Here is a 57,671-nt window from a genome sequence, read left to right as displayed (position 1 = left end):
TATTCAGGGACGTATCTGCAAAGATAAGCCTGCATTGATGGAAGCTGCCGAGTTATTCGAGATGCTTTGCCGTGAACAAGATTGCTGGGGAAAGGCACGAAGCTTTGCAACGGATCATGCCCGCTTTCAGTACTTTCATGCTGAGAATGGGTATATAGATTACATTCCGCATGATAATTTCCAGTGTGAAGTTATCTTATTGTCCGGTCTGCCGGGGATGGGGAAAGATCATTATATCCGTACATTGCCGCAGGATATTCCTGTGATAAGCCTCGATACTATCCGGCGAAAGCATAAAGTTAGCCCTACGGATAAAGCTGCCAATGGCAGGGTGGTACAGGAAGCCAAGGAAACAGCTCGCAACTATCTGCGTAAAGAGCAAGGGTTTGTATGGAATGCAACCAATACCTCAAAACAAATGCGCTCGCAACTGATTGATTTATTCATTACTTATGGAGCCAGAGTGAAGATTGTCTATATCGAAAAGCCGTATGAGGTATGGAGGAAGCAAAATCGTGAACGGGAATTTATGGTTCCGGAGGCGGTACTGGATGCAATGCTCGGGAAGCTGGAAGTTCCACAACTGGGGGAGGCACATGAGGTGGTGTATTCTGTCTGATAGTAGGTATTAGCTACTGATAGTTTAGATACATCACTCTTTGTTTATCAATTGTTCCATTGCATTAATAAAGGCCTCAGCCCGTGGACGAAGTGTATTTACCAAAGCAAGATCACAATATGCAAAGTCACTATAATCACTTGCCTGACGTTTTTCAAATAGAAGACTAAAGGTTGCGCCATGATCTAAGCTCAAATGCCCGGTGCGAACAAAATGCATAGAAAGTTGTGTCTTCACGCCATTATGTGTATTGGCTTCTATCTTACTGCCTAACAGCAATGCAGAAGCAGCATAATAGCAGGCATAATAAAGACGGTTAACGGCTGCATTATAGTGTTATAATCAGCTTCTTTCAGGGTTTCGTAAGCACGTTCCAAACGATAATTCACAATGGCGGCACGACTTTCGGAATCAAGTTTTTCTTTCATAACACGATCCCTTCCTTCATTACATTGATGCTGAATGGGGTCGTGATTCTTTCCCATACACGACGCAATACTACCATCGGACTGATAATCACCCCGGTCTCCACTTCCACTTCATACAAATGACGGGTAATCTCCAATTCACGTTCAGGTGCCAAATGATCACCATCCAGCAATATAAGTAAGTCTATATCCGAATCTACCTGTGCATCTCCCCGAGCTTCGGACCCATAGAGAATGGTCTTTGCATCAGGAGCAATGCGATGCACTACTTCTGCAATCCGGCGAACAATATCAGGTCGTTTCATAACTTAACCTCCTATTCTCTAATTACACGACAAAGATAACAATGTTTTCGGAGTTTCCTTGTTTTATAACAAACCTATTTTAAGACCTAAAGACAATAAAATTGTGTGGTAAGAATAACCCAAAAGGTGATAAAAAGAAGATAGCCTTGCTTTTTTATAAGACTGACATATAAATAGATGACTTTTATGTACATTTGTTCAAATAAAAAACAGTACGCTTATGGGAGAATTCAATATATACAATGAAATACTCGATTTTAGCGATTTCATTCATCTATTTCTTAATAAGGGTAAGAAAATTACCTTAGAAAAGAACGAGTATTTTTGCAGGGCAGAAGAGAATTTCCCTTTTGTAGCTTATCTTGAGAAAGGTGCATTCAGATACACCTGTGATGATTCCGATGGAAAAGAGCATATTTTGTCTTATGCATTTGAGAACGAAATTCTCGGCAATTATTCGCCTTTACAGAATAATTGTTACGCAATTTCTAATATACAAGCTGTTCAAAGTTCCGTCATATATACACTTTCTATATCTGAGATAAATTCATATTTCAATAGTAGCATGGATGCTCAGTTTCTTGGCAGAAGGATAGCAGAAGTTGTTCTTTTTTCAATGGCACAGAGACTTAAATCTCTATATTGCGATACTCCGGAAGAACGGTATCTATCATTAGTCGCCAAATGTCCTGATATACTAAACAGGATAACACTCAGAGAAATGGCTTCATATTTAATGATAACGCCGGAAACCTTGAGCCGGATTAGAAAAAGAATTATATTGAAAAGCAAATCTTGATTCAAATCAAGGTTTTTATCCTTTATTTTGCCTTACTTTGCGATTAAATAATTTTGTACCTTAATTCGTTCGGTATTATGAGAGCAAAAGAAAGATTTGGGATAATGTTATTATTCCTTTATGCATTCTGTTTTATTAGTTGTGACAAGGATGATGACAATGTAGAAAATATTGTGATCATGTCTGTATCACCTGAGTTTGTGTGGATAAAAGCTACACCTTCAACTCCACTCCATCCTCGTGTTCAAGTTATGGAATGTAGTATTGCGGGAAATAATGAAAAATTGTATATAGCTCCAGATCAAATAGAAGGTTTTGAATATAATAAGGGATATGATTACAAGTTAAAGGTTAAGGTAACCCCTCTCGAAAATCCCTCCATTGACGGGTCTACAGTCAGGTATGAATTGAGAGAAATTATATTCCAGCATAAAGCACCATTTAAGATTCAACTTACGTATGCGGTTGATGCGGAACTCAAAAGTATCATAGAAGATGATTTACGAAATACTTCATCGTACCTTGTCGGCAGCGGTTATGTATTTAATGAAGAACTCTCAACGTGGACACTTGTTGATGCAGATTATACTCCACTATTAAGTGGGATGTATCGGAGGGAGAACGGTCCTCAAGCAGAACTTCCAGCTTCCTATAAATTATTGCCGCCAAATGAGCAAATCGTTACTCATGGAAAATGGACTTTTATCTTTCTATCGGGTTCTGAACAAATGATACGCCGGTACGATGCCATTATCACTCAAATTGCCGGCTCTTCTTTCAATCGCCTTTGGTTTTACGAGGATTTGACCGAGTATTATAAGACAAAATATCCAGATGCCGGAGTTAAGGGTGTTGTGCGCGTACAGCGTCTTAGTTATAACAATCGCTGATTAATATATTATTTCAATTCCTCATCTCTCAAACCGGCATCAATATCAGACAATACCCGGCGTAGATCAGATAAAAGCGGATTAAGACGAGTTTTCACTGTGGCAAAAATCACTTGCGGATCAATTGAAAGATATTCGTGCGAAATGATATTGCGCATACCTATTACCTTCTTCCAAGGTGTTTCGGGATAACAGGCAAAAAGTCTTCCACTTGTGCGTTCATCAACTCTACGAATAGTTTCACCAATGGTTTGTAAACACATACAGGTAGAATTAAATAATACCATGGCCTCCTGAGAAGCAAGAAAGTCATGATAGATTTCTACCTTTGCAGTAGTCTCAATGGTAAACACCGTTTGGCGTTCAACAAAACGAAGCATATCTGCCAGTTCTTCTTTAGACGTAAATTGCATCTCGCTCAATATTTTGCCGGAATAGCTGTCGCATATTCTCATGCAGAGTTAATAAATCAACCTTACGTTGAAACAGTTTCTCAAGTTCTTCCCTGACATCTTGCAGAGTGAAGTAATCGATAGCCTTGCGTGGCTTCACGCAAACATCAATATCACTGTCTTCCCGTAGCTCACCACGTGCAGCAGAGCCGAACAAAGCTATCTGCTCTATTCCGTACTTATCACCCGCAGTATGCTTGAACTCGCGTAGGATATTAAGAATTTCTTCTGTAGTTTTCATCAGGTAGCCTCCTATGCTTTTCGTTTACAAGTACAAAGATAACAATGTTTTCGGAAATACAACTTACTGCAATACAATACTTACCGAGAAATACGGTGCTATCTGGAAACAAGGATCATATTCCCTCCCCATCGCCTTAAAGAATGCCGACAAGCTTCTGCCATCATAATAAGCATTGCGTACCGCATTTATCCCCACCGTAACAGGCAAAGAAATATGCTTGGAAACCTTGAATTCAGGACGGAAACCTACCACAATGTACTGATGCGTAAAAATCTTATCATCACCATTCAACTCTGTCAAAGCCATCTGCCCACCCATTTCCGTAATGAAACTGATGCTGAACGTTTTGTCCACATTATACCCAACCGCAAGGTTAGCTCCATCCAAAGCCGAAAAGCTGCAAGTCAGTTTATGCCCATAATTCCAGTTTACGTATAATGCAGGAAACGCCATAGGATAACCGAAAGCATTGTTCAATGCCAAACCCGCACCCAGTTCCAGATTAGGGAGTATACGCCTGACAAAGACCAACCCCGCACTTCCCAATACGTTTCGGAAACGTAAATGCGAAAACCGTGTATCATCCGTATACACGCCGACACCGACGCTTGCCATCATCGACCATTTCTCACTCAAAGGCCGCACATGGAAAAGCGACATTTGCAAATTCAGAATCTCGGACAACACAAGAGACTTTGCAATATTCTTATTATTCAAAGACGCATAATCGCCCGAAAGCCCGATACCCCATATCGTAGGCTGATTGCTTTCGTTCTTTTTCATCGACAAAGGCAGACTGGCACTTCCGTGATAGACCATGGCGGAACCTTTACTGTTACCCACTTTCTGATTGTGTTCATCCCGATAAGCCGATGTACCGAAATACTCTGTTTTAATAGTGATCTGTGCAGTGCATTCCACAGAAAGCATTAGAACTAAGACTGTTGCAATAGATATCCACTTCATTTTTGCTCTTTCTTTTAATGATTTGTATGCCACAAAGATTGCCAATATCAATGCGAACGAGGAAATCTTTTTGACCAAACCCCGGCCTGCTTATGACGAAACGGATAAGCAGCAACCACTTTATCCCTTATCTTTGCAACATGAAGAAACATCAGACTTTCAAACCGCAGCAGCTCTCTACTATCTTCTGGCTACTCATTGCCGGCACTTTCTGGATACAATTCCTCAATATGTCGACCAGTATATGCGAAGCAACGCTTCTCACCATCTGCATAAGTGGCAGTTATATGTTGGTAAACCAGTATCTATGCAACCATCTGCTGAAAAAAGCGATACGCACCAAGCAGATGAAACCTTTCTGGATATTGTTTATAGTGCTTTGCATCCCCACAAGTACACTGGTAGCTTCCTACTTCGTTCTCTTCCAGTATCTTGAACAAACAGGTATGTTCCCTGTATCCAACATCTTCGTAGAGGGAGAAGAGAGCCTTCTTTTCAACTCGATCCTCTTGCTACCGGGTACATTGGTTATTAATCTCGCCTTCTGTGGCCTGTGCTTCTATTCGGAAAACCTGCAATTAGAAAAAGAGAAATCTCAATTCCTCTTCCAGACATTACGGCAGCAAATCACCCCTCACTTCATGTTCAATGTGTTGAATCACATCAACATCCTGATGCAGGATAATGTGCCTTTGGCTTCCTCCTTGTTAGAGAAATATTCCGATATCCTGCGCTACCAATTGTATAACGGTCAGAAAGAACTTATCAGCCTGGAACAGGAGATAGAATTTCTGCAAAACTACATAGCGATAGAAAACATTCGCTGGGAAGACAAACTGGCCGTAAGCACCGAATGGGAAGTAGAAGACGGCAGCATCGAATTTCCGCCTTTGTTATTACTGACATTCATAGAAAATGCCTTTAAACATGCATCGCACACACCCACGGAGAAAGGACAAGTACAGATACGGCTCAAACAAAATGTCCATCATATCCTTCTTGAAGTCGGCAACACCAGTTCCCCGTATCTGCAACGACCAGGCACCGGACTGGGACTGGCCAATGCAATCAAACGACTGGACATCCTGTTTCACAAGAAGTACCAGTTGTCCGTCAACCAAACAGATGTCTATTATCAAACCTCACTTAGCATTGAAATATAAAAGATGAAAGACTCCCCTGAACAACAACCCCTGAAATGCCTCATCGTAGACGACGAACAAATCGCCATCAAAGGCATTGCCAACCACATCAGCACACTGGACTTTCTCACAGTCAACGCCACCTGTTCTTCTGCACTCGAAGCAAGAGGAATATTAGAAAACCAGTCTATCGACCTCATGTTTCTGGATATCAATATGCCCTATCTTTCCGGCATCGATTTCCTGAAATCATTGGATGAAGCACCGTTGACCATACTAACTACCGCCTACTCCGAATATGCCCTGGAAGGCTATCAACTCAATGTTGTTGACTACTTACTGAAACCAATTTCTTTTCAGCGTTTCTTCCAGGCAGTGACCAAGGCTGCCCATACTTTCAGAACCCAACTCCTACTGCAAAATAATGGAATAGAAGAAACCGCCCGGGAAATGTATATCAGGCAGGGGGATGCATTTACCCAGATATCCTGGAAAGATATACTGTATGTAGAAGGTATGCAGAACTATCTGAAACTGCACTTCAAGTCCAAAACTCTCGTCATCCATCAGACCATGGCTTCACTGGAAGAAATTCTGCCTCAAAGTGCCTTCTTCAGAATACACAAGTCTTTCCTTGTAAACCTCTCGCACATCGATTCTATTGCCAAAGGAAGAGTCTTCATCAATGGGAAAGAACTTCCAGTTTCAGCCCTGCGACGGGAAAAATTACTGCAAACAGTAGTCTACAAGAATTTAATCAGCAAATAAATTTTAAGTCCACCCCTCACGAACAATAACCTTTTGAACAAGTATTCAAAAAATTAGATTTATCTTTGCGCCGATTTACGGCCAAAACACATTTATCATGAGAAAGCTTGTTAAATTAGTTATAACCCATACTTGCGTATAAAGTCAGATGAAGAAGATTGTAAATGTCCCGTCAAAGCAAAGCCTTCTCCGGGAAACGAGAGATTATGTAATGATCGCCCTTGGATTAATTCTTTATGGTATAGGCTGGACAGTATTTCTGTTGCCCAATGACATCACCACCGGAGGAGTACCGGGTATTGCTTCTATTGTTTATTTTGCCACAGGCTTCCCTGTGCAATATACGTATTTCAGCATCAACTTAGTCCTACTGTTGCTCTCTATCCGTATTTTGGGATGGAAGTTCAGTATCAAAACTGTATTTGCCGTGTTCACACTAACATTTTTCCTGTCCGTGATACAGAAACTGGCAGAAGGTGTGGTGTTGCTGCACGACCAGCCTTTCATGGCGTGTGTCATCGGTGCATCCCTCTGCGGAGGCGGCATAGGCATCGCTTTTTCTTCCAATGGTAGTACAGGCGGAACAGATATCATCGCTGCCATCATCAACAAATACCGTGACATCACGCTGGGGCGTGTCATGCTGATTTGTGACCTGATTATCATTTCTTCCAGTTACTTTGTATTGAAGGATTGGGAAAAAGTAGTTTACGGTTATGTAACCTTGTACATTTGCAGTTTTGTTCTGGATCAAGTAGTGAACAGTGCCCGGCAATCCGTACAGTTCTTTATCATCAGTGAGAAATACGATGAAATAGCCCGGCACATCAATATATATCCACACCGGGGCGCCACCGTCATCAATGCTTCCGGATTTTATAGCGGCAAGGAACAGAAGATGTTGTTCGTACTTGCCAAGAAGCGCGAATCAACGATTATATTCCGATTGATAAAGGATATAGATCCAAACGCATTTGTATCACAAAGTGCGGTAATCGGAGTATACGGAGAAGGGTTCGACAGAATAAAGGTGAAGTAGCTACGAGTTACGAGCTACGAGCAACAAGTCCCTTTCGGAATAGAGCAGTGCGCAGCTACTCGTTACTTGTAGCTTGTATCTCGTAACTTGTAACCACCTTCTTTCCAAACATACACTACAGGGCGGCGGAGATACGGCTTCAGTTTCTCTGCCGCTTCTTTATCCATATAGTCGGTAGTTGTAAAAGTAAAGGTCAGTGTATTGTCCTTTGCAGAAAGATCGGCTTTCATCAGCAACATATCTGCCTTTTCGCCGGCATCTCTCACTTCATAATCCATCACCGTATCGGGTAATAACAGGAAATCTTTCATTACAGGAGGAGTGAGGAAAGAAGAAGCAGGCAATTCTTCCCAACCGGTGGTATAGAAATGGACATCACTATCACAGGCAGGAGCACAAGCTGTAGATACGGTACAAATCACTTTCGTACTGTCGCTCGTAGCCAGCAGTTTCATCTGCCAGGAGCTTTGCGGTGTCATCTGGATACGGATGTAGTCGGGAGCAAGCTCCGTCATTTCCGATTTACCGCCAAAACGGTTCGTTACTTCCGCTTTCATCTTACTTTCAAGGAAGTCGATAAAGTCGGCACGGTTCACGGCAGTAAGCAACGGGCTAAGGCTATCGGGCATATTTTTGAAAAAGGTTTTAGCTTCCTGAGCCTGCAGAGAACACATCCAGGCACAAGCCAAACACAAGAACATAGTCAATTTCTTCATCATATTATTTTTCTGTTATTCCTATTTTGCATTTTATTACTTCAACACAATCTTCAGAACCAGGAGCATATATCTCCAAGAAAACGTGCATCTGTTTCGTCAAAGGTATTCAGGCTTTCACTATCTATATCGAGCACGCCCCACACCTCGCCATTCTCACGAATCAACGGAACAACGATCTCCGAGCGCGACAACGAGCTGCAAGCTATATGTCCGGGAAATGAATCGACATCGGGCACTACCAACGTCTCCGCCTTAGCCCATGCCGTGCCGCAAACACCCCGTCCTTTCCGGATACGTGTGCAGGCTATCGGTCCCTGAAAAGGACCTAATACCAGTTCTTCCCCTTTTACCAGATAGAATCCCACCCAAAAGAAGCCGAAAGTTTCTTTCAGTGCAGCCGAAACATTAGCCAGATTGGCTATAAGGTCATTTTCACCTTCAATCAGGCTCTTTATCTGGAGAAGCAAGGTCTGATACTTTTCGGCCTTGCTACCATTGCTGATACATAAATCTTCTGCCATAATTATACCCCTAAATACGCTCATCAATTCTTAGCTTCCGGCTCATCTTCCGTGCCACCTTCAAATCACATATTTATTTAGGACAAAGATAGAAAATAAAAATGAGACTGAGAACAGAATAGAAAAAGCACACAGTTTTATTTCGAATCTCGCACGCATCGGATCGGTCCTGCCACCGACTTTACATAATAAAAATAGAATTGGTATTCAAAGATATGGAACAAACCGGCATCCTTGTGGATATGCAAAATGTTCACTCGGTTGTCCGTGTCCGTGGTTGCATTATGATAGTTTCCACAACTGTTTGTACGAAAGCCTCCTCCATCGCCCACACGTGTTCCCTGTGTCGGGAAATAAGAAGTCGGCCCCTCTTTCCACTTCTGCATATACATATTCATTCCATATCCGTCCGAAAATTTATCGTCATAATTGATACCACTCATAGATCCGGGATTGAGCCCTGTATTTGTAAACTCGAACCACAATTCACCCGAGGCAACCCTCCAGCCTGTAGGACAAGGGTCGAAAATAGATTTTTCCGTTCCGTAGTTATCGTATATATGTACATTATTAGTTTGGTTAATCGTGTAAGCTTTCATTCCATCGGAAGCCGGCTCCAGTCCCCCCCAAAGTTTATTGTCGCTTTCTCCTATTGGACACCAGTCTCCATTATTGAAATAGTTGCTCTTTTGTTGTACGTAACTTTCATTTCGGTTAACATCGTTCGTTCCAGTGATAAAAACCGTGGGATTGGCAATGGCGTGTCTGACAGCTCCGGTCAGGGTATTTCCAATCACCGAATGGAACAGATTGTTTTCATCAGTGCCGGATGTCTTATGCACTTCAACCTGGTTGGAGTTGTCATAATGCAGATCTGTATGTTCGTCGTTATAGTCCTGATGTTCATTTATAACATTGCGTAAAGGAGGGAACGGATCTTTTCGTCCCCATTGATACAACATACCGAAAGCCTGCGTCATTTCATCCGGATACCGACGGAGACCATTTCCTATACCTTTCTGATTCTCCGCCAATGCACCGAGATTGCATGACATGACGGCATAGCCCTGAATACGCGGCTTCTCAGGATATATGCCGTTATTGTCCCAGTCGTATGTGTAATAAGTAACGGCTCTGCCAAGATTGTCCGGCTCATGGTCTGTAACCCAGATGTGCCAAGACCACAGAACGTCTCCCTTGTTATTGTAAGCACCGATCAAGGCATTACCTTTCTTTTGCGCTCTAACATAGATTTTCTGATGAATGTCTCCTGTGTTCTCACCGAGTTGCACCAACGTTCCATCCGTATTATCACCGATGCAGTCTTTGGTTTGCCAGATAATGCCGACACGGGCTATTTTCAGATTCTCATCATGAGGACTTAAATAGTCTGCAAAATTATACCCGCCTCCTGTCTCCACACGGTAGTAGGGCTCGAAAGACAGGAAACCATTTGGTTTTACAACAAAGCAGTTGGACGATGGATTATTCTGACCTTTCTCTCCTGTAATAGTCAACGTCATGCGATAAACCTGATTACGTTGTATATTAAAATTATTAAGTGAGTTTCCTCCGGGATAAGCTGCATAGAGATATTTTTCACCACCTATTTCAGCGGTTACATCTACCACAAGTGCATTAGAGGGAGCTGCATCAGACTTGTTTCCGCCCTGATTTTCTATTTCCCCTTGCAGATTTTCAGGAACATAAAAAACAGCCCATTCTTTATCTTCACTCTTTTCCAAATCCGAAGCGGCAAAGGCTATGGAACTGAATGTCGTTCCATCAGGAAATGGAACCGCAGTCATCGGCTCTCCATTTCCATCGCCGGCAAAGGTTTCTATCCGGCAAATATTCGGAATTTGCCTTACGTTGACATTGTTCAGCTTCATCTCTGCCTTCAGCATCTCTACCTTTACTTTAAGTTTGGCATACATACGCGTAACCGGTACTGTAACCGTAATGCCTGTTGTTACTTCCACCTCCTCACTTGTTCCGACCATTGGTATCGACACCTTATCTATTGAACGTAATGGGAAAGCGGTAGGTAAGGTTTGCTTCTTCAGTTGTTCCAAATTCTTAAACTTCTGCCATGAAGTATCCGTGTCATCGTTAGCCCAGTTGTCATACCCCGTATTGGTTACAACATATACGAAGGACGGAATTCCGGCTTTCAGATATACAGGCAAATCTTGCAATATTATCTGGTCAGTGATAGTATAGTAACGCGGCTTTATCAACAGTTCTTTCGTAACTGCATCATACTGAAACACCCAAATATTGTGTACCTCTTTTTCTTCCGAAGTCTCATTTTCAGGTGTATTGCTCGGTATAGATGCCCTTGTACTTGCCTGTGCTTCAACAGCAAATGTATTGACCGACAAATTCAATATGGCTTTCGTCAGTTCTCCCTCATTAAAGACTACCCCGTTTGTTCCATTTGTCTCCGGATGCAGTTCTTCCGTGCAACCCTCTATTGTGATAGTTGCCAATAGAAGTATGAATAATAAGAAGTAATGTTTCATATCAGTCAAAAGTATATTCGTTATCATAAGCATATTTCCATTCTTGCACGTTCACCATGAGTCTGCTATCTCGGACAGTAATGGTGAAACGGTAAAGATTGTTGCGGACAATGTTGAAACGCCTGGCATTGTCGTTACTATCCGTCTTTCCGCTTTCGTCATAATTCGCGAAATAGACTCTATGCGGTTCGTCCTCATCAGTCTGGGCATCGAACCTTACTTCAATGCACGAGTATTTGTCGCCCGCATCGATGTTCCGGTATTCGGACAGGTAGGCAATCCATTTCTCATATTTATTTCCGCCAGTATCCATCCATTGGCTTGCAAAGCGGAAATCTTGTATTTTTTCTTCCACATCGTTACCATCTTCCACAAGGTGTAAACCACTAACGTAATCGCTGTTCCACTCACCACTATGATCGTAATCGTCCTGCGAAAAAACATCTTTCGGGGCACAATATCCCTTTTTATTATAGCGATGAATCTTCACCTCACTAAACGATAAATCAAAATGTTCGTCCATTTTAAGTATCACCTCTACCTTTGCCACTGCACGGAGCAAAGTGACAGGCTCAGGCAGCAATGTAACCTCTCCAACCTTAAATTCTATATTATTGTATTCGTGAACACCATAAAAAGGAACTAGCCGTTCCGGTCCCAACTCGAAAGAAGAAAAACTACCAAACTGCCCCCATTCGGCATCGCAGACATCCGCAAGTAACGTTTCTCCGGCCTTCATCGTATCGTCACCATATTGCGGCCAATTGGCAAGCACAACCATCTTGAAATTTTTATGATTAACCAAAGATGTAGGCGCCTTGCCAAGCACACTATAATCCCTGTAATCGCTTCCTTCAGTCACCACGAAGCCATCCGGTTCAAAACGGGCGATGAACTTATTATCGGAGGTAAAGAAATAAATCCTGTAGTTGTTGTTCTCTACATCTATGTAGTTCTCATAGGTTTCTCCAACCTCATAACCTTCATCTGTCTCCAGACTTCTTATAGGTAATCTGAGACCGATGCTAAGAGCTGTCTCCCTATCGGAGACGCTGAAGATCTCTGTGTCATGGCTACAGGAGGTACCCCACAACACAAAAAATATCAGAGTTCCCGTGACGATATGTCGTACTACATTCTTCATTCACATTCCTCCTATTACAGTTCACTGTTTTGCAGTACAACTTTCCAAGAATTGATATAAATATAGGTATCGAGCCAGTGATCATCTTCATCGAGGAAGAACACCATGTCATGCATGTCCTGCCTGTCGAGATACTCCTGATCGTCCATATTTCGGTGATAGAAGCCCTTCACTAGTAAAGCATAGTCGATAAGAGGGATGGAGAAAACCGTTTTTCCCGTTTCTTTATTGGACACGGTGAGCCGTGTCTCCTGCCCTTTCACAAGACGCGGCACAGTCAGTTCGGCTATAGCCGCACTGAAGGCGGCGCGAGATGTGGATCGGACAGCTTCGGAGCGGGTGTCCATACCAACTTCCCCGGCGTCGGTGTGCCATGCGTAGAAAGTCACCAGTTCATCGGGCAACAACGTGTTGTCCCAGTCCATACTTCCGTTAGTGTCGGTGATGGTGAAGACAAACTTGTCTTTGTCCACAGCCTCTCCCGAAAGGTGTTGCAACACCACTCGCACGTTGTTGGTATTCTTCACCAACGGTACAGTGTAAGTGTACGTACCTTCGGTTTCACCGAACATCTGTTTCGGAAGCCACCCATAGAATAAGCGGTCAAGATCTTCGGTAACGAATGCTTGGTTCCCGATATCACGTTGTCTTTCAAGCGTACAGGCCAGTTCCTTACCGGCAGTTGTTTCGGGTATTGAGAAAGAGCCTTTGTCAGTAGTACCACACCAAACAAGTAAGTCGTATTCGCCCGGTTCTACATCTACAGTCATGGCATAGCCATCGGCTGCAAGGGCTTCTCCTTGTTCAGTACGTTGCCAAACCACCCTACCATCGACATCAAGCAGGTAAAGTGTCACGACATTCACCTCATGAGCAAAGGCATCGGCAAACTTCATGTTGTAATCATAACAGAACTTCACACGGTAGTTCACTGAGCAGTCACCCTCATCGTCATAGATTAAGCCGTCGCAGGCATATAGAATCGGAGTCCAAGCGATAACTGCCAGTAACTTTCCGATTGTTTTTCTTATGTAAGACCGTATATCCATTTGACTTAAATTGTTAGATATTATATATGCTGCGGAAAATACCGCAGGGAATTTTCATTTTCGGTGGGAAATGGCAAATATACCTTTTCCGGTTCCGTCCTTTCTTTGCACCGGAACGGAAGCGCTTTTCTAAAACCATTCCATGTGGAAGTCCCTCATGGAATGGTTGTTTAGAAAGACAACGTTTTTTTCATAAAGAATTAAAGTTCAACATTTTGGCTAACAATCTTCCAAGAAAGGATATTAATTTTTGCCCCAACGTAATAAATGTCACCATCCGGATCGTCACCGGGAACGATTTTTTCGTCTCCATCAAAAATTCCCTTACCTATCTTCTCTAATTTGTCAACGGTAACTACGTAGTGGTGATTACGCACCACGCCATATTTGGCTTCCGGAATAATTCCATTTTCCGTAATAGCTCCATTGTTGAGGTGCTCAATGGGAATGTTGTAGTACATTAACCCACCGTTATAGGCGGTGGCATCTGCGGAAGCAGTAGCCAAATTATTGTTAAGAGCAGTAATGATTTGTTCTGAATAATCGGAGCCGTCTTCTGTATATAATGAAGCGCCATTCTCATTCGTAAATACCACTTTCACTTTCCCGTCGCCCACATTCTCCAACTTCACATACTCTTTACCAATCTGAGTATATTTTGTGTTGCCTTTATCATCTTGGCCGTCTTCATACCACACGTTCAGTTGATTTTTGGTCTTCAGTACGCTGAGCACGTATTCGAGGAAGGAGTCTTGTTTGAAAAGCACACCATTATAACGTACGAGGTCAAGTGCATCTCCGTTTACATCGCAAACCTTGGCTTTCAACAGAATACTCGTAACGGCAGAAGAAAAATTGGTAGTAACAATGGCACTTGTGTTGGTGTTCTCTGCACAATAGGCAGAAGTTCCCAATGCAGTTAAGCCATCTTCCAAATCGACATAGTTCAGATATTCGGAATTGCCGGAAACTGCTGCCGCATTTTCAGGATATCCGGAAAAACCATAGTTGAATGACTTGCCCCAGTGGCTACGGTAATCAATTGTTCTATTCCACATAAAGCCCAAGTCGTTGTCTGCCCAAGCAATATCTATGTTCTTGACCATGTGCGATTTCTTCGCTGTAGCATTCAATTTCCATCCGAGCAATTCCACATAAAGGTCTTCCGAAGCGATATTATCGCTTCCGGCTGAGTTGTCTTCACCTGCCACAGTGACTTTTATCGGATAACGCCCATTTTCATCCTTTTCGAGTTCACCGGACACATTCAAAGTTACCTTGGCCGCCAGACGCTCTACATATACGGTCACCGTATTAGTAATCGCACTCACATCCGTCATCGGCTCAAGAGAGAAATTTTCCTCTTTAACTTCTGTTACAAAATACTTTGCCCGATTGGTGTCGGTGTAGCTTGTAGTGCTCATGGTAAAGTAATTGATAGTACTGTTGTTGATTGTTTCCGGATAATAAATACCTTCCGCATTATTATCCGCAAGCACTGTCTGCATTTCGTCGAGCGTTTCTCCATACACGAAATTATTCGGTTTGTTGAGTACCGCTACCATATACTTAGGATAGTTCTTCTTGTCCATTCCTTTCAGTACCACAACGTTATTACTTGTAAATTCAATGTTTCCGGCAGGGGTTGTTACCGAGGCGTTACCATTCGCCCAAACATCACCTTGTGTCACAAATACACCATCCGCATCATAAAAATAGAAGTAGGCATTTTTTACGGACTGCTCGTTTGTTCCGTACTCAAAGTCACCTTCTTGCGCTCTTGTAAGAGAGCCTGCATCAGCAAGGCGGACATTAATATACGCCTCACTTCCTGCGAAAACATTCGGTGTATCATCCGGAATAACTCCTAATTCATCATTCGAACATGCACACAATGCGGTACACACGAACAAACCCAAAAATAATTTATTCATCTTCATCATTTTTTGTAATCTAATTTTGTTAATAATATATTTTCTCGTTAACGTCTTCCTTTTTCAAGTTGCTCAAGCGTAATACCAGCCTGTTCTAATCCGAGCGATTTCGCCTCGTTCAAGTAACGTCGGGCACTGTCGTAATCCTTTTGCCGGATGGCCAGTGCTCCCCGTGCATAAACAGCCTCGGGCGAATCATCTGCCTTGGCAAGATAACGCTTCGCGCTTGTGAGGTCACCGCGGCGCATGGCAGCGTTGGCAGCATTCAGGTTAGCAATAGTGTCATCCGGAAACATGCGTACCGCTGTCTCGAATACCTCAGTGAACTCATCCGTACCGGGTTCATACTCTTGTGCAGCGAGATAGAACTCATTCAGATCCAGTTTTTGCGGTCGCTCACACATGATTCGTTTTATCTCCTCCACATCGCTGTAACTGCGGATAGTATAGGCTATGCGATAGTCAGTGTGGCGTAACGCAGGATAACAGTTCTGTAACAGGAAACTGTATTCCATCGGATAATCACGTTTTATTTTCCACTCTCTGGCATCCGGCTCCAAATTACCGTCTATCAAAGTGATTATTTCCGCACGATGTGCAAGGTTCGACTGTTCCACGTAGTAACGCAATCCTGCCCAATCCTCCGGTTCGTAATCGGTCGTTATTACATCGCCTTCAAACCGGTAAAGTTGCTGTATGTATCTCTTCAATGCGGCAGTACGCCCGATAGCCAACTCTTTGTTATGCGCATAAGAACCTTCAGGCGAAGCATAACCTTTCAGCCATACCGAAGTGATAGTTATGTCCGTATCATTTCGCACGGAGTCAATTGATGATTGTATTTTCCCAAGTTCGGCGGTGTTGCGTCGATAGTCCGGATAAATCATCGTTTGATCCACTGGAAAGTCGATGAATGCTGAGCCTTCGAGCGAATCCCTTTTTTCGATCTGCCCTTGCGGACGTACATATACCAGTTCGGGGAAAAACGCCTCTGTGTATCGTCCAAGCATACCGGCCTGTTCTGCCAATAAAGTATTGCAACATCCATAGTCGCTACGATGAAGCGACAACACGGAGCCGTTCATCCATTCTGCATACGGTACTAAATTGTGGTATTCAATGGTATCAGGCTTCTTCGAGACTTTATAACTCTTTTCATCTTTACCCGATAACATGCTCTCTCCATTACGTACATAGAAGTAATAACGCTGTCTGCCGTAAACCCCTACCGATTGCAGGGCAAGCGAGTCGTTATCATTAACTAACCATGGCGTAAGAAGTACAGCACGATTTTCATCCACATCAAGCCCTGACAAATCCCAAAGCATGTCTATGGCAATGTACCCTCCATTACGTTCCATTTTAAGATTTTCCACGGAAACACCATCCACGATGTCCTGTTTCCGCATATCGATTGCGATCTGTGCTTCCGCTACCACAACCATGCCCCAAAGGGCTACTAGGATATATAATATCTTTTTCATCTTGTACACGATTAAAATACATAAACAAGGTTGATTGCCGCTTTCGTCGGTCCCACATAATGGTGTGGTTTGTCCGTTTCTATCCTCTTACCGCATCCTAAACACTGGAAGCGGTCATAGCGTGTATAGGAATAACCAAAGCCAATTTCCGCCTCAAGATTCCAATGCCTCCCCAATATCCACGCATAGCCATAAGCGATACCCGCGCCAACAAACCATCCCTGGTAACGGGTATCCTTTAGTTTACGGGCATCCGTACCAAGGAAATTGATTTTTCCGTCAAAACCTCCAATGTTATACTGTCCTCCATGAATGTGAGTACCTACAAAGTGCCCCGAGAAGCGATCGCAAAACCAGTATCTGACTTCAGGTTGAATAGCCCAATGTTTCCAGTGTCGATTGTGCGAAAGCATCCATGCATTGAACTGTCCCGTAACATCTAAAGTCCATTTAGAGGCGAGTCCTATTTCTATTCCCAAATTCGGATTCAAGAAAGCATCCGCCAGAACATTACTTTTGACAGCCACGTTCTGAGACTTGACACTCTGCGTCATGCCGGTAATGGTAACTACCAGCAAAACAAATATCCGTTTCATAATTCTATTGTTCATATTTTATGGCTATAGTTAATTATTACATTCCAAATTTTACAGTCTTTCCTTATATAGGTAATTTCAAGAGAGCAGCCACGGTACCTCGCTTTCTTTCCGCACAAAGGAACAATGTATTTGTTATCGCATCGTGCCAAAACGTATAAATCATATTGGCAAAATCGTAATGGACATTATACGCAAACTGCAATTTTGTATCGGACATGTCAAATCATCAAATCCAGAGTCATTTTTTAAGTGTACGGAGCCATTATTAACAGTTGCAATACCTATAAATGCAGTAAATTAGGCTATCTTTGTATATTACAATGTCAATGTGTATATCACTGTCTACCCAAGCAATTTTAGTGTACCGGAAAGAGCCAGCGGAAATATACACTCGAAAAGAATAATTTGAATTCGATTGATATGGGAGCATTTGTCACATACAGCAACTTGATGACCTATATTTTACCAATATTTTGTTCGGCTATATGCTCGGTCTTTACCTTATTATTGACCTGGAATTATCGCAATCTGGCCGAAAGGAAATTAAGGTGGCTCGTGAGCATTTATTGTATCCTGATAGCCATATGGTGGTCATCTGCTTTATGGCATACTGTCTCTGATGAGCCGATATTCCTTCCGGTCGATATACCTTTTGCCTTGTCGTATATCTATACTCCCATATTGTTCTACAACATTGTTTATAATCTGACTTATTTTGAGGATAAAAGAAACTTTCCCATACTGAATTACCTTTGGCCAGTCCCTACATTGGTAATTATCCTGATAATGGCAACCTGGATATCGCCTCCCAAGGGAGAGCTTTTTACCGGCTTATCGTTGTTCGAGCAATATACGGTGCTTTTCATATCCGACTTTTTAGTGCGGTTTATCACAGCGGTAGTCTATATCGTTCCGACCGGACTATTGTTATTGCGGCATTACAAGCGAACAGTACTTCAAAAGACCGATACTGATCGAAAATATCTCAGTATAAAGTCATCGCGTTGGCTCATCGTGTTTTTCATACTTTCCATCGCTATATTGCTAATCGCTTTTTTACCTTCGTTGGTTGGTTCAAGTCAATGGCTTATCCGGCTGAACGCATTATGCATTATGGCCCAAGAGATATTGCTTACATACCAAGTCATCCGCAGGCAATATCTCTCTTACAAAATATCTGATTTGTTTCCAGCCAACGAAAAGAAAACCGAGAACAGCAGCCCGACCACCCAACAGCAGCCTGCGCCGAATAATACGCACGGACTATTGAACAAGAAGGTGTTCGAAAACTATTTGTCTCAACAAAAGCCATACCTCAATCCCGATTTCAAACTGACTGACATGGCCGAGATAATGGGTGTAAACCGTACCGTCATGTCCAACTTTATCAATCAAACGTATGGTATGAATTTCAGGCGTTATCTAAACCTGTGTCGGATCAAAGAGTATCAGGCACTGATAGTGCATCCTTCAAACAAAGGTAAAAATCCATATCAGGTAATGGCCATGGCGGGATTTAAAGACTCCAGACATTTCCAGCGTGCGATTCAATTGGAAAATATATATAAAGAACAGACTCACAAAGAACCATAAATAAACCAAAAGGATGAATCAAGATATCGGACGTGCTATAGTTTTTTCAATACCCGCAGTAAGTGCTGCGGTCAGCTTGATTATGATTTCGCTCGACATAACCCGCTCTTCCAATACGGTCAACCGAAAAATACATTACAGCATAATCACTGTATACTGCCTAATAATACTGTACTGGAGCGGACTGGTAATGTATTCCATCGCCCGTGACGCTTTCATAGCATACTTGCCCGTTTGCTTTTCCTCGTTTAGTTTTATTCCCATATTCCTGTACATGATCACCTATATTATTACAGGAGTAGGCGATCGAAAGCATTTCCCCACATACCATTTCATCCTTCCAGCATGTTTGACCGTAACCATCCACGTGATTGCCTTTACGGTACCGTTCCAACAACGATGGAATGCCATTTATGACAACGGAGTAAGCCTGACAAGCGCAATTATTGACAGCACGTATATCATCTGTATTTTGCTGAGTATTTTATATTCCGGGTTGAGCCTGCTCCGCATAAAATCGTACAAACGTCAAGTTACCAATTATTCCGCTGATATCTACCGTATGTCGCTGGATTGGTTGTCCTTTATCATCATCTTCAGGGTCTTGTTGCAAACCTTACCGATAGCCGGGTTGATATTGGGCATCGAACTATTCAATAAATTGGGGGTTATCTGGACATTCACAACATTACCGGCAGTCTTTACTCAGATTGTGTTGTGCCTGAACATTCTTTCGGAGAATTATGTGATTATCGAACCTATTACCGCCAAAGAAAAGGAAATGACCACGCCCGGAAACTATGCGCAACTGGAACGCCAGCGAGTCGAAAAGTATTTAGAGAATGAGAAACCTTATCTAAATCCGGAATTCAAAATAACCGATATGGCCAAGGATCTTTTTTCAAACAGGACTTATATATCTGCTTTCATCAACCGGGAATATGGCATGAATTTCAATCGTTTCATCAACAATTACCGGCTAAAGGAAGTAGAAAGACTACAATCAGAGGCTATACAAAGAAAGCAAAAAATATCCTCGACGGAAATTGTCATTCATGCTGGATTCAGTAATTATCGCAGTTATTTCCGAGCAAAAAAAATGGCAAAGAGCGATCCCGTTTCCATTGATTAAAAGAAAATTGAAACAACCAGTAAAATACACGAATACACGGATATAGAAACTAATCATCTATATTCAACTTATTTACTTCCTAAATACAGGAAGAACATTCCAATCAATACCAAAATGAGGTCGATAGCCTTACTTTTTAAATTCTTTTCACGGAAGAAGAGAGCTCCGAAAAGGAAGGAGACAACCACACTGCCACGGCGTACCATAGAGACGATGGAAATCATGGAGTCTTCATAGCTCAAGGCATAGAAGTAGGCAAAGTCAGCCGCACTAAGGAAGACGGATATCAGGATGATAGTCCAGTCCCAACGGAAAGGAGTACTTTCTTTTCGTTTGGGATACCATAGCAAAAGGATAATGGGGCACATGATAAATACCTGATAGACATTGTACCACGACTGCACTGCCATAGGATTGAATTGCTTCATCAGATACTTGTCATAAAGTCCGCTGATAGCTCCGGTGATGGCAGCCAACACGATGAAATAAATCCATTTGTTATGCTTAAAGTCAATACCCTCTTTCTTGCCGGAACGGCTCAGCATAAAGAAAGAAAGTATGGCAAGCATAACTCCGATCCATTGATACAGGTTCAAACGTTCACCGAATATCAGCATGGCACCCACAAGCACCATTACAGGGCGGGTAGCATTAATAGGTCCTACAATAGTCAACGGCAAATGTTTCATACCAAAGTAACCGAATATCCAAGAAGAAAGAACGATAAAGGACTTGATAATAATAAACTTATGTACTTCCCAGCCTACAACGGGCACTTCGAACATTGTTCCATTCAAAGCAGGAGTAAAAGCGGAAATCAGTATGAAAGGAAGAAATATCAAGCTGGAGAATACCGTATTCAGAAACAGAACGGGAAGCACAGCATTGTCGCGCAATGATTTCTTCTTAAATGCATCATAAAACCCCAGCAAGGCAGCTGAGAGAAAGGCGAGTAATAACCACATATTAAATTAAAAATTGAAAATTAAAAATTAAAAAATGAGGTTGGGATAAGGGCATTCTATTTAAGTATAGTTCCTTAGTTATAAGCGTATTTCCTCATTTATATTATATCAGCATCTGTCATTCTCAACTGGTGATAAACAGTTCTTCCGGATAAGTGACATCTACCAGAAACAAGGCGTTGCCGGGGACGGATGTACCGGCTTTGCAACGGTCTTTCTGCTCGATGACTCGGCGGAAACCATCAATCGTGAGCTTACCACGACCTACTTCGAGCAGAGTGCCGACAACCGCGCGAACCATATTGCGCAGGAAACGGTCCGCCTGAATGGTAAATACCCAGGTTACATCGTCTACCTGAGTCCAGGCGGCATGCATAATGCGGCAATTGTTCGTTTTTACGTCCGTATGCAATTTACTGAAACTGGTGAAATCTGTATAATTAAACAAACTACGGGCTGCTTCGTTCATTCGTTCGAAATCGGGAGTCTGGAAAAGACGGCAACGGTATTGACGATTGAAGGGAGACTTTGCCGTAGTCACGTAGTATTTATACATGCGGGCCGTTGCATCAAAGCGGGCATGCGCATCGGGTTTCACTGCACGGAGGCGGTAAACAGAAATATCAGGCGGCAAAAGACGGTTCAGTTTGTCGGTAAAAAAAGCGGTATCAAGCGGTTCGTCACTATCAAAGTGGGCTACCATCAGGGAAGCATGCACCCCGGCATCAGTACGTCCGGCACCGATAACCTCTACTTCACGGCGCATCAATGTAGCAAGTGCACGCATCAGGCACTCTTGTATACTGTCACCGTTGGGTTGTATCTGCCACCCATGGTAGGCGGTTCCGTCGTAAGCTAAATAAATAAAATACCGTTGCATACTCTTTTGCTTTCATTTTTCGGCTGCAAAGATAGTGCAAACCAGAAAAATGACAAGCAGATAGAGAAGAACTCTCCGTTCTTTTTCATACTTTTGTACTCACATAAAAACAATTCCAAACAATATGCAACAAGTATACAATAAATTTCCGCTCCTATTCTTAGCAATTCTTCTCACCAGCACTTCCCTTGCCGGATGCAAAAAGAAAGATATGTCCCTTAAGTTGAACGAACCGAGAAACATCAAAGGGGTAATCAGCTACAGACGGACTTTCGGAGATTTAAATGAAGCGCATTTGAATATTGCACAAGCCATAGGCATCGTCCCCATCGCTTCGCGCAAGGATGCAGAAAACATGAAAGAGAAATTGCATCATATAGAAACAAATGATTTATATAAGGTGGATTCCCTCACGCACTCCATCCCTTATCTGATTCCGAATGCAGCGCAATTGCTCGATACCATCGGCAGCAACTTCCTCGATTCGCTCACGGCAAAGGGACTGAATCCGAATAAAGTCATCGTGACTTCCGTACTTCGCACCCAGGATGATGTGAAACGCCTGCGCCGCCGCAACGGAAATGCCTCCGCAAACTCTGCACACTTCTATGGTACAACGTTCGATGTAAGCTGGAAACGTTTCCAGAAAATAGAAGATGAAGACGGACGCCCCTTGCAGGATGTCAGTGCAGATACCCTGAAACTCGTTCTCTCGGAAGTGTTGCGCGACCTGCGAAAAGCTGAGAAATGTTATATCAAATACGAATTGAAACAAGGATGCTTCCACATTACGACGAGAGGAAAGGGATAAAGGATTAATAATATTTCCCAATTCCACCAAATCCCGCTATTATTTTATTTTCTTTCGTTTTATTGATAAAGTTGTTTAATCGCTTTTCAAATTCTTCCGGTCGTTTCCTTGCTGCTTCAATGTATGCAATTCGGATACGCTTATATGCGTCTGAGAAAAGTTGATAATTTTTCCATGTGATCTTATCCTCTTTCAATCTGTCCATTATATCATCGGGGAAAACAAAAGGAGCAGACAAAACATTTCGTATTTTATCTTCAAATTTAGGGTGTATCATTTTATTATCCAGCAGCCACTTAAGTCTTTCTTTATTGGCTTGCGAGTATGTACTTTTAGGGTTTCTGGGCGTAAAATGCTGAATTTTATGTTCTTTGTCAAGCGCCTTTATTGTACTGTCAATCCACTCGAAGCAAAGGGCTTCTTCAACAGCATCGTTGTAAGTAATACCTTTCTCGCCCGAAGATTTACCGGGAAATACAAACCAAATATCACTGGCAGTCTCAAAGTTGTCAGTCAACCACTTTCGCCAATCTTCTCTGTTTTCAAAATATCTTATCTCTGTTGACATAACACCTCCACTCATTCCTCCATCATCCTCCACGCCAGTGGCAAGTAATTTACAATGTCTCCTGCCGTCATTCCCATCATTCCCTGCTTCTTGCAGGCGATGTCTCCGGCAAGACCATGAACATACGTAGCCAGGCAAGCTGCATCCTGTGGCACATATCCCTGGGCTAATAACGCAAGCAGAACACCTGTCAGCACATCACCACTGCCCCCTGTTGCCATACCGGGATTGCCTGTCGTATTAAAATAACACTTCCCTTGCGGAGTGATAATAGCAGAATACGCACCTTTCAGCACAATATATAGCCCTGCCGTCCGTGCCAGTTCACGCGCTTTCGTCAGCCGTTCGTAGGAATCCTGACATTTACCTACCAAGCGTTCCAGTTCCTTTGGATGAGGCGTAAGTATGCTGCCTTTTGGCAAACGGTTGAAATAATTGCGGTGTCCCGCCAACACATTCAGTGCATCAGCATCCACCACCATAGGTGTCTGACAAGCATCTATCTGTTCCAGTACCGCCGCCTCGGTTTCTTCCGACTTTCCCAGTCCCGGTCCGATACCTACCGCCTGATAATCATCCGTATCCGTAGGACAGGCAAAACAAGTATCGCTGGGATCCATTTCCGTCATTGCTTCCGGAACAGAAGTCTGCACAATCATGTTGTTGCAATAAGGCACATGCACCGTCAGCAATCCTACTCCGGAACGCAGACAGGCCCTTGCGGCAAGTATGGAAGCTCCCGCCATTCCTTGCGAACCCGCAATTAGCAAAGCCCGTCCGAAGTCTCCCTTATGAGCAAACTTATTACGTGTCTTCAACAAATACTGCATATCTTCCCCTTCCAGCAAAAAATAATCCGTATCCGTTTCCTCTATTGCATCTTCACTCAGACCGATGTCCAGCAATTCCCATTCGCCCACAAACTCCTGATTTTCCGCAAAAAGAAAAGCCAACTTCGGCAATTGCAGACTTAGCGTCACATCCGCACGGACAACATTCGCCCGGATATTGAATGTATTCTCTTCTCCCATCAAGCCTGAAGGAACATCAATGGCCACCACCCGCGCCGGCGAAGCATTGATATACTTCACCACGGCAGCAAAACCACCGCTCAACGGCTTGTTCAGTCCGCTACCGAACAGTCCGTCAACCACCACATGGTCGTCCGTCAACACAGGCGGCACAAATTGTGAGGTCACTTCGTGGAAATCTACATTCTCCACATCCACAAGTCGTTCTTTATTCGTCTCGCAATCGGGAGAAAGCTCTCCCTTGGTATTAAACAAATAAACCGAGACTTTATAGCCTTTCTTTGCCAGCAAACGGGAAACGGCCAATGCATCTCCCCCGTTATTGCCCGGCCCGGCAAATACCGTAAAAGGTGTTTTTGCATCCCAACGTCCGGCAATAGCTTTTGCCAATGCCTGCGAGGCACGTTCCATCAGGTCGATGGAAGCAATCGGTTCGTTCTCTATGATGTAAGCATCCAACTCTTTGATGCTTTGGGTAGGAAATATTTTCATATCTAAATCTTCAAACTAATATTATTCATTAAATCCATTTTCTTCTTTTTCCGCCTCCTTGTCAGCCTGTTCCATTTTCTTCGTCAGCAGTTCCTTCGGGAAATAATACTTAAACGGAATCCGATGGCATCCCGCACGCTTCACCGCCAACGTCAACATACGGTCTGCCTTGAAATACACACGCGACAGGTTCACGGAATGCGGCAACACATCTTCCGGATGTTCAAACCCTTTGCTCGTGACCGCCGTCTGAAATGAGCCGATGCCGCGCAACGTTACAGAATGCCCGTCACTCAACTCCTCTTCGATGATTTCACCTGTCGCGGCCAGAACAGCTTCTACCACTCCCCGATGAAAACCAGTCCGTTGCGCCACCTGATGTGCCACGTCCCGCTCCGTTTTACCGCCTTTCTTCTGCAATTTCTTGCCAACGGCATACCACAATTCTTTTCTTTCTCCACTCGATACATCCGCCTTGCGACGGACAATATAAGGTATTGCCATATCTTTGTTTTACTAATAGTTATCACCTCTTTATAAGATAGTCCTCGCTTCATTAAAGAACAGTGTTACCAACACCCGGGTGTTAGAATATCCGACACCCTCATGTTGACACTACCAACATCCCCATGTAAGTATTCCCGACACCCGGGTGTTGGTAACAGGATTACTATAACAAAGGTAGACTATTTAATAGAGATAAACAAGAAAGAATTAAAAAGAATCAATAGTATTTTCCATGCAAATATTGCATGTCCCGAAACAAGCTGGCTAAAATTTACCATCAAGACTGATAGGGACAGATAATCTTAATTAATTTTAGGAAACCACCCGCCATACATGGATAACTCAATAGACATCACAACCTAAATTATTTCAAGCTCCAAATGCATTTTTTACATTTTAAGATTCTAAATAGCACATTAAACAATATAAATTAGTAGATTTGTTTTCTTAATAGGAAATAGCATATTAGTAGAAACCTGAAGAGATATAGATGTGATAAAGGCGACTATCTTATATGTGAAGTTTTAGCTGAGTATACTATGAAACATATTAGTAAAGTTATCTTAGTACTATTGTGTATTTTGCTGTCCTACCCATTTTATGGAATGGCACAAAACATAAAGTCTTTTGATTTTAAAGGAAACTTTTTCTATAATACAATTACTTCTATTGAACAAGATACGTTAGGCTTTATGTGGTTAGGTTTGGATAACGGCGTTTTTCTTTTTGATGGTTATTCTCTTCAGCCATTAATTCATTCAATGATAAGCGACCGTTATGTTAATTTCTTAAGCCACAGAAAAACAACATTGTATATAGGAACCAATGAAGGACTTTATGCCTACAACTATATAAATAACCAATGTGACCTTTGTTCTCCATTGTTGAAATCCAAAAATATTATAGCTTATCAGTGTAACAGCGATTATCAAGTTGTAGCTACAGACAGAGAGGTTTTCCTCTTTGACTATAACTGGAATTTCATCCACAAGATAACCATATATAAGGAATCACTGAATAATCATATTACCTCTATGGTGATTTATGGCAATCAAGAAGCCTTATTGGGTACAGAATCCGGTTTGGTGATCATTCATATTGAAAATGACGGTAAAACGAAGAGCAACACTTTATATAGTGGAGACAAAATTGTTCAATTATTTATTGATAGCCGCAATAAACTATGGATATGCCGTGGCGAAGAAGTATTATATAGTAACATAGATACTTTGGATTCTGTGGGAATATCGGGATTTAAGCATATTGCCTATAATCATGAAGTTATCTCTTTCTTCGAATACGCAAATCAAGTGTGGGTGGGAACCAGGGGATATGGTATTTCCATATACGAATATGACCATAGCGGAAAGGCAGTCTTGAAAAATAAATTATTAATAGATAAATCAGGAGATAGCGAACTGAAAAACACTATTAATAAAATTTATAAAGACAAGAAATCCAGAATTTGGATATGTACATTAGAGGGAGTATATTTATACAATGATGAGTCCTCCAACTTTCATGCCATCAAGCATAGTAAAAATGGAAAGAATGTTCCATCCAGCAATATTATTTCTTCCATATACTGTGACGATGATTATTTATGGTTGGCCACATCCAATGGAATTAATAAGATAAAGTGGAACAATAAAAATGACTATACTATTACGCAATATGTTGACCGGAGAAATACAAATGACATAATGGCTGGCAACAAAATACAGTGCATCACCAAATTCAAAGATCAAACCTTCTTGATCAGCACAAAAAACGCAATCAAATTTTTCGATTCGGGAAGATGCCTTTTTTATGACGATCAATCACTGAATGTTGCATTAGAGCAATATGGAATGCGATATGTACGTTCCATATTTAAGGACTATTACAATAATATCTGGTTGGCATTCTCCGAAGGTGGGGTTGGTAGCATCAATGCTTCAACCGGCAAATTCACCAGATTAGACTATCCGGAAAAGGTGAAAGGCAAACACAGAGCCATTTGTAGGGACAGCAATGGAAACATTTGGCTTTCATCAGACAATGATGGGTTATATCGCCTACAACTGGACGATGATTTGAAAGTTATAAGTACGAAATTATACCCTAGAAATATGTTTGGTGGATCGTGGATAACGGCAATATATATAGACCATCAAAAAAGAATATGGGCCGGAACAGCAAACGGATTATATAGATACAACATTGAGCAAGATAAGTTTACCAGATTAGAATTCCCATATTCAAGAAAGAGTTCCTATATTGGGGCTATTATACAGGATAATATGGAGAATATATGGGCGGTTAGTTTACACGGTATTTATAAGATTAATCTAGAAGATTTGATTGTCTATTATGAATTGAATGTAAATCAAGATATTGTAAAGACATGGTATATTTTGGGAACATGCGTCAACCGCAATGGAGAAATATTCATAGGAGGAGTAAATGGACTCAACTTTTTTAATCCTACTCAATTGACACCAGACACTTATCCGCATAATGTCTATATATCCGGCATAAAACTTCTGAATAAAGAGAATTTTTCCGATGAGAAGAAAAATCGCTTGCACGAGATCAATAATTCGGGCAAGTTAGTGCTATCGTATAAAGATACTCAATTTTCCTTGTCTTTCAGCTCTCTCTATTATAAAGATCCGCTAAAAATAGAGTATGCCTATATGTTAGAGGACTTTGATAAAGACTGGATTATTACAGACGCATCAAGAAATAACGCTTCTTATTCCAATTTAACTCCCGGCACATACACTTTTAAAGTAAAATCAACTAATGCTTCGGGTATCTGGATGGACAATATACGGACTATTGAGATTGTGGTAGAAAAGGCACCATGGAGAACTTGGTGGGCCTACTCCTTATATGTAAGCATAGTTGCAGGCATTTTACTATTAGTTGTCCGAAACTTTAATTTAGGTTCTAAATTGCGGCACAAGGATGCTTTATCTAAGTGGAAATTAGACTATTACACTCGTTTGTCATATGGTTTTAAGGTACCCTTAACTCTGATTTATGCGCCTCTGCAATATTTACTAAAAAATTATGACCAGTTGACAAATACAGATGTTAAGCGTATGCTACATACGATGTCAGGCAATGTATTCAAATTGTCGGAACAAGTATCGAAATTGATGGAGTTCAAAAAAGTATCCTTGGGAGAATATGATGTACAGTTATCAAAAGTAGATATTATTCCTGTTATCCAAGGAATTTGTAATTTATTTCTAGATGAGTTTGCCACCAAACATGTAACTTATTCAATAGAAGGAAACGTGACTTCTGTTACAACTATCATAGACATAACTAAGATAGAAGTAGCTCTATATAATATTATGGAAGATGCTATTTCCTATATAATAGATAATGGTAGGGTTGAGGTGAAATATATGCTTGACTCCCATGATTACAGGCTGAACGTAAGTATTATTGCATCCCGAAGTGGAGAAGGTGAGTCTAATGTACAAGAGTTAAACACTCGCTTTTTAATTGCATACGATTATCTAAAAGTGCATCATAGCGAACTATCCATACGTAATATCGAAGGAAACCGGATGAGGGAATATATTTTCGACTTGCTATTAGGCGACTCTCATTATAGTGCAAGAGAAATGAAAACATTGGATAAAGCACAATCTGTATCGCTGTTATTACCTGTAACTGTTCAAAAAGATAGAACTGTGGATGAATTGAATATTGATTCGGATAAAACTTTGCCAGTGATTTATCTGTATGAGGGAGACAAGGACATAGACCTCTTCATAAAGTCTGTTTTTCAAAATAAGTTTAACATATCACTAAACACAGCTGCTACCGACATAAAGCACATACTCGACAAAATACCTTCTCTAGTTATTTTTGATGTGGTGAAAGAAGACGACTATAAATTTGAGTTATGTCGCAAAATGAAGGAATACCAGATATTATCAGCAATACCCGTCATTTTCATTTCCTCACTTTCTTCTGAAATAACGGAGCAGAAGGCATATGAAGCAGGAGCTGATGTGTTTATTGCAAAACCATTCAATGTAGCTAGCCTGGATGCAAGAATAAGACAGCTGCTTGATGTACGTACGGCAATCAAAGAGAACATTCGGAAAGAGTTGATTATAGATCCTAAAGAAGTACTTATCACATCAGATGACGACAAATTCGTTGCTAATATCATCAACGTTATAGAAGATAACATAGCAGATGTTGAGTTTAATATTGATAAATTGGCTAGTTTATTAAACATAAGCCGTTCTACTTTATATCGAAGAGCTATGGAAATCACGAATTTGTCACCAAGTGATTTAATCAGAAAAAGGCGCATGCGACGGGCCGCAGAGCTGTTAAAACAAACTTCCCATCCTGTCTCAGAAATATGTTATATGGTGGGATATTCAGATCAACGCTATTTCGGACAAAGCTTTAAGAAAGAGTTTGGTATGACTCCGAAACAATATTCTATTCAGAAAAAGGTATAGAAACAGAGTTTGACATCCGCAGATATTCTTCAGATATAGTAATTATTTACTATTATAAATCTGTGTCATCTGCGAATGAAATATCATATAGATACTCTTTTATTTTCTTTTTTTACAAGAAAAACTCTTATTGTGGAAAGTCTTTTTCAAAATCAGAAAGATTAATCCAATCTGCCGGAACTCGCTCTCCGTTCCTTATCCTGTGCCAAAAGTCATGGGCTTCGCTGGTGTCCGGATATTTATCAAAGATATCCCCCTTATTATACATTCGCGGATCTTTTTGATCCAATAATCGTCTGGTCATTTCTTCTTCCATTCTATCTTTTATGCAAGCATATTCCTTCTTTTGAATCAAATTGACCATGCAATTAGGATCCTTTTTTATATTATATAATTCCTCCATTTCCCGTTTCCCAAAAGACAGTTGCCACAAATATTTTGTTTTGGGATTATGACGGGCTTTCAGAATCTCAGTTTTAGTAGGGCTACCGTCCACATTCATATAACCTGTTTCAGGATCACCTGCAGGCCAGCGTTCAGGTTTAAAGTTTTTAAGGTAAAGGAAGTCTCCTCTGATCAACCCACGGATAGGATATCCCTGATCATTGGGGCGACCTACATCATGCCGTTCTTTACCAATCATTACGTAATTACGGTCTATCCCTGTGTTTTCATCTTTCAGCAAGTCAACAAAGTCTCTTCCAGTGATAGCTTGCATCCCTGATTGCATTTCACTTATACCTGCTACCTTCAAAATAGTAGGTGCCAAATCTATGACACTGATGTATTCATTGATCTGTCTTCCCGGATGTCTTATCCCGTTCTTCCACATGACTGCCATTGGGATATGATTGGCGTTATAATACTCCTGTCCTTTACAACGTGGAAAAGGCATATTATGATCAGAAGTAACAATTATAACAGTATTGTCAAGTTCGCCTATTTCCTCTAAAGACTGAAGTATCAGACCTAAATGTTTATCAAAATGCTCTACTTCCACTGCATAATCCAGCATATCTCTTCTCACAACCTCATTGTCTGGCCAATAGGACGGTACAGAATCAATATCATTGATATTCTTCCCAAAGCGCTTAGAAGATTCATATTCATAGCCACGGTGCGGTTCAAGTGCTCCATACCAAAAACAAAATGGCTTAGACTTGTCCCAACTCTTTAGAAAATCGTTAAAATTGGCTGCATAATCACAATCAGAAATCCCCGTAGTTGGAGGCGTAAGTTTACGTTTGTTCCATACCTGCCCGGTGAGATTTCGGTTCTCACCTCTTGAATTGACAGCATATCCAGGTCCCCAACCCTTTCCCGTACAGCCTACATAATATCCATTATCAGCTAAAGCTTCCGGATAGGATTTAAATTTCTCAGGAAAGTTCGGCCAATGATTACAGGCTTCTTCCAACTGCCATGAATTTCTACCTGTAATCATAGCAGCACGTGAGGGTGCGGATTTGGCATTACATGTATACATATTATTAAATAAAAGTCCATTGCGAGCTACAGTATCAAATGCAGGTGTATTTATCCATGGAACCCCATAAGCACTCATATGACCTGCATCATCAGCTACACAAAACAAAATATTGACCCTAGGCGCAGTCTGTGCCGTCGCAATTGATACTTGTGCAATAGTTGCAACACTTAGTAAAGAAAGTATATGAATATTCATTGTCAGATATTTAAAAGTTAATGTTTTTATAGAATTCATTTATTACATACCATGCTTTTTTGCGATATCCTTGATCTGAAATTAACCCTTTTCGATTCCAACCATTTTGATTGAGCGGGTGAAAACGATAAGGAGAACGAAAATCAAACAAAATCCAAGGGGCTATACCTGTCAAATTAGGAATAGAGATAAACATTTCTAAATTGTCCTTATATAGCCGTTCCTGATATTCTTCACTCCAAGAACTCGCAACTGTAGCATCTCCAGACTGGCCGTATAATGCTTCTCCACCAAATTCGGAAATAAAAAGCGGTTTATCTGGACAGATATTCCAGCTAATCTCAGACGGCTTAATTGGCCACGGATGATACCACCCCATGTATTTATTAATAGATACAACGTCCAGATATTCTGTAAGTATATCCTCCAACTCAAATGTTTGGGTATCACCATTCCACTTCACCTTATCAAAAGCAGCAGTAAGCAAACGGGTGGTATCCATCTTTTGACAATTATTTATAATTTCTTTTAGAAAACTGTTACGCGACTTGGAGGGACTGGTTTCATTAGCAATTCCCCAAAATGTCAAAGCACATCTGTTTCTATCTCTCATTATCATTTCAGAATGCATAGTCAATGCTTTCTGCAGAGTTGCTTTACTAGTGAAATCTATATTTTGCCAAAGTGGTATTTCTTCCCACAGCATGAAACCCATTTTTTCAGCCAATCTTACGATGTACTCATTTTGAGGATAATGTGCCAGTCGTATCAAATTAGCTCCCAATGCCTTTGCTTCGGATAACAGAGCTACTGCGTCTTGTTGAGAGAAAGCTCTACCTTGTCTCTGAGCTATTTCTTCATGAAAACTGATACCCTTCATAAAAACAGGACTACCATTCAGATAAATTTGTTTCCCTTTGACATAAAGATTTCTAAATCCAAGTTCTTCTTTAATAGTATCGCTGCGAGTAGCCAGTTGAACCAGATATAGCTGAGGCGTTTGCGGTGACCACCGTTGTAACCGCTTAACTTTTATGGAAGTCTGCGCCATACCTGTACTATCTGTGCTCAACTGTCGAAGTACATTTAAAGCGGGAATAGTAATTCGGATATTTTCATTTACACGCTTTTCAGAAAGTTGTACTTTGACATGAACCAGATCCGGCTTATATTTGTCTAACTGTATAAAATAATGATCAATATATAGTTGGGGAGTTTTCACAATCATAACATTCCGAGTTATGCCACCATAGTTCCACCAGTCATAGAGTAAAGCAGGTATCGCATCTTTATTTCTATAGTTATTAACCTCCAATACAAGAAAATTGTCTCCAGAAACAATATAGTCTGTTATATTTATCTGAAATGGAGTAAATCCTCCTTCATGCTCCCCCACTTTGGTTCCATTCAGATATACAGTGCATTGGTAATTTACTGCCCCGAAATATAGAAATACATTTTCGTCAGAACTCCTTTTTATACTGAAATGCCTTGCGTACCATACTGTACCTTCATAATATTTTAATTCCGGATATTGAGAATTCCAGTCACCCGGTACATTAAGCCGTACTCCTCCTTCAAAAGCATATTCTTTGAAATCGGACTTACTTTTTAAAGGTTTATCCTTATAGATAGAGTCTTTATGCCCATGCAGATAAGGATCTATGATTACATCCCATTTCCCATTTAATAGTACATATTTCCGTCCATATACGTTTGTCATAGCAAATTGGGCGCGTGCAATCTGTACTTGATTGCAGCAGCCCCATAATAGTAAAAACAAATAAACCAATTTCTTTTTCATGGTAGTTGTTAAGTGTTGTTTATAAATAAAATGCAGGTTAGATTGTCTTAACCGTCCTAACCCGCATTCTTATATAATTGGCCGAAATACCTATTGCAACAGTTTCTTATATCTGAGTAACGCTTCTACATAATAATAATCGGCATACGTAAGTGGAGCATCAACTTCACTGTTTCGGGGTTTATTTCCCACTGAATGCTTAAGAATAAACCCACCATTTGTCTGGGGAGCCGCCAGGTACTTGTCTGACGAGAGTGTTCTCAGTTGTTGAGCGGCTACAGACTGATATTCTTTAGAAAGCTTATCATCATTGACGTATTGACCCAATTCTAACAGAGCGGATGCTATGATAGCTCCAGCAGAAGCATCCCGCGGTTCGTCCGGAATATTAGGTGCATCAAAATCCCAATAAGGTATCTTGTCTTCCGGAAGGTTTGGGTGGTGCAAGATAAACTTCGCAATGTTAATGGCTTGCTGAAGATATTTTTCGTTCTGGGTTTCTCTATACATCATTGTATAGCCATACAATCCCCACGCTTGTCCACGTGCCCATGCCGAAGTACTTGAATATCCTTGATGGGTATCCATTTTGAGCGCTTTATTAGTTATGGTATCATAATCTACAACATGGCATGAACTATAATCCGGGCGAAAATGATTTGTTATAGTTATCGTAGCATGGCTGTTTGCAATTTTATCAAACAATGAGTCCTGTGATAATTTATATGCATTTTCTAATAGTTCCAAATTCATTAAATTGTCAATAATTACAGGATACATCCATTTAGGCTTATTATCCCACGAACGAATAACTCCTATATTTTCGTTATAGCGTGTTGCTAATGACCGGGCACTTTGTAACAGGATTTTTTTATAATTTTCATTTCCTGTTATTCTGTAACCATTTCCAAAACTACAGTTCATCATAAAGCCTAAATCATGCGTATCTAAAGCATATTGCTCCTTTTCAATACGCATCGTATAGTTTTCTGCATATTTTTTCAGCGTTTCATTCCCAGTAGCTTCATAAAGCATCCATAAAGTTCCTGAAAAAAAACCACTACACCACCAATGCGTATCTGACGTAACAAGAGTTCCATCTTTCTCTGTAGTTTTTGGAAGCCTGTCAGGCTGATCCATCAGACTGGCAGCCATAAATTCAGACTGTTCAATGCTACGTTTTAATCCTTTTTCTATCACAGAACTCATCATATCATTACTATTATTACTGCATGATGGTAAGAGTAGTCCTATTACTAGGACTGCCAAAATCAATGTCTTTTTCTTCATATAAAATTTTTATTATTAGTTATTTTTCCAATCAGTTAACGGCATTATTTCTTTGTTGGAATCGAAATTACCTTCCGGTATGAGTTTAACTTGCAATACTTCTGTTGTATTGGGCCGCAGTTCAGCTTCAAACCCAACGAATGTCACACCCGGATTTTTGGCATCCCAACTGTTGGGTGATGTCGCACTCCAAGTTTTCATTCTGACCTTTGCCGGAGATTCCACCTCCAATAACAGTTTTTCTCCATTCTGGGATAGCTGTATTGTATGTTCTCCTATAATAGCAGGTTGAGCTTCCGTCACCATATTCCAGCGAATAACAGTGGGCTGTCCCAATGTCTTTACTTCATCCCTAACAACGGCGTAGTGAGAATCAACGATAGCTACTCCTCTTTTTACTTCCTTTGCTTGACCTTCGTATATCTTGGTAAGGTCTGCAATAGCATACATGTAGTTTTCATTATCCGAAAAGTCTGTAATCGTTGCATAACCATTCACATTTTGATATTTATTGTCAAAAGAAAGTGTATTATGAGCCAGGTTATTGTATCTAAACACTTTCCAACGATCAGATTCCTGACTCTTATTCCACAAATCAATGCCTTTGGATTCTAATGAGTTGTAATCCTGAGGACCTAAATCCGTACTCCAGCGAGTATCCTTACTGATAAAGATAAAAGAACCGGCATCCAAATGTGTGTGTCCTGATTGTGCTGTCCCTCCTTTGAGCGCAATGGATAATCCCTGTTGATAATCCCAAGTAGTCCGCATAAGGGCAACAGGAGTGGTTGTTTTACTCGATACCCACATTCTTTGAGTAGGTTTAGGCAGATTATCCATAGAAGTAGAAGCGCCCCATATCAGAGCCAGTACAGCATATCGATAGGACCTAATACTCTTTTTAGAAGACAGGCTAAACTGGTATTTCTCACTCCAAAGAATATCTTTATCGGCAGTCCTATTAGCAAACCAAAACATAGCAGGACTTACGCGAACAGATGAAGAACAATCTCCATAGTTGAAGGATTTGCCATCAGAAAGTAACATGTTCTGGATAAACTTTCCAGTATTCAAGAAACCTGGTTCCTGAGAAAGATTATAATCAGTTCCCATAACATTTTCCAAAGCATCAATTAAGAGGAGATTGTAAGTCGTCCCATATCCCCAATAGGAATAGCCTTCGGCATACGCACCATCAGGTGCATACACGGACATAGGTAGTTTAACAGACTGAACAGCTCGGTTAATCAACTCATCAGCAAGGGTTGGAATTTTATCATAAATAGCCAAGGCACCAAGTGTTATTCCCCCATTACATACCTGATTCCAATTATTATTTCGATAGAGCCAGCTATTATATTGGCTGTCTAATGATGGATTCAAACCTTTGGTTTCTATAGCTTTCTCTATTTTAAGCTTAGTCTGATCACTGATAAAATTGTAAAGCCAGTCATATCCGATAGCCATAGCTGTAGTCATTTCAGCTACATCCAGAAAGTGAGATGGATTCCAATCAACAAAGTCTGCGGCATTATCTAATTCACTTTCTGCCCGTTTGGCATATTTCACTTCACCAGTCATTCTGTAGGCATATCCTAAAAGTAACGTCCTGCGCAAACATTCACGCGACACTTCAAGCAATCTTCTGCCAAGAATAACTCTTTGGCAATTAGGCTTGCCAAGAATATTATCGGCCTCTTCTATCATGATGGCATGATATTCCTTCCACACTCCATCTGTTTGTATAGCAGAACGGATGACAGATTCATCTTCTGTTGTCATTATCAGATAGGGATGGACCCTGTCTTTAACCTTCTTACTATCTCCTTCTTGAGCCGATATGCAAGCAGAGTATAACACTGCTAAAAATATAAATAGTATATTCTTCATTTTCTTTTAGTTTTAAAACGATGCTCCAATAGGTCCTTGGGTTGTGGAAGCTGTTGCTGATTTGGAAGAGGTTGAATAATGAAATGTGAATGTCTTTCCTACTTCAATACCTTCTACTCCGTCTTCGTCAACATAAAATGGAAGATCTGCCCATTTGGACATATTACTTCCCATATTCTCAAAAAACTTGTCAATATATTCCATTGGCAAAACAGGCGGATAATCAAAAGTCAGTACTTCCGAGAAATTATCTTTAAAAGTCAGTTTGCCTTCCTCTATCAGTTGATAGCCATCGTCAGAGAGTGTGGTACGCTTCAAATTCTGCGGGTATTTGGCAAACATTCTTTCAAATTCCTCAGAGAAAAATAAGTTGTTATTGCAAACACTCATACTAATATCCTGAGCACGTTCATCTTTCTTTGGTATTGAAATTTGCCAAAACACATCACTCGCGGCACTTGATTTCCACCCTACATTAGCAAAAATATTGTTCTCAATTTCAACTTTGATAGCATAGTTTATTTGTATATGGTGCCCAACATTATAGAATGTACTGTGCTTAATTCCAAAATAGTTTGTGACTACATTATCAAATCGTACAATATGGGCAGTGTTATTATAAACATAGCAATTATTGATGACAATACTATCTTGCTCGTTTCCACGTGAATCTATCAATCTGCCATTGGCTGGATCACTTGTGAGAGCTAAATTACGAATGGTAGAGTTATTCAGATAAATTTTATTATTGACATTGTCAGTACGAATACAGAAGTTCCTGCAATGGTCAATAAAACAATTGTCAAATTTCAGCCTCACATTTGATTCGTCAATACGAAATAAACGCTGCATGAGATTACCAGTTGCCGCATCTTTACCTATGATATAGATATTCTCAAAAGTGGCGCTACCTTCCAAACGGATCATATCAGCATTTAAGGCTCCTTGCGCGTCACAAATAGGTTGTATGATAGGCATTTTGCCAGAACCATTTTCGGCCTTAATTACAACATTATGTTTGAAGACATTCTTGCCTTCCATATAGTAAACTCCATCACGACGCAATATATATGTTGCATCTCCATTTTCATTAATAGCTTTGGTTAAAGCGTTGACCGACGTAATACCATCGTCCGGTTCTACAATAACTACACTCTCAGGATTACTTGGAGAGATTTCCAAATCATTAATATCGAGTATATCTTCATTCTCGCAGCCCACACACAAGAGTGACAATGCGAAAAGTAATCCTATAGCTCTAGAATATATTTTATATAGTTTCATAACTTTAGTGTTTTAGTGGAATAATGTTTATTTAAAGATATCATATTTAAAGCCGATGTATGCAGCCGAACCATAGTATTCAACTCTGGACGGATAGTTCGTTATATCACGACGTTTACGATCGGAAGATTGTGTAAAGTTGGACAAAGTAGCATACAGAGAGAATTGTCTGGTCAAACTATATTTCAACTGCATATCCCATTTCACGAATGGACGCGTAGATTCCACATCAGCTGCATCTTGGCGGTGCTGTTCTGCAATCAATACTCCGTCTTGATAGTTGCAAGATATTCTGCCTGAGAATTTTTTGTAATCATATCCCAAAGAAACGTTGAATAGTAGGGAAGGTTGCTTTAACAACCGGTCTGTATATATAATGTCAGAGTTGGTCGGAAGGAATGGCTTCTCAGTACCTCCGGGAGTAAAATCCGGATTTTTAATTCTTGACTTCAATGTTTCAAAGTAGTTCATTTTAGAGTCCATAAGAGTAAGATTAGCACTGAATACCACACCTTTCATGAAGTTCCTCATTTTGCGGAACTGCAGTTGCAAATCAAATTCCAACCCCTTCAACGTTGCATTATATGGACTATTTAAAGGATAGGTAATGCTACCACCTGACAAACTCATAGGTAAGTCAAAATTAGCAGGATCCGTCACTGTACCATTCAACATATAGGCAGAGCGAGTATAAGTAAAGTTTTTAATATCCTTATAAAATCCACTAATAGTAAACAGTCCATAATCCGGTTGATAGAACGTCAATATAACATCATAATTTCGAGATAAAGCAGGCTTCAAATTAGTACGACTCCATGTTACTTCATTCACATTCGGTTTTATGATTGTTCGTGGAGCAAGCAGATTATAATCAGGTCTTGACAGTGTTTCAGTGTATGCCAGCCTGATGTCCATCCAGTTTGTTGGCTTTACACGCAAATGGATTTGTGGTAGCCAATATCCATATTTGTCGGAATCACTACTCTTTTCATATTCAAACTCATGTTCTTTTTCTTCATTGTCAGGAACATTAGAGCCACTGTATGCATTGTACTTCAGGTGAGAAAAATCATAGCGTACGCCTGGTATAAATGTAACGTACTTGCCAAAATTTATTTCACCCATAATATATCCTGCCCAAAGATTCTCATTCCCATCATAGTCTTTCAGAATTTTTGTAGTAAGGATCTTGCCATATATATCTTGGTTTATATTATAAAAGTTTCTCATGGCATTATGATCTAGTGCAAAATTAATGCATAAGTCCTTATACTTATTGTTTAAAAAATCGTGAGGCTTATAATCAGAATCTAAGAAATCAGTGATACCTATATAGGAATTTTTGAAAGATGATGGGGTTAAATCAGGCATATTCTCGAATACCGGATCAGCTCCTTCAGACAAATCCATACGTCTATACCTACGAGCAGTTTCAAGGCTTCTCTCTTTTTGACGGAACTTTCCACCGATTTTAATGTATCCATTGACCTTTTCGCCGAAACTAAAAGGTTTCTTTAAATCTAGCCATGCACTGTATTCTGTTTCTTTGGCAAACTCTGTATTAAAAATAGCTTCATACAGATAGTATTGTGTAAGATCATCTTCTTTGACGAATTTAGAATTAGCTATCAAATAGGGAGGTTGATAAGATAATGCATCGATATCAGCTGTAAAGGGGGCATTCAGCCGGAATTGCATTTGGTGATCGTATGGGGTTCTTGTGCGCGAACTACTACGTCCCACTCCGAGATTCAAGGTTGCTCCCAAAACATTGAACTCGCCTTGCAACATATTGGTAATATTGGTATTATGTGAATTACGGTCAGTTTGTTGAAATCTCAATCGGGTTCCTTCTAAATCATAACGTTTTTGACGAATATCACGATCTCTGTTCATTCTACTAAAGAGATTAGACATTTTGAGTTTAGACCCTTTTCCCAAGTCGAAATCCATATTCAGGTTTACGTTAAAACGTTGACGCTTTTCTAAATTTGATTCCAGACTAACCCCTGTAATCCATGGTTTCGTGTAATCAAACCCAGGAGTAGGCGTATTACCATTTACTTTATAAGCTGCATTAAATGTATCATTGCTCCGGTCTGTCTGGTCAGCGCTTGCGGTAAATATGACACCTAATCTTTCGCTAAAAAATCGATTGCTCGCCATGATACCACCTTTATACCGCCCCATTCCATTAATTTGTGAATGGTAACCTGTTTCTCCGGTTACATTAAGTTTGAAGTCTCTCGGGGCATCTTTCATTATTAGGTTTACTGTTCCTCCCAATCCATCGGCATCCTTGTCGGCCGTACTGGCTTTCAATACTTCAGCCCCAGCAATCATGTCCGGTGAAATCATATTCAAGTCAGTACTCCGATCGGTGCTACTTGTTGATGGCGCATTCATACCGTTAATAGCTACCGAGTTATACTTAGGATCCAAACCACGTATGATGATTTTTTGGCCCTCTCCTCCATCGCGTTGGATCATTAAACCAGGAAGACGGCCAATAGCATCAGCAACATTTACATCCGGAAGTTCATGCAACTTTTCTTCAGATACAGCATTCATAATACCAGTTGCATTTAACTGACTTTTAATCGCTGCTGTCTGCCCTTTGGCTTGAGCGCTGATCACGACTTCTTTCAACATATGATTATCCGGACGCATAACGAGGTTCAGTGTCTTCACTTCATTAGATTTAAGATCTACATCAAAATCTTGCGTCTGATATCCAATGAAAGAGAATTGGATTGTCTGCTTGCCTTTAGGTATAAATAAGGTATACTGCCCATTGGCATCTGTTATTGTTCCCTTATTCGAACCTTTTAGCATGACAGTTGCGCCAATTAAGAAGTCCTTAGTCTCACTATCTGTGACAACACCCGTAATTGTAGCATTTTGAGCTACTAGATTTCCTCCTACATATAGGAATAATAATAAGATAAGCAATCTTGTCTTCATAAGTGTATAAAATTTAATGGTTATATTGCAAATTTAATGGTTAATTAATTGAGAGATGTTGAAAATAAAAGCAATATATATCTATTACTGTACTTTTATTGGCAAAAACGACTAAAAACTGGTCAGAAAATGTAGAATATCTGGTCAAGAGTACATCTTAAAGCTTTCAAAACACCTTTTGCATATATATAATTTCGCAGCAAAGAACTTATGTATACACATAGAAAATACGTCTAAATTTATGATGAACAATGGTAGTTATAACCTACCTTTGCCACAAAAAAGAATATGATTAAACCGATAACCGTCTACGGCAACTCCGTATTAAGAAAAGAATGTGAAGACATAGAACAGAATTATCCCAATATCCAGGAAGTTATAGAAACCATGTGGCAGACGCTGAGAAATGCGGACGGATGCGGATTAGCCGCACCACAAATCAATCTTCCCATCAAGCTGTTCATAGTAAACAGCAAAGATACCTATACATATATGTCCGCTAAGGAAAGAGAACACTTCTTTGTGGAAGAGGATTGCGGAATAGAGGAAACATTCATCAATGCAAAAATAATAGCTTATAGCGAGAAAGTATGGACTGCAGGGGAAGGTTGCCTGAGTATTCCCGACCTTTACGAAGAAGTTACACGCCTCTGGTCGGTGACAATCAGGTATCAGGATAATGAGTTCAAAGAGCAAAACAGGACTTACTACGGCTATACCGCACGAATCATTCAGCATGAATTTGAGCACACACAAGGAAAATTGTACATCGATCGCTTGTCTCCGTTGAGAAAACAACTCATAAAGAATAAGTTAATGCGGATTATTAAGGGAAACAGAAAAAAGTAACAACATTTCTGTATCACAATAAAAAAATGCCTGATAAACAAGTTTATTTTGCCCTGTCTATATAGTTATTACGTTGATTAGTTGTTATCTTTGCAAAAGAGGTACAACAACTATATAGATGATTATTATTTAGGTGAACCAGCTCTAAGCTATTATTTAGAAGATGACAATGAGCATCTTATGTTTGATACCGGATATTCCGACTCATTCATCAATCCATGAGGTAGTTGTCGGACTAAAATAAAGATTGAATAACTACATATAAAAAGTCAGACCATGAAAACGTTCACTGTTTTATTAGTAATTACGTCTTTAACGTTAACTTCATTGGGAAGGAGTTTTGAACCATACCGCCCCAACGGCTGGTACTACATCACAAGCGGCGCACAAGACAGCCTTTCGGTAGAGCCCATCGTTACAACCAAAGATTTTGTTTCTATAAGGCTTGACTCTTTTATGAGTGAGCGAACAGGTAAAATGGCCTATCAGATTGTGGGTAGAGTGAACGACCAGTCCATTAAGATATGGGCAGACGCTACCGAACAGTCGATAGGTAAGCATATCGGTTTTGTATGCAACAACAAGGTAGTATGTAATCCTTTGGTGAACGCTCACATCGAAAGCGGTAATTTTGCGATTTCAGGTGAAGGGCCTGAGTTCAAAGCCATGTACAGGCAAATTCAAGAGGACATCAAAAACGAAGAGATTGCCGCGGAGCATAAGAAAGCATGGGAAGAGGCCCGCAAGTTACGGGCTTCCATCACCGACACCACTTTTTTGGAAACCAAGCGCCCAATGTCTGACGATGCAATCGGTCCCTACAACTACCACACGGGATTGAACGAAGACCGTGCATACAATCAAACGGTTTATTTAATTGCAGTAGACAGAGCCAAGAAATTCCTTTCCGTTGAAAACGACCAATTAGTATTGAACCTGAAATCGGGTGCGGAAATCAATATTGCGGAAGACCTGTTCCAGTATATCACCGGACTATTCGACGATTGGAACAAATGGGTAAAAGAGGGAAAATCCAAGATTATAAAAACAGAAGAGGGATACTACGATATAGAACCGACAACTCAGAAACGCAACAATCAATAACTTCTCTCTAAGCGCTTCAAGGCTGCGATAGAATCGGACACATACACATTATCCGGTTCTATTGACCGCCAATAGCAAAGAGTCCCGATCAACCGTTTCAGATAAGCCGGATCGTGAGAACCTATCCGGCGCTGGTGTTCTGCCAAACCTTTCGCCAAAATATAATGCACATTCTTGCGTATTTCCCTTTTTCGGGCTTTAGGAATAGTCAGCTTCACACCGGAACTGATGGAAACTCCTGTGATAATCTTCCGACTATATTCCTTCAGGAAACGGGTTTTCTTATGATTCAATTCAAACTTTTCTTCCCGGACAATCTGTTTGACCTGAGACAATATCTGTTCTCCCGGGAAAACATTCCCCGAAAAAGTAAGGTCATCGGCATACCGGGTATAAGTCAAACCATATTCGGCAGCCAGTGCAGACAACTTTTTATCCATCTCATAAGAGATAATATTGCTCAATGCCGGACTTGTAGATGCCCCCTGAGGCAAACAACGATGTAAACAGCATAAAGTTCCAAGCACCTTCGCAATGTCAGGCGGATACCCCATTGCCTCAAATGTATTCCTCACGCGAGGACTGCGTATGGAACTAAAAAAATCATGAATATCCGTTTTCAGCACATATTGCTTCCCCAAGTGTGGGCGAACATTATCGGCTATGGACATCCTGCACCGAAAGCCGGTAGCTGCCGGATGAACATTTACAAAGGATAAAATACGATGGTTAATAGCGTCCTGAACAGGCTTCAGTTCGTCATCCGGAGCTGAAATCATACGGTAACCTCCCCTCCGTTTACCTATCCAGAACTCCCGGTAGTGAGCGGAAACATCCTTCAATATTTCTTTTAACTTCATTTCTTCTACTCCCAACAAGTTTGCACACTGAGATATGGCTTCTTCTTTAAACCTTGGAGAGATTCGCGGAGCAGAAGTTTTAAAAAGCTGGCTGAACCATCCCTTACGGGTGGTTCCGGCATTGGCAGTATGCTCCGTATGGTCGCGGTTTCCTGCTTTCCACCTCTTGTATCCTTCCTGTTTACGACTCGCAGAAATAATCTTGTAAACCAGTAAGCAAGTGACAATAAGTACGGCTATCAGAATTCCATTCATCTTATCAATAGGTATGAAAAAAGAAGAGGATGAGTATTTACTAAAACAAATCGTGGTATTTATACCAGAGTATTTGTTTTCTAAGAAAGCTCTTGAGCTTACGAGGCGACTGCACCTCTTTCCTGCTAAATCTTTTTCTCATCCTCTTCGTATGCAAAAATATACTTTTTCCACTTATAGCGCAAAAGAGAGACAATTTATTTGAATACAGAAACGTTTTTTTAATCAGATTCTATAACTTTGCCTCCCATAAAGAAAATATCTATACTATAATGAGTACATCCAAACACCCGAAAGGTCTTTACCTCGTCTTTGCTACCAGCACGGCAGAACGTTTCAGCTACTACGGTATGCGTGCTATCTTCATCCTGTTTCTAACCCAGGCACTCTTGTTCGATAAGGAACATGCCGCCTCTATTTATGGCAGCTATACCGGACTGGTTTATCTCACCCCGCTTATCGGTGGATATATTGCTGATAAATACTGGGGCATCCGGCGTTCCGTTTTCTGGGGTGCCATGATGATGGCGGTAGGTCAGTTCCTGATGTTCTTCAGTGCGTCGATGCTGGATACTAAAGAGCTTTCCCACTGGTTGATGTATGGGGGACTCACCTTCTTGATTTTAGGAAACGGCTGCTTTAAGCCTACAGTTTCGTCATTGGTCGGACAACTTTATGAACCGGGAGACAGACGCTTAGACTCTGCTTATACTATATTTTATATGGGTGTAAATGTGGGTTCTTTCTTTGCCCCGCTGGTTTGCGGTTACTTCGGTGAAACGGGTGATCCCAATGATTTCAAATGGGGATTCCTGATTGCAGCAATCGTTACAGTATTCACGGTAATTCTGTTTGAAACGCAAAAAAGCAAGTATCTGATCGGTCCTGACGGAAAGCCGCTCGGCATTATTCCGGACGCTAAACGGGAGCAACCGAAAGAACATAAAACAGTTCAGCAAACAGCCATAGAGAAAGATAAGAAGATGCGCAACAATTTGCTTCTCGGAGCACTGACCATTGCCCTTGCCCTATTTTTCTACTGGTGTTTCGGCAACGATTGGGTCAGTATAGGGATATTCACAGCCTGTATCATCTTCCCCGTCAGCATTCTGTTGGATGGTTCTCTGACAAAGATAGAGCGTGACCGTATCTTCGTTATTTACATTATCGCTTTCTTCGTTATATTCTTCTGGGCAGCCTACGAACAAGCAGGTGCTTCACTCACCCTTTTTGCTGCCGAGCAAACCGACCGTACAATCCTCGGTTGGGAAATGCCCGCCTCCTGGATACAATCTTTCAATCCGTTCTTCGTAGTTATACTGGCAGCCATTATGCCCAGTGTATGGGGTACGTTGAACAAACGAGGCATGGAGCCGGCTTCCCCCACCAAACAAGCTATTGGTTTGTTGCTGCTCTCACTGGGATATTTAGTCATTTGTTTCGGCGTGAAAGATGTACAGCCCGGTGTAAAAGTCAGCCTTATCTGGCTAACCGGACTTTATTTCATCCATACTATGGGAGAAATAGCCCTCTCCCCTATTGGTTTATCCATGGTAAACAAACTCACCCCTGTCCGTTTTGCCTCTCTCATGATGGGAATCTGGTATCTTTCCACCTCTACAGCCAATAAATTTGCAGGTACTTTAGGCGGCCTTTATCCCGAAGACGGAAAGGTGAAAACCCTGCTCGGATTCCGCATTGAAACCATGTTCGACTTCTTTATGGTATTCGTTATCATGTCCGGTGTAGCCTCTCTTATCCTCTTCCTGCTCTCAAAGAAATTACAGAAGATGATGCATGGAGTAGAATAAAAATCGTATTTTTGTGCCAATTTTAAAAATCTATCCCTTATGGACACCATACAAATAAAAGACAAAAAGTTCACTGTTTCCATCAAGGAACAGGACATTCTGAAAGAAGTAACCCGCGTTGCAAATGAAATCAATCGCGATCTGGCTGGTAAAAATCCTCTGTTTCTCAGCGTCCTGAACGGCTCGTTTATGTTTACTGCTGATCTAATGAAAAACATTACTATTCCCTGCGAGATTTCTTTCGTGAAACTGGCTTCTTATCAGGGGGTGTCCTCTACCGGAGTTATCAAGGAAGTGATCGGTATTACCGAAGATCTGACAGATCGCACGGTAGTGATTGTGGAAGATATTGTAGATACTGGTCTGACTATGCAACGTCTGTTGGACACGCTGGGTACACGTAACCCAAAAGAAATCCACATCGCTTCGTTACTGGTGAAACCCGATAAGTTGAAAGTAGATTTGAATATAGAATACGTAGCCATGGAAATTCCAAATGACTTCATCGTAGGTTATGGATTGGATTATGACGGTTTCGGGCGTAATTATGCGGACATTTATACAGTGGTAGATTAAAAGGATCAGAACCATACCCGAGCCGTGTCTGGTCCGTACCCGGTCTGTACCTCCTTCGTATAAAAGTACCTTTATACGGAGAAGGTACGGAGCAAGTACGGAGAGGATACGGAACAGGCACGGGGTATGTACGGACATGGTACGAAGTAAGGCTACACGAATAAGGTCAAAGACATGATTTGTAGAAAAGAATTTTGAATTAGGTATAATATAAGTAACAGTTAAATTGTAAATCACAAATGTTGAACATTGTAATTTTCGGTGCTCCCGGTTCAGGCAAGGGAACACAAAGTGAGAAAATCGTAGAAAAGTACGGTATTAACCACATCTCAACCGGTGACGTGTTGCGTGCAGAAATCAAGAACGGCACAGAACTGGGCAAAACAGCTAAAAATTATATCGATCAAGGCCAGTTGATCCCTGACGAACTGATGATTGATATCCTTGCAAGTGTATTCGACAGCTTTGAAGACAGCAAAGGTGTAATCTTCGACGGTTTCCCCCGTACGATTGCACAGGCAGAAGCTCTGAAGAAAATGCTTGCTGAAAGAAATCAGGGAGTAAGCGTTATGCTTGACCTGGATGTACCTGAAGACGAACTGATGGTCCGCCTCATCAAACGTGGTAAGGATTCCGGTCGTGCCGATGACAACGAAGAGACTATCAAGAAACGCCTTCATGTTTATCATTCACAGACTTCTCCGCTGATTGACTGGTACAAGCAGGAAGGACAATACCAACACATCAAAGGACAAGGTGCATTGGAAGATATCTTTGCTGATGTTTGCGCTGCGATTGACGCTGCAAAGTAAAGCTACACAATCATAATTTAGAAGCGCGATATTATCATTTTCATGGTATTATTGCGCTTTGTTATTCTTTTGTATGCTCCGATAGCATAAGCTGTATGGAAAATTAAACATGCATACAACCTTCCCTATCATATTTTCAAAGGCTTTCAGCCTGACAGGGTTTAGACGAAACCAGAGTTAGCAAGCAAAAAGGAATAAAAAAGTTTGAGGTAGTCCTAGAGAATCGTTACTTTTGCATCGAAAAAGAAAATAAGTATTTTAAAATCAATCGTAAGGAAAGAAATGGCTGAATCAAACTTTGTTGACTACGTAAAAATATATTGCCGCTCCGGAAAGGGCGGACGAGGCTCTACGCACATGAGGCGTGAGAAATACATACCCAATGGCGGCCCCGACGGAGGTGACGGAGGACGAGGAGGTCACATCATCCTGCGCGGTAACCGTAACTACTGGACGCTGTTGCATTTGCGCTACGACCGCCATGCACTGGCCGGACATGGAGAATCCGGTTCCAAGAACCGCAGTTTTGGTAAGGATGGAGAAGATAAGATTATTGAAGTTCCCTGTGGCACAGTAGTATACAATGCCGAAACAGGTGAATATATCTGTGACGTCACCGAGCATGGACAGGAAGTAGTCCTGCTGAAAGGCGGACGCGGCGGACTGGGTAACTGGCACTTCAAGACAGCCACCCGTCAGGCACCTCGCTTTGCACAACCGGGCGAACCGATGCAGGAAATGACAGTAATCATGGAGCTGAAACTTCTGGCAGACGTAGGTCTGGTAGGCTTCCCGAATGCCGGAAAATCAACCTTGCTTGCTTCCGTATCTGCCGCTAAGCCCAAGATAGCCAACTATCCTTTCACCACATTGGAACCCAACCTGGGTATTGTTTCTTACCGTGACAGCAAGTCGTTTGTCATGGCGGACATCCCCGGTATCATTGAAGGAGCCAGTGCCGGAAAAGGGTTGGGATTGCGCTTTCTGCGGCACATCGAGCGTAACTCTCTGTTGCTCTTCATGGTGCCTGCCGATAGCGACGATATCCGGAAGGAATATGAAATCCTGTTGAATGAGCTGAGCACTTTCAATCCTGAAATGCTGGACAAACAACGGGTACTTGCCATCACCAAGAGCGATATGCTCGATCAGGAATTGATGGACGAAATAGAGCCTACACTCCCTGCAAACGTTCCGCATGTATTCATTTCTTCCATTACCGGCATGGGACTTTCCGTACTTAAAGACATTCTTTGGGAAGAATTGAATAAGGATAGCAATAAAATAGAAGCTATCGTTCACCGTCCGAAGGATGTAAACAAACTCCAGCAAGAGTTGAAAGACATGGGTGAGGATGAAGACCTCAGCTATGAATATGTGGAAGATGACGAGGATGTAGAAGAACTGGAAGACTTTGAGTATGAGGAAGAGGACTGGGAGGATGACAAGTAATGATTGCTCTGACAGAAGATAAACGAATGTTGGGATACGGGGTCATGACACCGTACTCCAACATTTTTTGTTTCGCAACTACCCGCCGGGGAGGTTTCAGCAAAGGAGATTATGCCTCTTTCAACTGTACGCCTTACACGGGGGATGATGCGGAATCTGTCCGTCGCAATCAGGAACTACTCTGTAACTCCATGCCTCAACACCCTAAAGAATTAGTCATTCCGTTCCAAACACATGGTACAAAGGTGGAGGTGATTGATGAAAAGTATCTCAATGCCACATCTGACGAGCGCACGGCCATGCTGAAAGGAGTGGATGCACTAATCACCAAGAAACGGGGTTGCTGCATTTGTATTTCTACGGCTGACTGTGTTCCTATCCTGTTGTATGATCGCAAGAACCAAGTGGTAGCCGCCGCCCATGCGGGTTGGCGGGGAACGGTGAATTACATAGCCGGACACACTCTCGACAGGATGCGGGCACTCTATGGAACCGATGGAAAAGATGTAATCGCTTGTATCGGCCCCGGCATATCCTTACCTTCTTTTGAAGTGGGCGAAGAAGTGTACGAAGCTTTCCGCATGAACGGTTTTGCAATGGATTATATATCAGAATGGAAACCGGAAACACATAAGCATCATATCGACCTGTGGGCTGCGAACCGGATGCAGTTGCTCGACTTCGGTGTACCCGGCGAGCAAATAGAAACATCAGGTATTTGCACCTATATGAGGCATGAAGAATTTTTCTCGGCAAGACGGCTGGGGATTAAATCAGGACGTATACTATCGGGAATTATGATAGTAGACACAAAACCATAACTTTTTTAATATGAAGAATATTTTGTCCAAAGGACAGCTATCGATTCTCATTGTACTGGGAATTTTGATTCTTGACCAAGTCATAAAGATCGAAGTTAAAACGAATATGTTTTATAATGAAAGCATTCATATCACGGATTGGTTTTATCTTCGCTTTATAGAAAATCCCGGTATGGCTTTCGGTATGCAGATAGTGCCTAAAGCCATTCAGACTATTGCCCGCACCATATTTGCCATCGCGATTGGATGGTATATCGTCATACTTATTAAAGCTAAATATAAGCGTGGTTATATTGCATGTGTTTCGTTGATACTGGCAGGAGCTATCGGGAATATCATCGACAGCATATTCTATGGCGTTATTTTCAGTAAGAGTACACCCGCCGAGATTTCTACTTTCGTACCTATAGGGGAAGGATATACCGGTTGGCTGCATGGGAAAGTGGTCGATATGTTCTACTTTCCTCTTTTTGAGTTTAACTGGCCAAGCTGGATGCCATTTATAGGAGGGGACAATTTTGTATTCTTCAGTCCGGTATTCAATTTAGCGGATGCTGCCATCAGTTGCGGAGTGATTATCTTATTTTTATTTTACATGAAGAGTTTAAATAGCAGTTTTAGTTTATGTACCAGATCACCGTATCAGAAGAAATAAAAAATGCCTGCCCCATCTTCAAAGGTGCAGCCGTCTATGCAGAAGTTACCAATACAGCCTTTTGCGAAGGGCTTTGGGAAGAAATCAACACTTTCACTCGGGAACTGACTTCCACTACCCAGCCGGAGGACATCAAACTGCAACCCGCCATTGCAGCTACCCGCGAGGCTTATAAACGTTGCGGTAAAGACCCCAGCCGTTACCGTCCTTCTGCCGAAGCCTTGCGCCGCCGTTTGATGCGCGGAATTGCCCTTTACCAAATAGATACATTGGTTGACCTGATTAATCTGGTATCCCTGCGCACCGGTTATTCCATCGGTGGTTTCGATGCGGACAAGATACAGGGCACTGACCTCAAACTGGGAGTTGGACGCGCCGAAGAACCATTCGAAGGTATCGGACGGGGTGTGCTGAACATCGAAGGACTTCCGGTCTATCGCGATGCCGTAGGCGGTATCGGTACTCCTACCAGCGACAACGAACGTACTAAAATGGATTTAGGCACCCAGCATATCCTTGCCATCGTCAATGGTTACAGTGGACAGGAAGGCCTGCGTGAAGCAGCCGAGATGATACAGGAGTTATTGAAAAAATATACTTCTTCGAATGGAGGAGAAATTATCTATTTTGAATAACAAGAAGAACCTTTAATCATGAACATATTCTTTCTGCTACTATCATTCGCACTGGCTTATACTCCGCCTGAAGAGAAACCAAGTTTCTCGCAAATGGAAATCAATCATATCCGGGTTACTACACCGGGACTTTTCGATAACGAAAACTTGTTAGAATTGCATCTGGAGCAAATACCTGATACCGCCTATTGCTTTCCGCTTCCCGGAGGGAAAGTGATTTCCCCTTACGGGCGAGGTGGCGGCCGTCACTCGGGTATTGATATCAAGACTTGCGCCAAAGACACGATACGCAGTGCTTTCGATGGCATTGTACGTATGTCTAAGCCTTACAGTGCTTACGGTAACGTAATCGTTGTGCGCCATTCTTCGGGATTGGAAACGATATACAGTCATAATTTTAAGAATCTTGTTCAGAGCGGTGACGTCGTAAAGGCCGGACAACCCATCGCACTGACCGGACGTACCGGACGGGCCAGTACCGAACACCTTCATTTTGAAACCCGCATCAACGGACAGCATTTCAACCCCAATCTCATTTTCGATTTCAAAGAAAGAACACTCCGCAAAGAGTGTATTCACTGCAACAAGAATGGAAAAGGTGTCATAGTGAAGCCTGCAACAAAAAAAACAGCCGGAACCAGCTAAGTATCCAAACGTTTCACTAAATTTGCAACTGTTTTACCTATAAAACGACATGAACTTATAAACAATTCAATGATAGAAAAACTGATTGTTCTTGAGGATATCGACCCGGTTATCTTTTACGGTGTGAATAACGCCAATATGCAGTTGATAAAAGCTTTGTACCCCAAACTGCGCATTGTTGCACGCGGCAATGTCATCAAAGTGTTGGGAGATGAAGAAGAGATGTGCGCATTCGAAGAAAACATTACCAAACTGGAAAAATACTGCGCCGAATACAACTCATTGAAAGAAGAGGTGATCATCGACATCATCAAAGGAAATGCACCGCAAGCAGAAAAGTCGGGTAACGTCATCGTATTCAGCGTGACAGGCAAACCGATCATCCCCCGCAGTGAAAATCAGCTTAAACTGGTAGAAGGTTTCGCCAAGAACGACATGGTATTTGCCATAGGTCCTGCCGGTTCGGGAAAGACGTATACTGCCATTGCCCTTGCCGTACGTGCCCTCAAAAATAAAGAGATCAAGAAAATCATCCTCAGTCGCCCCGCCGTGGAAGCCGGTGAGAAGCTTGGATTCCTGCCCGGTGACATGAAGGATAAGATAGACCCGTATCTGCAACCGTTGTATGATGCCTTGCAGGATATGATTCCGGCTGCCAAGCTGAAAGAATACATGGAACTGAACATCATTCAGATTGCTCCCCTCGCCTTTATGCGCGGAAGGACGTTGAATGATGCAGTCGTAATTCTGGATGAAGCGCAGAACACCACTACCCAGCAGATCAAGATGTTCCTCACCCGCATGGGTATGAACACCAAGATGATTGTAACGGGAGATATGACACAGATCGACCTGCCCTCTTCCCAGACTTCGGGACTGGTACAGGCACTCCGCATCCTGAAAGGTGTGAAAGGCATCAGCTTTGTGGAACTGAACAAGAAAGATATTGTGCGTCACCAGTTGGTAACCCGCATTGTAGATGCCTACGAGAAATTTGATAAGGAGACCAAGGCCGAACGTGAAAAAAGAAAACTCACCACGGGGTAACACAGAGTCTCACAGAGCAGAAAAGAATTCTGTGAGCCTCTGTGCCACTCTGTGGTGAAAACCATAGAAAATATCCAAATCATAAATATAACAATGATGAAAGCATTAACAAAAACTGATTTCAATTTTCCGGGACAGAAAAGTGTGTACCACGGAAAAGTACGCGATGTTTATAACATCAATGGTGAAAAGCTGGTTATGGTAGCAACCGACCGTATCTCCGCATTCGACGTTGTTTTGCCGAAAGGCATTCCTTTTAAAGGCCAAATGCTGAATCAGATTGCAGCCAAATTCCTGGATGCTACTACTGATATCTGTCCCAACTGGAAGACAGCTACACCCGACCCGATGGTAACGGTAGGTGTGATGTGCGAAGGTTTCCCCATCGAAATGATTGTACGCGGTTATCTTTGCGGTAGCGCATGGCGTGCTTACAAGAGCGGCGTACGCGAAATCTGTGGTGTGAAGTTGCCCGAAGGAATGAAGGAAAACCAGAAATTCCCCGAACCCATCATCACCCCGACTACAAAAGCTGAAATCGGTGAACACGACGCAGACATTTCAAAAGAAGAAATCCTTGCTAAAGGCCTGGCTACTCCCGAAGAATATGCCGTATTGGAGAAATACACCATGGCACTCTTCAAAAGAGGAACTGAGATCGCAGCAGAACGTGGTCTGATTCTGGTAGATACGAAGTATGAATTCGGTAAACACAACGGTACTATTTACCTGATGGACGAAATCCACACACCGGACTCCAGCCGCTACTTCTACTCTGAAGGTTATCAGGAACGCTTTGAAAAAGGCGAAGCCCAGAAACAACTTTCTAAAGAATTCGTTCGCGAATGGTTGATGGACAATGGTTTCCAAGGCAAGGAAGGACAACAAGTTCCGGAAATGACAGACGAAATCGTAGCATCCATCAGCGAGCGTTACATTGAACTGTACGAGCATATCACCGGAGAGCAATTCGTGAAGGAAGATACCAGTAACATTGCTTCACGCATTGAGAAAAACGTAACGGAATACTTAAATAAGTAATAAACGGTTAGTATGGATTATCCCCAGGAACATATCAAACCCTACGGTAAGGACGGAAAAAAGAGTGAACAGGTAGAAGAAATGTTCGACAACATTGCTCCTGCTTATGATAAGCTGAACCATACCCTTTCATTAGGCATCGACCGCAGTTGGCGCCGGAAAGCGATCAATTGGTTAAAGCCTTTCCAACCGAAGCGCATCATGGACGTGGCCACCGGTACAGGTGACTTTGCCATTCTTGCCTGCCGCGAGTTGCAGCCTGACGAACTGATAGGCACCGACATCTCAGAGGGAATGATGGACGTGGGACGTAATAAAGTAAAACAGGCGCACCTCTCGGACAAAATATCCTTTGCCCGGGAGGACTGCACCTCTCTCTCATTTGCCGATGACACGTTCGATGCTGTAACCGTAGCGTTCGGTATCCGCAACTTCGAAGGGTTGGACAAAGGGTTGGCGGAAATGTGCCGCGTGCTGAAAACCGGAGGACATCTCGTCATTCTGGAACTCTCCACACCGGACCGTTTTCCGATGAAACAACTTTTCACCATCTACTCCAAAGTAGTCATCCCCCTGCTTGGCAAATGCCTGTCAAAAGACAATAGTGCTTACACCTACCTGCCCCAAAGCATCCGTGCTTTCCCGCAAGGCGAAGTGATGCAGGAAGTTATTCGCAGAGCAGGTTTCAGTCAGGTTAATTTCCGCAGACTGACATTCGGTATATGCACTCTTTATACTGCGACTAAATGAAATGATTATTGACATAGCACACTAAGAGAATTATGCAGAAATACGGTTTAATAGGCTATCCGCTGAGACATTCGTTTTCCATCGGATATTTCAATGAAAAGTTCAAATCGGAGAATATCGACGCCGAATATGTAAACTTTGAAATACCCAACATCAATGACTTTATGGAAGTCATAGAGGAGAATTCCAACCTCTGCGGACTTAATGTGACCATCCCGTACAAGGAGCAGGTCATCCCCTTTCTTGACGAACTGGACAAAGATACCGCAAAGATCGGCGCAGTGAACGTCATCAAAATCATCCGCCAGCCGAAGGGAAAAGTAAAGCTTGTCGGCTATAACTCGGATATCATAGGTTTTACACAGTCCATTGAGCCTTTACTGCAAGCCCATCACAAGAAGGCGCTGATTCTGGGTACAGGCGGTGCATCCAAAGCCGTCTATCGCGGACTGGCCAATCTGGGCATCGAAAGCGTATTCGTATCGCGTACAAAAAAGGAATCGTCTTACCTCACTTATGACGAACTGACACCGGAGATCATGCAGGAATATACTATTATCGTAAACTGTACACCTGTAGGCATGTATCCTAAGGTGGATTTCTGTCCGGATATTCCTTATGATCAATTAACTCCCAACCATTTACTCTACGATTTGTTATATAATCCCAATGAAACCCTTTTCATGAAAAAGGGAGAGGCTCACGGCGCCGTTACTAAAAACGGACTGGAAATGCTGTTATTGCAAGCATTTGCCGCATGGGAAATATGGAACAAATAGAGTGAAAGGAAGGAAAGATGAAGAAAGGTATCAAGTACAGTCTGCTCGGACTGTTAACAGCTATCATTATTGCCCTCATAGGTGCGAGTTTCTACATGCTCGGCTACTCGCTGAGACCGGAGCACAACAAAGGGAAAGATATTCCCGGCTCCTACGAGTATATGCTCAGCGAGTATCCGCAAATCAAGCCTTGGATAGATAGTTTGCAAACTGTCGGTGCTTTACGGGATACCTTTATTATCAACCCTGACGGGGTGCAACTGCATGCCATTTACGCAGCCGCCCCCGAACCTACCCACAAAACAGCCGTCATCGTGCATGGTTATACGGACGATTGCATCCGTATGCTGATGATAGGTTACCTTTACAACAAAGATTTAAAGTATAACATTCTGCTGCCCGACCTGCAGAATCAGGGATTAAGCGGAGGCCCTGCCATTCAAATGGGTTGGAAAGACCGGCTGGACGTATTGCGCTGGATGGACATTGCCAACGATATTTACGGCGGAAATACCCAGATGGTAGTACATGGCATCTCTATGGGTGCCGCCACCACTATGATGGTATCCGGTGAGCCCCAACAACCTTTTGTGAAATGTTTTGTGGAAGATTGCGGTTATACCAGCGTATGGGATGAATTTTCCTACGAGTTGAAGGGACAGTTCGGACTGCCTCCGTTCCCGTTGATGTACACCACCAGCTGGCTGTGCAACGCGAAATACGGCTGGAACTTCAAGGAAGCTTCTTCGCTGAATCAGGTCAGGAAATGCAAACTGCCGATGTTCTTCATTCATGGCGATGCAGATACATACGTACCCACCTGGATGGTATATCCTCTCTACGAGGCAAAATCGGAACCTAAAGAATTGTGGCTTGCCCCCGGTGCCACACACGCCATGTCCTACAAGGATCACCCGGAGGAATACACCGAACGTGTGAAGAATTTTGTAGGTAAATACATCTATTGATGTGATTTTTCCTATATTCGTCCCACAAATATATTAGTATGAAAAGATTAATCTCCATAAGTTTATTCCTATGCCTGCTGTTATCCGTGCAGGCACAGAAGGTCTATACTACAGACAATATTCCCAAAGTACATCTTCAGAACAAAATGCGCTATGTCTGCAATCCGGACGGCATCCTCTCTCAGGCTGCCTGCGACAGCATCGACCGTATGTTGTATGCATTGGAACAACAAACCGGCATTGAGACAGTAGTTGCCGTGGTTCCGTCTATCGGCAATGATGATTGCTTTGACTTTGCGCACCGCCTGCTCAATGAATGGGGTGTAGGAAAGAAAGGAAAGAATAATGGTCTGGTCATTCTTCTGGTGACCGATCAGCGCTGCATCCAGTTCTATACAGGTTATGGACTGGAAGGAGATCTGCCCGATGCCATCTGTAAACGTATCCAGACACGCGACATGATTCCTTATCTGAAAGATGGTAACTGGGATGCAGGTATGGTTGCCGGTGTGCGTGCCGTATGCGGCAGACTGGACGGTAGCATGGTGAATGATACAGATGATGAAGAAGACATTTCCTTCTTCGGCATTCTGGCAGCAGTTATCGGATTCTTTGTTGTTGCCGGAGGAATCGGTTGGATGGCGGCACGTGCCGCAAGCAAATGCCCCAACTGCGGACAGCACAAATTGCAACGCACCAGCAGTAAAGTGGTTTCCCGGATCAACGGAGTAAAAACGGAAGATGTTACCTACACTTGCCGCAACTGCGGACACAAGATAGTACGCCGCAAACAGTCGTATGATGAAAACTATCGCGGAGGTGGCGGAGGAGGTCCGGTCATCTTTGGCGGTGGCGGAGGCTTCGGCGGCGGCGGAGGCGGTGGCTTCAGCGGAGGCAGCTTCGGTGGAGGTATGGGAGGTGGCGGAGGTGCCGGTTCCCGATTCTGAGAGTTGAAACTCTCAGAGTGACAAGATACGGGTTACAAGCTACAAGTGCCTTTCGGTATCATAGCGCAGCAACTCGTAGCTTGTAGCTCGTAACTTGCAGCTAATTAATAATAATCATTTAATAAAAGAAAAGTATGAAGAAATCAACTATTATCATTCTTGTTGTTTTAGCTCTCCTCGTCATTTGGGGTGTTACTGGTTATAACGGACTAGTAACTATGGATGAAAACGTAAGCGGACAATGGTCAAACGTTGAAACACAATATCAACGCCGTGCCGACTTGATTCCGAATCTGGTTAGTACGGTAAAAGGATACGCTTCTCATGAAAAAGAAACTCTGGAAGGTGTGGTAGAGGCTCGCAGCCAGGCTACTCAAATTAAAGTAGATGCTAATGATCTGACTCCGGAAAAGCTGGCTGAATACCAGAAAGCTCAAGGTGCGGTAACTTCTGCATTGGGTAAGTTGCTTGCCATTACTGAGAATTACCCCGACCTGAAAGCAAACCAGAATTTCCTGGAACTGCAAGCTCAATTGGAAGGTACTGAAAACCGTATCAACGTGGCACGTACCAACTTCAACAATGCAGCAAAGAACTTCAATACTGCCATCCGCCGCTTCCCGAAGAACATTCTTGCAAGTCTGTTCGGCTTCGAAAAACG

At 41.9% G+C, this 57,671-nt stretch carries 52 protein-coding genes and 1 pseudogene (2 of these 53 cut by a window edge); 28 read left to right on the top strand and 25 right to left on the bottom strand.

The window, feature by feature from the left end:
* A protein-coding gene (locus VYM24_RS11575; protein ID WP_330942180.1) for an AAA family ATPase crosses the window boundary here: on the top strand, positions 1–619 show its 3' portion. Its footprint begins 488 nt before the window's first position; only the last 619 of its 1,107 coding nucleotides appear in the window; the start codon falls outside the window, past its left edge; its stop codon occupies positions 617–619.
* A 33-nt stretch (positions 620–652) separates the two neighbouring features.
* Here the strand turns inward: VYM24_RS11575 and VYM24_RS11570 are convergent.
* Positions 653–1,047: pseudogene (locus VYM24_RS11570) on the bottom strand (HEPN domain-containing protein).
* Positions 1,044–1,352, bottom strand: a complete 309-nt coding sequence (locus tag VYM24_RS11565; RefSeq protein ID WP_007666625.1) for a nucleotidyltransferase domain-containing protein — start codon at positions 1,350–1,352, stop codon at positions 1,044–1,046. Before VYM24_RS11565 ends, VYM24_RS11570 begins: the two are co-directional and overlap by 4 nt.
* A 220-nt stretch (positions 1,353–1,572) precedes the next feature.
* Between VYM24_RS11565 and VYM24_RS11560 the strand changes: the two genes are divergently transcribed.
* Entirely contained in the window at positions 1,573–2,151 is a 579-nt protein-coding gene (locus VYM24_RS11560; protein WP_330942179.1) for a Crp/Fnr family transcriptional regulator, read from the top strand.
* 77 nt (positions 2,152–2,228) lie between these two features.
* On the top strand, positions 2,229–3,041 hold the full coding sequence (locus tag VYM24_RS11555; RefSeq protein WP_289124280.1) for a DUF4377 domain-containing protein: 813 nt from the start codon (positions 2,229–2,231) through the stop codon (positions 3,039–3,041).
* A gap of 8 nt (positions 3,042–3,049) precedes the next feature.
* On the opposite strand, the gene VYM24_RS11550 is transcribed toward VYM24_RS11555, so the two are convergent.
* From VYM24_RS11550 to VYM24_RS11540, 3 genes are all read right to left on the bottom strand, one after another.
* Entirely contained in the window at positions 3,050–3,454 is a 405-nt protein-coding gene (locus VYM24_RS11550; protein ID WP_289124282.1) for a HepT-like ribonuclease domain-containing protein, read from the bottom strand.
* Positions 3,438–3,734, bottom strand: coding sequence for a nucleotidyltransferase family protein (locus VYM24_RS11545; protein WP_007212619.1), 297 nt, complete (start codon positions 3,732–3,734; stop codon positions 3,438–3,440). Before VYM24_RS11545 ends, VYM24_RS11550 begins: the two co-directional genes overlap by 17 nt.
* A 63-nt stretch (positions 3,735–3,797) precedes the next feature.
* Positions 3,798–4,703 (bottom strand): DUF6268 family outer membrane beta-barrel protein, encoded by a 906-nt coding sequence (locus VYM24_RS11540; RefSeq protein ID WP_330942178.1) that lies wholly within the window; start codon positions 4,701–4,703, stop codon positions 3,798–3,800.
* 92 nt (positions 4,704–4,795) lie between these two features.
* Between VYM24_RS11540 and VYM24_RS11535 the strand changes: the two genes are divergently transcribed.
* From VYM24_RS11535 to VYM24_RS11525, 3 genes are all read left to right on the top strand, one after another.
* Positions 4,796–5,866, top strand: coding sequence for a sensor histidine kinase (locus VYM24_RS11535; RefSeq protein ID WP_289124286.1), 1,071 nt, complete (start codon positions 4,796–4,798; stop codon positions 5,864–5,866).
* A 3-nt stretch (positions 5,867–5,869) separates the two neighbouring features.
* A complete protein-coding gene (locus tag VYM24_RS11530) occupies positions 5,870–6,613 on the top strand; it encodes a LytR/AlgR family response regulator transcription factor (protein ID WP_289124288.1) in 744 nt (247 codons plus the stop codon).
* A 148-nt stretch (positions 6,614–6,761) separates the two neighbouring features.
* Entirely contained in the window at positions 6,762–7,652 is an 891-nt protein-coding gene (locus tag VYM24_RS11525; protein WP_330942177.1) for a YitT family protein, read from the top strand.
* Positions 7,653–7,714: 62 nt separating this feature from the next.
* Here the strand turns inward: VYM24_RS11525 and VYM24_RS11520 are convergent, their stop codons facing one another.
* The 8 genes from VYM24_RS11520 to VYM24_RS11485 all read right to left on the bottom strand — a co-directional run bounded on the left by VYM24_RS11520 (position 7,715) and on the right by VYM24_RS11485 (position 17,639).
* Positions 7,715–8,371: a DUF3256 family protein gene (locus VYM24_RS11520; protein WP_330942176.1), complete on the bottom strand. Its 657-nt coding sequence runs from the start codon at positions 8,369–8,371 to the stop codon at positions 7,715–7,717.
* Between the two features lie 50 nt (positions 8,372–8,421).
* Complete coding sequence (locus VYM24_RS11515) at positions 8,422–8,892, bottom strand: GAF domain-containing protein (RefSeq protein ID WP_330942175.1); 471 nt, start codon at positions 8,890–8,892, stop codon at positions 8,422–8,424.
* Positions 8,893–9,029: 137 nt separating this feature from the next.
* The gene (locus VYM24_RS11510; RefSeq protein ID WP_330942238.1) at positions 9,030–11,417 is read right to left on the bottom strand and encodes a DUF4906 domain-containing protein; all 2,388 of its coding nucleotides are present in this window, start codon (positions 11,415–11,417) and stop codon (positions 9,030–9,032) included.
* A 1-nt stretch (position 11,418) separates the two neighbouring features.
* Positions 11,419–12,561 (bottom strand): hypothetical protein, encoded by a 1,143-nt coding sequence (locus tag VYM24_RS11505; RefSeq protein WP_330942174.1) that lies wholly within the window; start codon positions 12,559–12,561, stop codon positions 11,419–11,421.
* A gap of 14 nt (positions 12,562–12,575) precedes the next feature.
* Positions 12,576–13,610 carry a FimB/Mfa2 family fimbrial subunit gene (locus tag VYM24_RS11500; RefSeq protein ID WP_299089240.1) on the bottom strand — a complete coding sequence of 345 codons (1,035 nt, stop codon included), beginning with the start codon at positions 13,608–13,610 and terminating at the stop codon, positions 12,576–12,578.
* Positions 13,611–13,810: 200 nt separating this feature from the next.
* Positions 13,811–15,550, bottom strand: a complete 1,740-nt coding sequence (locus tag VYM24_RS11495; RefSeq protein WP_330942237.1) for an Mfa1 family fimbria major subunit — start codon at positions 15,548–15,550, stop codon at positions 13,811–13,813.
* Between the two features lie 41 nt (positions 15,551–15,591).
* Positions 15,592–17,028 carry a DUF3868 domain-containing protein gene (locus VYM24_RS11490; RefSeq protein ID WP_330942173.1) on the bottom strand — a complete coding sequence of 479 codons (1,437 nt, stop codon included), beginning with the start codon at positions 17,026–17,028 and terminating at the stop codon, positions 15,592–15,594.
* A gap of 11 nt (positions 17,029–17,039) precedes the next feature.
* Positions 17,040–17,639, bottom strand: coding sequence for a DUF3575 domain-containing protein (locus VYM24_RS11485; RefSeq protein WP_007666647.1), 600 nt, complete (start codon positions 17,637–17,639; stop codon positions 17,040–17,042).
* Between the two features lie 408 nt (positions 17,640–18,047).
* On the opposite strand from VYM24_RS11485, the gene VYM24_RS11480 reads away from it, so the two are divergent.
* Both VYM24_RS11480 and VYM24_RS11475 read left to right on the top strand, forming a co-directional pair.
* Entirely contained in the window at positions 18,048–19,220 is a 1,173-nt protein-coding gene (locus tag VYM24_RS11480; RefSeq protein WP_330942236.1) for a helix-turn-helix domain-containing protein, read from the top strand.
* A 13-nt stretch (positions 19,221–19,233) separates the two neighbouring features.
* Positions 19,234–20,352, top strand: coding sequence for a helix-turn-helix domain-containing protein (locus VYM24_RS11475; RefSeq protein ID WP_330942172.1), 1,119 nt, complete (start codon positions 19,234–19,236; stop codon positions 20,350–20,352).
* A 68-nt stretch (positions 20,353–20,420) separates the two neighbouring features.
* Here VYM24_RS11475 and VYM24_RS11470 read toward each other — a convergent pair whose 3' ends face one another.
* Positions 20,421–21,317, bottom strand: coding sequence for a DMT family transporter (locus VYM24_RS11470; RefSeq protein WP_291551739.1), 897 nt, complete (start codon positions 21,315–21,317; stop codon positions 20,421–20,423).
* A 124-nt stretch (positions 21,318–21,441) separates the two neighbouring features.
* Positions 21,442–22,197 carry a tRNA pseudouridine(38-40) synthase TruA gene (truA, locus tag VYM24_RS11465; RefSeq protein WP_294614492.1) on the bottom strand — a complete coding sequence of 252 codons (756 nt, stop codon included), beginning with the start codon at positions 22,195–22,197 and terminating at the stop codon, positions 21,442–21,444.
* Between the two features lie 124 nt (positions 22,198–22,321).
* Between truA and VYM24_RS11460 the strand changes: the two genes are divergently transcribed.
* The gene (locus tag VYM24_RS11460; RefSeq protein ID WP_330942171.1) at positions 22,322–23,008 is read left to right on the top strand and encodes a DUF5715 family protein; all 687 of its coding nucleotides are present in this window, start codon (positions 22,322–22,324) and stop codon (positions 23,006–23,008) included.
* Positions 23,009–23,012: 4 nt separating this feature from the next.
* On the opposite strand, the gene VYM24_RS11455 is transcribed toward VYM24_RS11460, so the two are convergent.
* Genes VYM24_RS11455 through VYM24_RS11445 form a run of 3 tightly spaced genes read right to left on the bottom strand, consistent with a single transcriptional unit; the run spans position 23,013 to position 25,603 of the window.
* Complete coding sequence (locus VYM24_RS11455; protein WP_330942170.1) at positions 23,013–23,576, bottom strand: YdeI/OmpD-associated family protein; 564 nt, start codon at positions 23,574–23,576, stop codon at positions 23,013–23,015.
* 11 nt (positions 23,577–23,587) lie between these two features.
* Positions 23,588–25,099 (bottom strand): NAD(P)H-hydrate dehydratase, encoded by a 1,512-nt coding sequence (locus tag VYM24_RS11450; RefSeq protein ID WP_330942169.1) that lies wholly within the window; start codon positions 25,097–25,099, stop codon positions 23,588–23,590.
* A gap of 21 nt (positions 25,100–25,120) precedes the next feature.
* A complete protein-coding gene (locus tag VYM24_RS11445; protein WP_117707317.1) occupies positions 25,121–25,603 on the bottom strand; it encodes an HU family DNA-binding protein in 483 nt (160 codons plus the stop codon).
* A gap of 542 nt (positions 25,604–26,145) precedes the next feature.
* On the opposite strand from VYM24_RS11445, the gene VYM24_RS11440 reads away from it, so the two are divergent.
* Positions 26,146–30,087 carry a helix-turn-helix domain-containing protein gene (locus VYM24_RS11440; RefSeq protein ID WP_330942168.1) on the top strand — a complete coding sequence of 1,314 codons (3,942 nt, stop codon included), beginning with the start codon at positions 26,146–26,148 and terminating at the stop codon, positions 30,085–30,087.
* 127 nt (positions 30,088–30,214) lie between these two features.
* On the opposite strand, the gene VYM24_RS11435 is transcribed toward VYM24_RS11440, so the two are convergent.
* The 6 genes from VYM24_RS11435 to VYM24_RS11410 form a co-directional block, all read right to left on the bottom strand.
* Entirely contained in the window at positions 30,215–31,771 is a 1,557-nt protein-coding gene (locus tag VYM24_RS11435; protein ID WP_330942167.1) for a sulfatase family protein, read from the bottom strand.
* 10 nt (positions 31,772–31,781) lie between these two features.
* On the bottom strand, positions 31,782–33,575 hold the full coding sequence (locus VYM24_RS11430) for a glycoside hydrolase family 2 protein (RefSeq protein ID WP_425286648.1): 1,794 nt from the start codon (positions 33,573–33,575) through the stop codon (positions 31,782–31,784).
* A 90-nt stretch (positions 33,576–33,665) separates the two neighbouring features.
* A complete protein-coding gene (locus VYM24_RS11425; protein WP_330942166.1) occupies positions 33,666–34,865 on the bottom strand; it encodes a glycoside hydrolase family 88 protein in 1,200 nt (399 codons plus the stop codon).
* 15 nt (positions 34,866–34,880) lie between these two features.
* Positions 34,881–36,755 (bottom strand): heparinase II/III domain-containing protein, encoded by a 1,875-nt coding sequence (locus tag VYM24_RS11420; protein WP_330942165.1) that lies wholly within the window; start codon positions 36,753–36,755, stop codon positions 34,881–34,883.
* A 12-nt stretch (positions 36,756–36,767) separates the two neighbouring features.
* Positions 36,768–38,039: a DUF4957 domain-containing protein gene (locus VYM24_RS11415; RefSeq protein WP_330942164.1), complete on the bottom strand. Its 1,272-nt coding sequence runs from the start codon at positions 38,037–38,039 to the stop codon at positions 36,768–36,770.
* Positions 38,040–38,066: 27 nt separating this feature from the next.
* Positions 38,067–41,003, bottom strand: a complete 2,937-nt coding sequence (locus tag VYM24_RS11410) for a TonB-dependent receptor (protein ID WP_007666692.1) — start codon at positions 41,001–41,003, stop codon at positions 38,067–38,069.
* 288 nt (positions 41,004–41,291) lie between these two features.
* Between VYM24_RS11410 and def the strand changes: the two genes are divergently transcribed.
* Together def and VYM24_RS11400 are read left to right on the top strand one after the other, a co-directional pair.
* Entirely contained in the window at positions 41,292–41,852 is a 561-nt protein-coding gene (gene def, locus VYM24_RS11405) for a peptide deformylase (RefSeq protein WP_330942163.1), read from the top strand.
* 276 nt (positions 41,853–42,128) lie between these two features.
* Complete coding sequence (locus VYM24_RS11400; protein ID WP_330942162.1) at positions 42,129–42,956, top strand: SecDF P1 head subdomain-containing protein; 828 nt, start codon at positions 42,129–42,131, stop codon at positions 42,954–42,956.
* Here VYM24_RS11400 and VYM24_RS11395 read toward each other — a convergent pair.
* Positions 42,950–44,071 carry a retron St85 family RNA-directed DNA polymerase gene (locus VYM24_RS11395; protein ID WP_330942161.1) on the bottom strand — a complete coding sequence of 374 codons (1,122 nt, stop codon included), beginning with the start codon at positions 44,069–44,071 and terminating at the stop codon, positions 42,950–42,952. The genes VYM24_RS11400 and VYM24_RS11395 overlap by 7 nt on opposite strands.
* Before the next feature lie 13 nt (positions 44,072–44,084).
* On the opposite strand from VYM24_RS11395, the gene VYM24_RS11390 reads away from it, so the two are divergent.
* The 16 genes from VYM24_RS11390 to VYM24_RS11315 all read left to right on the top strand — a co-directional run.
* Positions 44,085–44,276, top strand: coding sequence for a hypothetical protein (locus VYM24_RS11390; protein ID WP_330942160.1), 192 nt, complete (start codon positions 44,085–44,087; stop codon positions 44,274–44,276).
* Between the two features lie 67 nt (positions 44,277–44,343).
* Complete coding sequence (locus tag VYM24_RS11385) at positions 44,344–45,882, top strand: peptide MFS transporter (protein ID WP_330942159.1); 1,539 nt, start codon at positions 44,344–44,346, stop codon at positions 45,880–45,882.
* Between the two features lie 39 nt (positions 45,883–45,921).
* Positions 45,922–46,458, top strand: coding sequence for a hypoxanthine phosphoribosyltransferase (gene hpt, locus VYM24_RS11380; RefSeq protein WP_022209252.1), 537 nt, complete (start codon positions 45,922–45,924; stop codon positions 46,456–46,458).
* A 239-nt stretch (positions 46,459–46,697) separates the two neighbouring features.
* Entirely contained in the window at positions 46,698–47,270 is a 573-nt protein-coding gene (locus VYM24_RS11375; RefSeq protein ID WP_330942158.1) for an adenylate kinase, read from the top strand.
* A gap of 282 nt (positions 47,271–47,552) precedes the next feature.
* Positions 47,553–48,722, top strand: coding sequence for a GTPase ObgE (obgE, locus tag VYM24_RS11370; protein ID WP_299089267.1), 1,170 nt, complete (start codon positions 47,553–47,555; stop codon positions 48,720–48,722).
* Positions 48,722–49,543: a peptidoglycan editing factor PgeF gene (gene pgeF, locus VYM24_RS11365; RefSeq protein WP_330942157.1), complete on the top strand. Its 822-nt coding sequence runs from the start codon at positions 48,722–48,724 to the stop codon at positions 49,541–49,543. Before obgE ends, pgeF begins: the two co-directional genes overlap by 1 nt.
* 10 nt (positions 49,544–49,553) lie before the next feature.
* On the top strand, positions 49,554–50,198 hold the full coding sequence (locus VYM24_RS11360) for a lipoprotein signal peptidase (RefSeq protein ID WP_217714128.1): 645 nt from the start codon (positions 49,554–49,556) through the stop codon (positions 50,196–50,198).
* Positions 50,168–50,833: a B3/B4 domain-containing protein gene (locus VYM24_RS11355; protein WP_007212572.1), complete on the top strand. Its 666-nt coding sequence runs from the start codon at positions 50,168–50,170 to the stop codon at positions 50,831–50,833. The genes VYM24_RS11360 and VYM24_RS11355 overlap by 31 nt, the downstream gene beginning before the upstream one ends.
* Positions 50,834–50,848: 15 nt before the next feature.
* Positions 50,849–51,478 (top strand): M23 family metallopeptidase, encoded by a 630-nt coding sequence (locus VYM24_RS11350; protein WP_425286661.1) that lies wholly within the window; start codon positions 50,849–50,851, stop codon positions 51,476–51,478.
* A gap of 69 nt (positions 51,479–51,547) precedes the next feature.
* Positions 51,548–52,525, top strand: coding sequence for a PhoH family protein (locus VYM24_RS11345; RefSeq protein WP_007212570.1), 978 nt, complete (start codon positions 51,548–51,550; stop codon positions 52,523–52,525).
* A 96-nt stretch (positions 52,526–52,621) separates the two neighbouring features.
* Complete coding sequence (locus VYM24_RS11340) at positions 52,622–53,566, top strand: phosphoribosylaminoimidazolesuccinocarboxamide synthase (RefSeq protein WP_291551891.1); 945 nt, start codon at positions 52,622–52,624, stop codon at positions 53,564–53,566.
* A 12-nt stretch (positions 53,567–53,578) separates the two neighbouring features.
* Positions 53,579–54,316 (top strand): bifunctional demethylmenaquinone methyltransferase/2-methoxy-6-polyprenyl-1,4-benzoquinol methylase UbiE, encoded by a 738-nt coding sequence (gene ubiE, locus VYM24_RS11335; RefSeq protein WP_291551797.1) that lies wholly within the window; start codon positions 53,579–53,581, stop codon positions 54,314–54,316.
* A 32-nt stretch (positions 54,317–54,348) separates the two neighbouring features.
* Complete coding sequence (locus tag VYM24_RS11330) at positions 54,349–55,095, top strand: shikimate dehydrogenase family protein (RefSeq protein ID WP_291551800.1); 747 nt, start codon at positions 54,349–54,351, stop codon at positions 55,093–55,095.
* A 17-nt stretch (positions 55,096–55,112) separates the two neighbouring features.
* Positions 55,113–56,063: an alpha/beta hydrolase gene (locus VYM24_RS11325; RefSeq protein WP_291551802.1), complete on the top strand. Its 951-nt coding sequence runs from the start codon at positions 55,113–55,115 to the stop codon at positions 56,061–56,063.
* Positions 56,064–56,101: 38 nt separating this feature from the next.
* Entirely contained in the window at positions 56,102–57,010 is a 909-nt protein-coding gene (locus VYM24_RS11320) for a TPM domain-containing protein (RefSeq protein WP_330942156.1), read from the top strand.
* 134 nt (positions 57,011–57,144) lie between these two features.
* On the top strand, positions 57,145–57,671 hold the 5' portion of the coding sequence (locus tag VYM24_RS11315) for a LemA family protein (RefSeq protein ID WP_007212564.1). It continues 55 nt past the right edge of the window; the window shows 527 of its 582 coding nt (coding positions 1–527); it begins with the start codon at positions 57,145–57,147; the stop codon falls past the right edge of the window.

The organism is Bacteroides sp. MSB163 (genome assembly GCF_036416795.1).
GTDB lineage: Bacteria > Bacteroidota > Bacteroidia > Bacteroidales > Bacteroidaceae > Bacteroides > Bacteroides maternus.
The sequence above is the reverse complement of the archived record's forward strand: the minus strand, read 5'-3'. Positions and strand labels throughout refer to the sequence as shown.

Excerpts from the sequence above, each read along its gene's own strand:
- VYM24_RS11325 (WP_291551802.1), top strand. The coding sequence starts at position 55,113 with ATGAAGAAAGGTATCAAGTACAGTCTGCTCGGACTGTTAACAGCTATC.
- VYM24_RS11495 (WP_330942237.1), bottom strand. The coding sequence starts at position 15,550 with ATGAAGATGAATAAATTATTTTTGGGTTTGTTCGTGTGTACCGCATTG.
- VYM24_RS11450 (WP_330942169.1), bottom strand. The coding sequence starts at position 25,099 with ATGAAAATATTTCCTACCCAAAGCATCAAAGAGTTGGATGCTTACATC.
- VYM24_RS11460 (WP_330942171.1), top strand. The coding sequence starts at position 22,322 with ATGCAACAAGTATACAATAAATTTCCGCTCCTATTCTTAGCAATTCTT.
- VYM24_RS11340 (WP_291551891.1), top strand. The coding sequence starts at position 52,622 with ATGAAAGCATTAACAAAAACTGATTTCAATTTTCCGGGACAGAAAAGT.
- VYM24_RS11550 (WP_289124282.1), bottom strand. The coding sequence starts at position 3,454 with ATGCAATTTACGTCTAAAGAAGAACTGGCAGATATGCTTCGTTTTGTT.
- VYM24_RS11440 (WP_330942168.1), top strand. The coding sequence starts at position 26,146 with ATGAAACATATTAGTAAAGTTATCTTAGTACTATTGTGTATTTTGCTG.
- VYM24_RS11345 (WP_007212570.1), top strand. The coding sequence starts at position 51,548 with ATGATAGAAAAACTGATTGTTCTTGAGGATATCGACCCGGTTATCTTT.
- VYM24_RS11360 (WP_217714128.1), top strand. The coding sequence starts at position 49,554 with ATGAAGAATATTTTGTCCAAAGGACAGCTATCGATTCTCATTGTACTG.
- VYM24_RS11415 (WP_330942164.1), bottom strand. The coding sequence starts at position 38,039 with ATGAAACTATATAAAATATATTCTAGAGCTATAGGATTACTTTTCGCA.
- VYM24_RS11470 (WP_291551739.1), bottom strand. The coding sequence starts at position 21,317 with ATGTGGTTATTACTCGCCTTTCTCTCAGCTGCCTTGCTGGGGTTTTAT.
- VYM24_RS11475 (WP_330942172.1), top strand. The coding sequence starts at position 19,234 with ATGAATCAAGATATCGGACGTGCTATAGTTTTTTCAATACCCGCAGTA.
- VYM24_RS11565 (WP_007666625.1), bottom strand. The coding sequence starts at position 1,352 with ATGAAACGACCTGATATTGTTCGCCGGATTGCAGAAGTAGTGCATCGC.
- VYM24_RS11555 (WP_289124280.1), top strand. The coding sequence starts at position 2,229 with ATGAGAGCAAAAGAAAGATTTGGGATAATGTTATTATTCCTTTATGCA.
- VYM24_RS11500 (WP_299089240.1), bottom strand. The coding sequence starts at position 13,610 with ATGGATATACGGTCTTACATAAGAAAAACAATCGGAAAGTTACTGGCA.
- truA (WP_294614492.1), bottom strand. The coding sequence starts at position 22,197 with ATGCAACGGTATTTTATTTATTTAGCTTACGACGGAACCGCCTACCAT.
- pgeF (WP_330942157.1), top strand. The coding sequence starts at position 48,722 with ATGATTGCTCTGACAGAAGATAAACGAATGTTGGGATACGGGGTCATG.
- VYM24_RS11390 (WP_330942160.1), top strand. The coding sequence starts at position 44,085 with ATGAAAAAAGAAGAGGATGAGTATTTACTAAAACAAATCGTGGTATTT.
- VYM24_RS11420 (WP_330942165.1), bottom strand. The coding sequence starts at position 36,755 with ATGAAGAATATACTATTTATATTTTTAGCAGTGTTATACTCTGCTTGC.
- VYM24_RS11560 (WP_330942179.1), top strand. The coding sequence starts at position 1,573 with ATGGGAGAATTCAATATATACAATGAAATACTCGATTTTAGCGATTTC.
- VYM24_RS11430 (WP_425286648.1), bottom strand. The coding sequence starts at position 33,575 with ATGAAAAAGAAATTGGTTTATTTGTTTTTACTATTATGGGGCTGCTGC.
- VYM24_RS11490 (WP_330942173.1), bottom strand. The coding sequence starts at position 17,028 with ATGAAAAAGATATTATATATCCTAGTAGCCCTTTGGGGCATGGTTGTG.
- VYM24_RS11525 (WP_330942177.1), top strand. The coding sequence starts at position 6,762 with ATGAAGAAGATTGTAAATGTCCCGTCAAAGCAAAGCCTTCTCCGGGAA.
- VYM24_RS11400 (WP_330942162.1), top strand. The coding sequence starts at position 42,129 with ATGAAAACGTTCACTGTTTTATTAGTAATTACGTCTTTAACGTTAACT.
- VYM24_RS11330 (WP_291551800.1), top strand. The coding sequence starts at position 54,349 with ATGCAGAAATACGGTTTAATAGGCTATCCGCTGAGACATTCGTTTTCC.
- VYM24_RS11455 (WP_330942170.1), bottom strand. The coding sequence starts at position 23,576 with ATGTCAACAGAGATAAGATATTTTGAAAACAGAGAAGATTGGCGAAAG.
- def (WP_330942163.1), top strand. The coding sequence starts at position 41,292 with ATGATTAAACCGATAACCGTCTACGGCAACTCCGTATTAAGAAAAGAA.
- VYM24_RS11515 (WP_330942175.1), bottom strand. The coding sequence starts at position 8,892 with ATGGCAGAAGATTTATGTATCAGCAATGGTAGCAAGGCCGAAAAGTAT.
- hpt (WP_022209252.1), top strand. The coding sequence starts at position 45,922 with ATGGACACCATACAAATAAAAGACAAAAAGTTCACTGTTTCCATCAAG.
- VYM24_RS11385 (WP_330942159.1), top strand. The coding sequence starts at position 44,344 with ATGAGTACATCCAAACACCCGAAAGGTCTTTACCTCGTCTTTGCTACC.
- VYM24_RS11530 (WP_289124288.1), top strand. The coding sequence starts at position 5,870 with ATGAAAGACTCCCCTGAACAACAACCCCTGAAATGCCTCATCGTAGAC.
- VYM24_RS11425 (WP_330942166.1), bottom strand. The coding sequence starts at position 34,865 with ATGAAGAAAAAGACATTGATTTTGGCAGTCCTAGTAATAGGACTACTC.
- VYM24_RS11545 (WP_007212619.1), bottom strand. The coding sequence starts at position 3,734 with ATGAAAACTACAGAAGAAATTCTTAATATCCTACGCGAGTTCAAGCAT.
- VYM24_RS11480 (WP_330942236.1), top strand. The coding sequence starts at position 18,048 with ATGGGAGCATTTGTCACATACAGCAACTTGATGACCTATATTTTACCA.
- VYM24_RS11375 (WP_330942158.1), top strand. The coding sequence starts at position 46,698 with ATGTTGAACATTGTAATTTTCGGTGCTCCCGGTTCAGGCAAGGGAACA.
- VYM24_RS11320 (WP_330942156.1), top strand. The coding sequence starts at position 56,102 with ATGAAAAGATTAATCTCCATAAGTTTATTCCTATGCCTGCTGTTATCC.
- obgE (WP_299089267.1), top strand. The coding sequence starts at position 47,553 with ATGGCTGAATCAAACTTTGTTGACTACGTAAAAATATATTGCCGCTCC.
- VYM24_RS11445 (WP_117707317.1), bottom strand. The coding sequence starts at position 25,603 with ATGGCAATACCTTATATTGTCCGTCGCAAGGCGGATGTATCGAGTGGA.
- VYM24_RS11535 (WP_289124286.1), top strand. The coding sequence starts at position 4,796 with ATGACGAAACGGATAAGCAGCAACCACTTTATCCCTTATCTTTGCAAC.
- VYM24_RS11395 (WP_330942161.1), bottom strand. The coding sequence starts at position 44,071 with ATGAATGGAATTCTGATAGCCGTACTTATTGTCACTTGCTTACTGGTT.
- VYM24_RS11505 (WP_330942174.1), bottom strand. The coding sequence starts at position 12,561 with ATGAAGAATGTAGTACGACATATCGTCACGGGAACTCTGATATTTTTT.
- VYM24_RS11410 (WP_007666692.1), bottom strand. The coding sequence starts at position 41,003 with ATGAAGACAAGATTGCTTATCTTATTATTATTCCTATATGTAGGAGGA.
- ubiE (WP_291551797.1), top strand. The coding sequence starts at position 53,579 with ATGGATTATCCCCAGGAACATATCAAACCCTACGGTAAGGACGGAAAA.
- VYM24_RS11520 (WP_330942176.1), bottom strand. The coding sequence starts at position 8,371 with ATGATGAAGAAATTGACTATGTTCTTGTGTTTGGCTTGTGCCTGGATG.
- VYM24_RS11510 (WP_330942238.1), bottom strand. The coding sequence starts at position 11,417 with ATGAAACATTACTTCTTATTATTCATACTTCTATTGGCAACTATCACA.
- VYM24_RS11540 (WP_330942178.1), bottom strand. The coding sequence starts at position 4,703 with ATGAAGTGGATATCTATTGCAACAGTCTTAGTTCTAATGCTTTCTGTG.
- VYM24_RS11355 (WP_007212572.1), top strand. The coding sequence starts at position 50,168 with ATGTACCAGATCACCGTATCAGAAGAAATAAAAAATGCCTGCCCCATC.
- VYM24_RS11435 (WP_330942167.1), bottom strand. The coding sequence starts at position 31,771 with ATGAATATTCATATACTTTCTTTACTAAGTGTTGCAACTATTGCACAA.
- VYM24_RS11485 (WP_007666647.1), bottom strand. The coding sequence starts at position 17,639 with ATGAACAATAGAATTATGAAACGGATATTTGTTTTGCTGGTAGTTACC.